At 62.1% G+C, this 55,473-nt stretch carries 57 protein-coding genes (2 of these 57 running past the window's edge); 33 read left to right on the forward strand and 24 right to left on the reverse strand.

Annotated elements, in window-relative coordinates; all coding sequences use genetic code 11:
* The 5 genes from FBY10_RS06280 to pilG all read right to left on the reverse strand — a co-directional run.
* Positions 1-3,196, reverse strand: the 5' portion of a protein-coding gene (locus tag FBY10_RS06280; protein ID WP_145336899.1) for an Hpt domain-containing protein. It extends 2,627 nt beyond the left edge of the window; 3,196 of the gene's 5,823 nt are visible here — the first part of the coding sequence; the start codon lies at positions 3,194-3,196; its stop codon lies beyond the left edge, outside the window.
* Between the two features lie 114 nt (positions 3,197-3,310).
* Entirely contained in the window at positions 3,311-5,362 is a 2,052-nt protein-coding gene (locus FBY10_RS06285) for a methyl-accepting chemotaxis protein (protein WP_131697495.1), read from the reverse strand.
* Entirely contained in the window at positions 5,359-5,883 is a 525-nt protein-coding gene (locus FBY10_RS06290) for a chemotaxis protein CheW (protein WP_131697496.1), read from the reverse strand. Before FBY10_RS06290 ends, FBY10_RS06285 begins: the two co-directional genes overlap by 4 nt.
* Positions 5,884-5,895: 12 nt before the next feature.
* The gene (gene pilH / locus FBY10_RS06295) at positions 5,896-6,261 is read right to left on the reverse strand and encodes a twitching motility response regulator PilH (RefSeq protein WP_034116227.1); all 366 of its coding nucleotides are present in this window, start codon (positions 6,259-6,261) and stop codon (positions 5,896-5,898) included.
* A gap of 46 nt (positions 6,262-6,307) precedes the next feature.
* Complete coding sequence (pilG, locus tag FBY10_RS06300; RefSeq protein ID WP_027606081.1) at positions 6,308-6,715, reverse strand: twitching motility response regulator PilG; 408 nt, start codon at positions 6,713-6,715, stop codon at positions 6,308-6,310.
* 239 nt (positions 6,716-6,954) lie between these two features.
* On the opposite strand from pilG, the gene gshB reads away from it, so the two are divergent.
* From gshB to FBY10_RS06335, 7 genes are all read left to right on the forward strand, one after another.
* On the forward strand, positions 6,955-7,908 hold the full coding sequence (gene gshB / locus FBY10_RS06305) for a glutathione synthase (protein ID WP_053128013.1): 954 nt from the start codon (positions 6,955-6,957) through the stop codon (positions 7,906-7,908).
* Between the two features lie 77 nt (positions 7,909-7,985).
* Positions 7,986-8,891 (forward strand): energy transducer TonB, encoded by a 906-nt coding sequence (locus FBY10_RS06310; RefSeq protein ID WP_131697497.1) that lies wholly within the window; start codon positions 7,986-7,988, stop codon positions 8,889-8,891.
* An 88-nt stretch (positions 8,892-8,979) separates the two neighbouring features.
* Positions 8,980-9,549: a YqgE/AlgH family protein gene (locus FBY10_RS06315; RefSeq protein WP_090401661.1), complete on the forward strand. Its 570-nt coding sequence runs from the start codon at positions 8,980-8,982 to the stop codon at positions 9,547-9,549.
* Complete coding sequence (gene ruvX / locus FBY10_RS06320; RefSeq protein ID WP_005792259.1) at positions 9,549-9,986, forward strand: Holliday junction resolvase RuvX; 438 nt, start codon at positions 9,549-9,551, stop codon at positions 9,984-9,986. Before FBY10_RS06315 ends, ruvX begins: the two co-directional genes overlap by 1 nt.
* 82 nt (positions 9,987-10,068) lie before the next feature.
* The gene (gene pyrR, locus FBY10_RS06325) at positions 10,069-10,575 is read left to right on the forward strand and encodes a bifunctional pyr operon transcriptional regulator/uracil phosphoribosyltransferase PyrR (protein WP_131697498.1); all 507 of its coding nucleotides are present in this window, start codon (positions 10,069-10,071) and stop codon (positions 10,573-10,575) included.
* A gap of 24 nt (positions 10,576-10,599) precedes the next feature.
* A complete protein-coding gene (locus FBY10_RS06330) occupies positions 10,600-11,604 on the forward strand; it encodes an aspartate carbamoyltransferase catalytic subunit (RefSeq protein WP_131697499.1) in 1,005 nt (334 codons plus the stop codon).
* Positions 11,601-12,872 carry a dihydroorotase gene (locus FBY10_RS06335; protein WP_145336900.1) on the forward strand — a complete coding sequence of 424 codons (1,272 nt, stop codon included), beginning with the start codon at positions 11,601-11,603 and terminating at the stop codon, positions 12,870-12,872. The genes FBY10_RS06330 and FBY10_RS06335 overlap by 4 nt, the downstream gene beginning before the upstream one ends.
* A gap of 50 nt (positions 12,873-12,922) precedes the next feature.
* On the opposite strand, the gene FBY10_RS06340 is transcribed toward FBY10_RS06335, so the two are convergent.
* Positions 12,923-13,351, reverse strand: coding sequence for a TM2 domain-containing protein (locus FBY10_RS06340; RefSeq protein ID WP_131697501.1), 429 nt, complete (start codon positions 13,349-13,351; stop codon positions 12,923-12,925).
* Between the two features lie 250 nt (positions 13,352-13,601).
* Here FBY10_RS06340 and FBY10_RS06345 point away from each other — a divergent pair, with 250 nt between their 5' ends.
* Positions 13,602-14,240 carry a C40 family peptidase gene (locus FBY10_RS06345; protein ID WP_145336901.1) on the forward strand — a complete coding sequence of 213 codons (639 nt, stop codon included), beginning with the start codon at positions 13,602-13,604 and terminating at the stop codon, positions 14,238-14,240.
* A 139-nt stretch (positions 14,241-14,379) separates the two neighbouring features.
* Here the strand turns inward: FBY10_RS06345 and FBY10_RS06350 are convergent, their stop codons facing one another.
* Positions 14,380-15,414, reverse strand: coding sequence for a type IV pilus twitching motility protein PilT (locus FBY10_RS06350; RefSeq protein ID WP_145336902.1), 1,035 nt, complete (start codon positions 15,412-15,414; stop codon positions 14,380-14,382).
* Positions 15,415-15,471: 57 nt separating this feature from the next.
* Between FBY10_RS06350 and FBY10_RS06355 the strand changes: the two genes are divergently transcribed.
* The 9 genes from FBY10_RS06355 to FBY10_RS06395 all read left to right on the forward strand — a co-directional run bounded on the left by FBY10_RS06355 (position 15,472) and on the right by FBY10_RS06395 (position 22,109).
* Complete coding sequence (locus FBY10_RS06355; RefSeq protein WP_145336903.1) at positions 15,472-16,158, forward strand: YggS family pyridoxal phosphate-dependent enzyme; 687 nt, start codon at positions 15,472-15,474, stop codon at positions 16,156-16,158.
* A gap of 33 nt (positions 16,159-16,191) precedes the next feature.
* Entirely contained in the window at positions 16,192-17,010 is an 819-nt protein-coding gene (gene proC, locus FBY10_RS06360; RefSeq protein WP_131697505.1) for a pyrroline-5-carboxylate reductase, read from the forward strand.
* A gap of 25 nt (positions 17,011-17,035) precedes the next feature.
* Positions 17,036-17,623 (forward strand): YggT family protein, encoded by a 588-nt coding sequence (locus FBY10_RS06365; RefSeq protein WP_131697506.1) that lies wholly within the window; start codon positions 17,036-17,038, stop codon positions 17,621-17,623.
* 128 nt (positions 17,624-17,751) lie between these two features.
* Positions 17,752-18,891 carry a homoserine O-acetyltransferase gene (locus FBY10_RS06370; protein ID WP_145336904.1) on the forward strand — a complete coding sequence of 380 codons (1,140 nt, stop codon included), beginning with the start codon at positions 17,752-17,754 and terminating at the stop codon, positions 18,889-18,891.
* A 7-nt stretch (positions 18,892-18,898) separates the two neighbouring features.
* Entirely contained in the window at positions 18,899-19,519 is a 621-nt protein-coding gene (gene metW, locus FBY10_RS06375; RefSeq protein WP_017735309.1) for a methionine biosynthesis protein MetW, read from the forward strand.
* A 21-nt stretch (positions 19,520-19,540) separates the two neighbouring features.
* Positions 19,541-19,975 (forward strand): DUF4426 domain-containing protein, encoded by a 435-nt coding sequence (locus tag FBY10_RS06380; protein ID WP_027606095.1) that lies wholly within the window; start codon positions 19,541-19,543, stop codon positions 19,973-19,975.
* Complete coding sequence (rdgB, locus tag FBY10_RS06385; RefSeq protein WP_008434161.1) at positions 19,972-20,568, forward strand: RdgB/HAM1 family non-canonical purine NTP pyrophosphatase; 597 nt, start codon at positions 19,972-19,974, stop codon at positions 20,566-20,568. Before FBY10_RS06380 ends, rdgB begins: the two co-directional genes overlap by 4 nt.
* A 59-nt stretch (positions 20,569-20,627) precedes the next feature.
* Positions 20,628-21,767 carry a radical SAM family heme chaperone HemW gene (gene hemW, locus FBY10_RS06390; RefSeq protein ID WP_218571034.1) on the forward strand — a complete coding sequence of 380 codons (1,140 nt, stop codon included), beginning with the start codon at positions 20,628-20,630 and terminating at the stop codon, positions 21,765-21,767.
* A gap of 18 nt (positions 21,768-21,785) precedes the next feature.
* Positions 21,786-22,109, forward strand: coding sequence for a DUF3392 domain-containing protein (locus FBY10_RS06395; RefSeq protein WP_010207241.1), 324 nt, complete (start codon positions 21,786-21,788; stop codon positions 22,107-22,109).
* 140 nt (positions 22,110-22,249) lie between these two features.
* On the opposite strand, the gene trmB is transcribed toward FBY10_RS06395, so the two are convergent.
* From trmB to FBY10_RS06415, 4 genes are all read right to left on the reverse strand, one after another.
* On the reverse strand, positions 22,250-22,975 hold the full coding sequence (gene trmB / locus FBY10_RS06400) for a tRNA (guanosine(46)-N7)-methyltransferase TrmB (RefSeq protein WP_131697509.1): 726 nt from the start codon (positions 22,973-22,975) through the stop codon (positions 22,250-22,252).
* Between the two features lie 9 nt (positions 22,976-22,984).
* The gene (locus tag FBY10_RS06405; RefSeq protein ID WP_131697510.1) at positions 22,985-23,779 is read right to left on the reverse strand and encodes a thiazole synthase; all 795 of its coding nucleotides are present in this window, start codon (positions 23,777-23,779) and stop codon (positions 22,985-22,987) included.
* 60 nt (positions 23,780-23,839) lie between these two features.
* On the reverse strand, positions 23,840-24,040 hold the full coding sequence (thiS, locus tag FBY10_RS06410; RefSeq protein ID WP_167656957.1) for a sulfur carrier protein ThiS: 201 nt from the start codon (positions 24,038-24,040) through the stop codon (positions 23,840-23,842).
* Positions 24,041-24,111: 71 nt separating this feature from the next.
* On the reverse strand, positions 24,112-24,492 hold the full coding sequence (locus tag FBY10_RS06415; protein WP_131697512.1) for a DUF423 domain-containing protein: 381 nt from the start codon (positions 24,490-24,492) through the stop codon (positions 24,112-24,114).
* A 74-nt stretch (positions 24,493-24,566) separates the two neighbouring features.
* Between FBY10_RS06415 and mtgA the strand changes: the two genes are divergently transcribed.
* Positions 24,567-25,289 (forward strand): monofunctional biosynthetic peptidoglycan transglycosylase, encoded by a 723-nt coding sequence (gene mtgA / locus FBY10_RS06420; RefSeq protein ID WP_131697513.1) that lies wholly within the window; start codon positions 24,567-24,569, stop codon positions 25,287-25,289.
* Between the two features lie 46 nt (positions 25,290-25,335).
* Here mtgA and rpoH read toward each other — a convergent pair whose 3' ends face one another.
* From rpoH to ftsY, 4 genes are all read right to left on the reverse strand, one after another.
* Positions 25,336-26,190 carry an RNA polymerase sigma factor RpoH gene (gene rpoH, locus FBY10_RS06425; protein ID WP_003176698.1) on the reverse strand — a complete coding sequence of 285 codons (855 nt, stop codon included), beginning with the start codon at positions 26,188-26,190 and terminating at the stop codon, positions 25,336-25,338.
* Positions 26,191-26,319: 129 nt separating this feature from the next.
* Positions 26,320-27,342 carry a permease-like cell division protein FtsX gene (gene ftsX, locus FBY10_RS06430; protein ID WP_065923857.1) on the reverse strand — a complete coding sequence of 341 codons (1,023 nt, stop codon included), beginning with the start codon at positions 27,340-27,342 and terminating at the stop codon, positions 26,320-26,322.
* Positions 27,339-28,010 (reverse strand): cell division ATP-binding protein FtsE, encoded by a 672-nt coding sequence (gene ftsE, locus FBY10_RS06435; RefSeq protein ID WP_003234627.1) that lies wholly within the window; start codon positions 28,008-28,010, stop codon positions 27,339-27,341. The genes ftsX and ftsE overlap by 4 nt, the downstream gene beginning before the upstream one ends.
* Positions 28,007-29,449 (reverse strand): signal recognition particle-docking protein FtsY, encoded by a 1,443-nt coding sequence (ftsY, locus tag FBY10_RS06440; protein ID WP_145336906.1) that lies wholly within the window; start codon positions 29,447-29,449, stop codon positions 28,007-28,009. Before ftsY ends, ftsE begins: the two co-directional genes overlap by 4 nt.
* A 232-nt stretch (positions 29,450-29,681) precedes the next feature.
* Between ftsY and FBY10_RS06445 the strand changes: the two genes are divergently transcribed.
* From FBY10_RS06445 to FBY10_RS06460, 4 genes are read left to right on the forward strand one after another with little or no spacing between them, the layout of a single operon-like run.
* A complete protein-coding gene (locus tag FBY10_RS06445; RefSeq protein WP_131697515.1) occupies positions 29,682-31,037 on the forward strand; it encodes a pitrilysin family protein in 1,356 nt (451 codons plus the stop codon).
* On the forward strand, positions 31,030-32,520 hold the full coding sequence (locus FBY10_RS06450; RefSeq protein ID WP_145336907.1) for a pitrilysin family protein: 1,491 nt from the start codon (positions 31,030-31,032) through the stop codon (positions 32,518-32,520). The genes FBY10_RS06445 and FBY10_RS06450 overlap by 8 nt, the downstream gene beginning before the upstream one ends.
* Positions 32,520-33,137, forward strand: a complete 618-nt coding sequence (gene rsmD, locus FBY10_RS06455; protein WP_145336908.1) for a 16S rRNA (guanine(966)-N(2))-methyltransferase RsmD — start codon at positions 32,520-32,522, stop codon at positions 33,135-33,137. The genes FBY10_RS06450 and rsmD overlap by 1 nt, the downstream gene beginning before the upstream one ends.
* Positions 33,138-33,192: 55 nt before the next feature.
* Complete coding sequence (locus tag FBY10_RS06460; protein WP_145336909.1) at positions 33,193-34,188, forward strand: hydrolase; 996 nt, start codon at positions 33,193-33,195, stop codon at positions 34,186-34,188.
* Positions 34,189-34,218: 30 nt separating this feature from the next.
* Here the strand turns inward: FBY10_RS06460 and FBY10_RS06465 are convergent, their stop codons facing one another.
* Positions 34,219-35,070 (reverse strand): sulfurtransferase, encoded by an 852-nt coding sequence (locus FBY10_RS06465; RefSeq protein WP_145336910.1) that lies wholly within the window; start codon positions 35,068-35,070, stop codon positions 34,219-34,221.
* Between the two features lie 33 nt (positions 35,071-35,103).
* The gene (locus FBY10_RS06470; RefSeq protein ID WP_145336911.1) at positions 35,104-35,775 is read right to left on the reverse strand and encodes a TetR/AcrR family transcriptional regulator; all 672 of its coding nucleotides are present in this window, start codon (positions 35,773-35,775) and stop codon (positions 35,104-35,106) included.
* A 146-nt stretch (positions 35,776-35,921) separates the two neighbouring features.
* Here FBY10_RS06470 and FBY10_RS06475 point away from each other — a divergent pair, with 146 nt between their 5' ends.
* The 5 genes from FBY10_RS06475 (at position 35,922) to FBY10_RS06495 (ending at position 40,620) form a co-directional block, all read left to right on the forward strand.
* Positions 35,922-37,349, forward strand: a complete 1,428-nt coding sequence (locus FBY10_RS06475) for a coniferyl aldehyde dehydrogenase (RefSeq protein WP_145336912.1) — start codon at positions 35,922-35,924, stop codon at positions 37,347-37,349.
* A gap of 28 nt (positions 37,350-37,377) precedes the next feature.
* The gene (locus FBY10_RS06480) at positions 37,378-37,923 is read left to right on the forward strand and encodes a twin-arginine translocation pathway signal protein (protein WP_145336913.1); all 546 of its coding nucleotides are present in this window, start codon (positions 37,378-37,380) and stop codon (positions 37,921-37,923) included.
* Positions 37,924-37,960: 37 nt separating this feature from the next.
* Positions 37,961-39,556, forward strand: coding sequence for a GMC family oxidoreductase (locus FBY10_RS06485; protein WP_145336914.1), 1,596 nt, complete (start codon positions 37,961-37,963; stop codon positions 39,554-39,556).
* Between the two features lie 114 nt (positions 39,557-39,670).
* Entirely contained in the window at positions 39,671-40,150 is a 480-nt protein-coding gene (gene coaD / locus FBY10_RS06490) for a pantetheine-phosphate adenylyltransferase (RefSeq protein WP_003176711.1), read from the forward strand.
* Between the two features lie 218 nt (positions 40,151-40,368).
* Positions 40,369-40,620: a YfhL family 4Fe-4S dicluster ferredoxin gene (locus tag FBY10_RS06495; protein WP_008364838.1), complete on the forward strand. Its 252-nt coding sequence runs from the start codon at positions 40,369-40,371 to the stop codon at positions 40,618-40,620.
* A 71-nt stretch (positions 40,621-40,691) separates the two neighbouring features.
* Here the strand turns inward: FBY10_RS06495 and mutM are convergent, their stop codons facing one another.
* Both mutM and FBY10_RS06505 read right to left on the reverse strand, forming a co-directional pair.
* Positions 40,692-41,504, reverse strand: coding sequence for a bifunctional DNA-formamidopyrimidine glycosylase/DNA-(apurinic or apyrimidinic site) lyase (gene mutM / locus FBY10_RS06500; RefSeq protein WP_145336915.1), 813 nt, complete (start codon positions 41,502-41,504; stop codon positions 40,692-40,694).
* Between the two features lie 21 nt (positions 41,505-41,525).
* Entirely contained in the window at positions 41,526-42,338 is an 813-nt protein-coding gene (locus FBY10_RS06505) for an HDOD domain-containing protein (protein WP_172681436.1), read from the reverse strand.
* Between the two features lie 227 nt (positions 42,339-42,565).
* On the opposite strand from FBY10_RS06505, the gene FBY10_RS06510 reads away from it, so the two are divergent.
* From FBY10_RS06510 to ilvD, 3 genes are all read left to right on the forward strand, one after another.
* Positions 42,566-43,762 carry a class I SAM-dependent rRNA methyltransferase gene (locus FBY10_RS06510; RefSeq protein ID WP_053127951.1) on the forward strand — a complete coding sequence of 399 codons (1,197 nt, stop codon included), beginning with the start codon at positions 42,566-42,568 and terminating at the stop codon, positions 43,760-43,762.
* Positions 43,763-44,011: 249 nt separating this feature from the next.
* Entirely contained in the window at positions 44,012-45,172 is a 1,161-nt protein-coding gene (locus FBY10_RS06515) for an MFS transporter (protein ID WP_145336916.1), read from the forward strand.
* A gap of 215 nt (positions 45,173-45,387) precedes the next feature.
* Positions 45,388-47,229, forward strand: a complete 1,842-nt coding sequence (ilvD, locus tag FBY10_RS06520; protein WP_057003962.1) for a dihydroxy-acid dehydratase — start codon at positions 45,388-45,390, stop codon at positions 47,227-47,229.
* Positions 47,230-47,422: 193 nt separating this feature from the next.
* Here ilvD and FBY10_RS06525 read toward each other — a convergent pair whose 3' ends face one another.
* Complete coding sequence (locus FBY10_RS06525; protein WP_131697528.1) at positions 47,423-48,481, reverse strand: haloacid dehalogenase-like hydrolase; 1,059 nt, start codon at positions 48,479-48,481, stop codon at positions 47,423-47,425.
* Positions 48,482-48,723: 242 nt separating this feature from the next.
* Between FBY10_RS06525 and FBY10_RS06530 the strand changes: the two genes are divergently transcribed.
* Positions 48,724-50,115, forward strand: coding sequence for an L-cystine transporter (locus FBY10_RS06530; RefSeq protein WP_131697529.1), 1,392 nt, complete (start codon positions 48,724-48,726; stop codon positions 50,113-50,115).
* A gap of 95 nt (positions 50,116-50,210) precedes the next feature.
* Here the strand turns inward: FBY10_RS06530 and FBY10_RS06535 are convergent, their stop codons facing one another.
* Positions 50,211-50,723 (reverse strand): dihydrofolate reductase, encoded by a 513-nt coding sequence (locus tag FBY10_RS06535; protein ID WP_027606124.1) that lies wholly within the window; start codon positions 50,721-50,723, stop codon positions 50,211-50,213.
* Positions 50,724-50,792: 69 nt separating this feature from the next.
* Between FBY10_RS06535 and FBY10_RS06540 the strand changes: the two genes are divergently transcribed.
* Complete coding sequence (locus tag FBY10_RS06540; protein WP_145336917.1) at positions 50,793-52,172, forward strand: DUF2868 domain-containing protein; 1,380 nt, start codon at positions 50,793-50,795, stop codon at positions 52,170-52,172.
* The gene (locus FBY10_RS06545) at positions 52,165-53,532 is read left to right on the forward strand and encodes a DUF3482 domain-containing protein (RefSeq protein ID WP_145336918.1); all 1,368 of its coding nucleotides are present in this window, start codon (positions 52,165-52,167) and stop codon (positions 53,530-53,532) included. The genes FBY10_RS06540 and FBY10_RS06545 overlap by 8 nt, the downstream gene beginning before the upstream one ends.
* On the opposite strand, the gene FBY10_RS06550 is transcribed toward FBY10_RS06545, so the two are convergent.
* The 3 genes from FBY10_RS06550 to FBY10_RS06560 all read right to left on the reverse strand — a co-directional run.
* Positions 53,529-54,083 carry a phosphonate degradation HD-domain oxygenase gene (locus FBY10_RS06550; RefSeq protein WP_145336951.1) on the reverse strand — a complete coding sequence of 185 codons (555 nt, stop codon included), beginning with the start codon at positions 54,081-54,083 and terminating at the stop codon, positions 53,529-53,531. The genes FBY10_RS06545 and FBY10_RS06550 overlap by 4 nt on opposite strands.
* A complete protein-coding gene (locus FBY10_RS06555) occupies positions 54,083-55,216 on the reverse strand; it encodes a TIGR03364 family FAD-dependent oxidoreductase (RefSeq protein WP_145336919.1) in 1,134 nt (377 codons plus the stop codon). The genes FBY10_RS06550 and FBY10_RS06555 overlap by 1 nt, the downstream gene beginning before the upstream one ends.
* 125 nt (positions 55,217-55,341) lie before the next feature.
* A protein-coding gene (locus FBY10_RS06560; protein ID WP_145336920.1) for a putative 2-aminoethylphosphonate ABC transporter substrate-binding protein crosses the window boundary here: on the reverse strand, positions 55,342-55,473 show its 3' end. Its footprint extends 891 nt past the window's final position; 132 of the gene's 1,023 nt are visible here — the last part of the coding sequence; the start codon falls outside the window, past its right edge; it ends in the stop codon at positions 55,342-55,344.

Below are 55,473 nucleotides of genomic sequence, written 5' to 3' on the forward strand. Positions count from 1 at the left end.
CCGCACTGTCGAGGATATCCACGGCTTCTTCGAGGAAGATCTCCACGAGCTCATCGTCGATCGCTGTTTCATGCTGCAGTTGCGCCGTGGCGGCGCCCAGTTCAGAGATGCTCAGGGCGCGGCTGCCGTCGCTTTTGATCAGGCCGGTGGCAGCAGGGTCCAGAGCATCGTCCAACAGTTCGCGCAGGGCGTTTACGCGGGCCGGTGCAGGGATGATTTCCTGGCCGGCGGCCAATTGATCGAGCATGTTGATCAGCGCTTCATGGGCCTGCTCGGCCTCATGGAAAAACCGCTCGCTGACCGCCAGGCTGCTTTCTTCCACGGCGCCGTAGAGGTCGAGCAAGGCTTCGCAGAGTTCATCGATGGCGTGCAGGTCGGCGACGTGCGCGCCCTCCCCCAGCGTGGTCAATTCATCCAGCAACGCGGTGAGTTCCTGGCGTTCGCCGGGGTGTTGTTGCCAGCGGCGCAGCAGGCTTTCGGCGTCGAGCAGAATGTCCATGCCCTGGGCCAGGAAGTTGGCGATCAGTTGCGGGTCGCGCTTGATTCGCGAGCCCGTGTTGGGTGCGTCCAGCTGCGCGGCGAGTTGATGGTCGAGCAGGGCCTGGGTTCGGTGGATCAAGTCATCCGCCCCCTTGATCGGCACCAGGGGATCGCGGTCCAGTTGGCGCAACCCACGCTGGAACAGGCCTTCGGCTTCCAGCAGCAACTCGACTTCGTCCAGGTCCAGCGGCAGGCGATGAGCTTTGTATTCGCGGGTCAGGTGATCCAGTGGGCGTACCAGCTCGGCGATGGGCAGCACACCGGCCATGTAGGCGCTGCCCTTGAGGGTGTGCAGGGCGCGTTGCAGCTCATCGCTGACTTGCAGCGGCACATGCTCGGCGGCCTGTTGCAGGAAGTGGTTGAGGCTGTCCAGATGGCTCTGGGCTTCGTTGCGGAATATCTCCAGCAACATCGGATCGTGGGGTTCGGCGGCCGATGCGGCAGCGCCGTTGGCCCAGGCGTGGGCACGGGCGGCCAGCGCGTCGACCTCATCGCGCTGGTGTTGGTCGCCCGTCGCGAAGTCGGCGATCAATTCCGGCAGCAGGGCCACGGCGTCATCCAGCACCTGCTGTATCTCGGGGCCGAGGGCTACGCTGCGCTCGAGCACACGGTTCAGCAGGTTTTCCACGGCCCAGGCCAGCTCCGCCAGCACCAGGGCACGCACCATGCGACCGCTGCCTTTCAAGGTGTGGAAGGCGCGGCGCATTTCGCCCTGGGCAGTTTTGTCTGCGCTGTTGGGCAGGTGGCGGTGCAGCACCTCAAGGACTTCGTCGGTTTCTTCGAGGAAGACGTCGCGCAGTTCATCGTCGATGGGCGCTTCATCGGCCGGCGGCGGCAGCAGGCTACCGGGGCGTTGCAAGGCAGGCGGATTGAGGCGCGAAGTGGGGTTGGCCAGTGCGTCGAACTGGGACTGGCTGGGCGCAACCTCGCTCGACAGCGCGCCATCGGGTGCTGCCAGCGCCTGGCGCCAGGGCTTCTCGGCGGGCAGGTAACCCAGCGCAGCCAGGCTCTGGGTGGCCAGTTCCAACACCCGTTCACCGGCTGCGTCAGGGTCCTGGAGCATGCGTTCGAGGTAGTACTCCAGGCTGCTGATCACGTCAGCGAAGTGCTCCAGTTGCACCTCCGACGGCGGGCTATCGCTGACCATCAACTGTTCGTCGACGTAATCGGTACAACCACGCATCAGGCTTGCCGCACGGTGCAAGGGGATCATCGCCAGCGCGCCGCGCACCTGGCTCAGCAGTTCCGGCAGGGATTCCAGGCGCTGGCGGTCCCAATCGGCTTCGATACAGTCGATCACCAGCTCCTTGGCTTGCCGCAGGCACTGGCAGGATTCGCGAATGACCAACTGGTGGATCTGGGTCAGGTCGGTGGTGGGCAGACGGCTTTCTTCGTGGCCTTCCGGCTCGACGGTACCGACCATTCCCGCCAGCGTGGCTTCCACATAAAGCAGCGCGCCAGCGACGTCCATCAACACCGCGTCGTTGGGCTCACGATGCCCCTGGGCCAGGCTCAATACCACGGCCAACTGGTCGATGATGACTTTGCGCGGCTGGCCAAACCCCAGCACCGCAAGGGTATCGGCAATCTGTCGCAGGGGCGCCAGCAGCGCGTCGAGGTCGCTCGTGTGCTGGCGGTCGCTGCGCACGAACAGGTCGAGGCGCTCTTTGACCCGTACCAATTCTTCACACAACGCACCAAGCACCGAGCCCATGGCGTTACGATCCGGCCCGGCGAGGCGCGCGCGTTCGGCATCCACCACCGCGCTGTCGGGCAAGGCCTCATCCAGGCTGTAGCGTTCTTTCAAACTCTGCATGCGCGGGGTCGGTCGAGTGACTTTGGCGACGTAAAACAACAAGCTCTTGAGCAGCTCATCCGGTGCCGGCTGGTTGATCCCGCCAATGCCTTGTGCCAGCAGGCGCTTGAGCTGCTTGTCGCTGGCCTTGAGCAGGCTGCGCAGTGCCGGGCTGTTGGCGACCACGCCGGTGAGCATGCCCTCGACCAGTGCCGACGCCACTTGCCACAGCGGCAACAGCGGCGCGCCCTGGCACAGCGCTTCGAGGCGCGCGAACACCCGTGCCATGTCTTCCAGGTTGCTCGGGCCGTGGTCTTCACGCAGCAGCCCGGCGAGTGCTTGTTGCAGCAGTTGGTGCCACTGGCGCAGTTGCTCCTGAACGTCGGCCGGTGCGCGCTGGGCCAGGGCGTCCTCGGGAAGCGGCGCAATCGACAGCAGTTGCGGGCTGAACAAGCTGGTCTCCGACAGCAGGCTTTCACCGCGGGCACTGCGCAGGTCGTTGAGCAGCGGCAGCACCACCAGCGGTAAATCACGGCGGGCGCTGTGCACACGGTCGAGGTACAACGGCAGTTGGCCCAGGGCCTGTTGCAGCAGGCGGATACTTTCCTCGCGCTGGCTGACCTGCCCGGCCTGGAGCGCCAGGGCCAGTTCTTCGATCTCTTCGGCCAGCAGCGCCGCGCCGTAGAACTCGACCATTTGCAGCGCGCCATGCACCTGGTGGATGGCGGCCAGGCATTGGCTGATCACGTCATCGTCGCGGGTCTCGACAAACGCATCCAGCGCCGAACGGGCCTGTTTCAGGGTTTCGGCAATGTCGCCCTTGACCCATTCGAGGGCCACGTAGTCGTGCCGATCAACCATAACTGCTCCGCTTAGAATTCGTGGGTTGCTGGTGTTCTTGAAACAAATGGAGATCAAATGTGGGAGGGGCGGTGCGACGATTCGGCTTGCCCCCTCCCACATTTTGACTGCATTTCAATCATCAACCTGCTTGGCCGCAGGCAAGGTGAAACCCGACACCGACCTGCGCAACTGGCTCGCCATCTTCGCCAGGTTGCCGATGCTTTCAGCGGTGGCGGTGGAGCCCGATGACGTCTGCGTGGTGATCTGCTGGATCACGTTCATGGTCAGGGAGATCTGCCCCGCCGACGAGGTCTGTTGCTGCGCCGCGTTGGAGATGCTCTGGATCAGCGCGGCCAGGGTTTTCGACACGCCTTCGATTTCTTCCAGGGCCACCCCGGCGTCCTGGGCCAACCGTGCCCCCCGCACCACTTCGGTGGTGGTCTGTTCCATGGAGATAACGGCTTCGTTGGTGTCGGCCTGGATTGCGCGCACCAGGGTTTCAATCTGCCGCGTGGCCGCCGATGAACGCTCGGCCAGCCGCTGCACTTCATCGGCCACCACCGCAAAGCCGCGTCCGGCATCCCCGGCCATGCTGGCCTGGATCGCGGCGTTGAGGGCGAGGATATTGGTCTGGTCGGCAATATCGTCGATCAGGCTGACGATGTCGCCAATCTCCTGGGACGACTCGCCCAGGCGCTTGATGCGCTTGGCGGTGTCCTGGATCTGTTCGCGGATGTTGTCCATGCCGTGGATGGTGTTGTGCACCACCTCGTTGCCTTTGTTGGCGATTTCTACCGAACGCTCCGCCACCGCCGAGGATTCGGCCGCGTTGGCCGATACCTGGTCGATGGATTGGGCCATCTGGTTGATTGCGGTGGAGGCTTCGGCGATCTGCTGGGCCTGATGCTCCGACGCCTGGGCCAGGTGCATGGCGGTGGCCTGCGTCTCCTGCACGGCACCCGCCACTTGCCCGGCGGTGAGGTTAATGGTGGCCACCAGGTCGCGCAGTTGGTCCACGGAATAGTTGATGGAGTCGGCGATGGTGCCGGTGAAGTCTTCAGTCACCGAGGCGGTCACGGTGAGGTCGCCGTCGGCCAGGTCTTCGATCTCATCGAGCAGGCGCATGATCGCATTCTGGTTGCGCTCGTTCTTCTCGGCGGTCTCATGCAGTTGGCGGTTGGTTTCGCGCACCATCACCAGGCCGATCAGGATGATCGAGGTCAACGCCAGCAGGCCCAGCACATACCCGCCGATGGTGTCGAAGCTGCGTCCGCTGGCCAGGTTTTCAAAACCGGTGGCCAGGTGCGAGGCTTCATCGAGCAGGGTTTGCGACAAGTTGAAAATATTGCTCGCCGAGGCGCGCACCTGGAACAGCTGCGGCGAGGTTTCGAGGATTTCATCCACGGAGCCGGAGACAAACTCGAACAGCTCGGCGATTTCCGCCAGCCGCGCACGGGCATCGTGGTCTTCGACCTGGGTGATGCGCAGCCCGGGGTTGCCGTTGAGCATGCCATTGAGCACCTGCCCGAAGCGATTGGCGTCGCGGCCAAAGGTATCGGCGGCCTGTACGGCGGTTTCGTCGCCGGCCAGCACGGTGTTGACCGCGCCCAGGATACGCTCGGCCAGCAGCGACTGGCGCTGGGCCACGGCCACTTGGCTGGCCGGCGCGCCACGTTGCAGCAGGATCTCGACGACCTTCTCCGATTCCATCTGCAATTGCGGGACGGTTTCGGCGAGGGTCGCGGCCACTTGGTGCAGGGACAGCACGGTCTGTTCGCTGGCGAGGATCGCGTCGGTGTTTTTCAGCAGCGCTTCCCAGTCCGTCTGCACCGCGCGCATTTCAGCGCGGACCGCATTGGGCGCAGCGGGCAGGCCGGTTTGCGGGTCGCCTTTTTTCAGGTAACCCCAGCGTTGGGCAAAATCGTTGCGCGCTTCGCCCAACAGCTTGAATGCGGCGGCCTTGCCGGCGGCGGCCTCGGTAGCGTTCTTGGCGATGCGTTGGGACAGCACGCGCAGTTCACCGGCGTGGCCGATGTACTGTTTGTCGTAGGTGGACTGGGTGTTGAGGTACGCGAAGTTGGCGAACAGCAGCATGATGAACACGATCAGCGCGATAAACAGCACGATGATCTGTGAGCGGCTGCGTGAGCCGGCCTGGGGTTTGGGCGTAGTCGCGGTGGTCATGCGGCGACATCCATGAAGCCAGGGGCCTGGGCCAGGGCGAAGGGGCTGAAGACCTGCCACAGCGGCTCACCATCGAAGTGACCCTGGATAAACGGCGCGCTGAGGCTGGTGTTCGCCAGCAAGGCGTCTTGTGCAAAATGCTGCATCCCCACCACCTCGTCTACCAGCAGCCCGACAAACAGATCGTTGTATTCCACCACCAACACCCGCCGTTGCTTGCGCGCCTTGGACAGCTCAAGGCCAAGGAAGCCGCCCAGGTCCATCACCGGCAGCAAACGCCCGCGCAGGTTAGCAACACCCTTGACCCAGGCCTTGACCCCGGGCATCAAAGTGCAGCGTGGCTCATGCAGGACTTCGGCGACTTCGCCCATGGGCGCGACATACCAATGCTGCCCAAGGCGAAAGCCAATCCCGCTCCAGCGTTGCAGGCGGGTTTCCTGGGATGGCAGGTCGGCGGCCAGCAGGCGGCAGCGGCGGTCGATGTCCAGCAGCAACTCGAAGGCGGTTTGCGACTCGGTCATGATGGCGTGCCGTCAGCCGGCCAGCACCTTGTTCAGGGTGGCGATCAGGGTTTCCTCGTCCACAGGCTTGGTCAGGTAATCCTTGGCGCCCTGGCGAGTACCCCACACCTTGTCGGTTTCCTGGTCTTTAGTGGTGATGATGATCACAGGGATGTGCTCGGTTTCCTTGTCTTTGGTCAGTTGGCGCGTGGCCTGGAACCCATTGAGGCCCGGCATCACGATGTCCATCAATACCGCGTCAGGTTTTTCCTGGCGGGCAAGCGCCACGCCATCGCCGCCGTTGGCGGCCTTGAGAACCTCGTGACCATGCTTTTCGAGCATGCCGGTCAATTTGTACATTTCGGTCGGCGAATCGTCGACGATCAGAACTCGTGCCATGGTTTTCCCCGCTACATTGGTCAGCGCCGGCCCTTGTGAGGCGACGTCAGTGTGCTTGTTCCACTGCGGCGAACCCAGGCACATAGGCCTTGATCGCACTCAGCAGTTCTTCCTTGCTGAAAGGCTTGGTCAAAAACTGATCGACACCCACGATGCGCCCCTTGGCCTTGTCGAACAGGCCGTCCTTGGAGGACAGCATGATCACCGGGATCGACTTGAACACCGGGTTGTTCTTCACCAGGGCGCAGGTCTGATAGCCATCCAGGCGCGGCATCATGATGTCGACAAAGATAATGTGCGGGTGATGATCCACAATCCGGGCCAGGGCATCGAAACCGTCGATGGCCGTGATGACATCGCAGCCCACGTTCTTCAACAGCGTCTCGGCGGTGCGGCGGATCGTTTTCGAATCGTCGATTACCATCACTCTCAAGGCGTTGGAATGCTGTTCCATATCTGCTCTACCATCGCCACAGCGAATCGGTTTTCGGTGCGTACTGCCTGATGTTGCACAGGATGAGCGCCGCAGGCCTTGGATTTCAAGGGCTGCTGCGCCGTGGCAGTCTTTTTAGCACAGTCTCGGGGAGCAATCTATCGAGGCACCCGCCCGGTGGTTTTTCCTTGACCCACAACAACCGCAGCGCCACTCTGACGCCACTTTTATGCGCCCTAATTTGCTAGAGGAAATCCCCCATGAGCGTTCGCGTCGGCATTGTCATGGACCCTATCGCCAGCATTTCCTATAAAAAGGACAGCTCGCTGGCCATGCTCCTGGCCGCCCAGGCCCGCGGCTGGACCCTGTTCTATATGGAACAGCGCGACCTTTACCAGGGCGACGGCGAGGCCCGTGCACGCATGCGCCCGCTGCAGGTGTTTGCCAACCCCGAGAAGTGGTTCGAACTGCAGGACGAAATCGACAGCCCCCTGAGCGACCTCGACGTGATCCTGATGCGCAAGGACCCGCCGTTCGACATGGAGTTCGTCTATTCCACCTATCTGCTGGAGCAGGCCGAGCGCGCAGGCGTGCTGATCGTCAACAAACCCCAGAGCCTGCGCGACTGCAATGAAAAGCTGTTCGCCACGTTGTTCCCGCAGTGCACGCCGCCTACCGTGGTCAGCCGCCGCGCCGATGTGCTGCGTGAATTCGCCGCCAAACACGGCGATGTGATCCTCAAGCCGCTGGACGGCATGGGTGGCACCTCGATCTTCCGGCACCGCGCCGGCGACCCCAACCTGTCGGTGATCCTCGAAACCCTGACTGCCCTGGGCACCCAGCAGATCATGGGCCAGGCCTACCTGCCGGCGATCAAGGACGGCGACAAACGCATCCTGATGATCGACGGCGAGCCGGTGGATTACTGCCTGGCGCGTATCCCGGCGGCGGGCGAGACCCGTGGCAACCTGGCGGCCGGCGGTCGTGGCGAAGCGCGGCCGTTGTCCGACAAGGACCGCTGGATCGCCAGCCAAGTTGGTCCGACCCTGCGGGAAAAGGGTTTGCTGTTTGTTGGCCTTGACGTGATTGGTGAAAACCTCACCGAAATCAACGTCACCAGCCCGACCTGCATTCGCGAGATCGACAACGCATTTGGCACCAACATCGGTGAAATGTTGATGGCTGCCATCGAGCGCAAGCTGCAGGCCAAGTGATATAGAACAGCCGGACACACACCAACATTGCGCTATCATGCCCGACCTGTGAAACGCGCGATGTTGGTTTTCTTGTCATGACACTCCCGTCCGATCTGCCCCCCGAACTCTCCCACAGCGGCGTGCGCCCGGCTGATCGGCTCGGATTTACCCTGTTCCTGGCCGCGTTGATTCACCTGGCATTGATCCTCGGCGTGGGTTTCACCATGGTCGAGCCCAAGCAGATCACCAAGACCCTGGAAATCACCCTCGCCACGTTCAAGAGTGAAAAGAAGCCCGAGAAGGCGGATTTTCTTGCCCAGGACAACCAACAGGGCAGTGGCACCCTGGACAAAAAGGCGATTCCCAAGACTACCGAAGTGGCGCCTTTCCAGGACAACAAGGTCAATAAGGTCACACCGCCGCCGGCGCCCAAGCCTGAAGTCAAACAGGCCACGCCCAAGCCCACGGTGACCACGGTCGCACCCAAGCCGCAAAAAGCCCCGGTCCAGCGCGAGAAAACCAAGACCGAGCCGCAGCCGGAGCCCGTGAAGCCGGCGCCGACGTTCGATAGCTCGACACTGTCTGACGAAATTTCCAGCCTGGAGGCCGAACTGGCCCATGAACAACAGCTTTATGCCAAGCGTCCGCGCATCTATCGCTTGAACGCGGCCTCGACCATGCGTGACAAGGGCGCCTGGTATAAGGACGAGTGGCGTAAGAAGGTCGAGCGCATCGGTAACCTCAACTACCCGGAAGAGGCACGGCGCCAGCAGATTTACGGCAATTTACGCCTATTGGTGTCGATCAACCGCGACGGTACGTTATATGAAGTGCAGGTGCTGGAGTCGTCCGGTCAGCCCCTGCTGGACCAGGCCGCCCAACGCATCGTGCGCCTGGCCGCGCCCTTTGCCCCGTTTACCGGGGACTTGAACGATGTGGACCGCCTGGAAATCATCCGCACCTGGAAGTTTGCCAAGGGTGACCGCCTCTCCAGCAACTGAAAGCGCCCTCCTACAGAAAAACCGACAGCACTGTATTCGGGTCACGTCCAGCTTGTCAGTTCGCCCCTCCAACGCCACACTAGCGGACATGAAAAATGTCAGCCCGACCTACCTCAAGCACCAATTCCTGATCGCCATGCCCCATATGGCCGACCCGAACTTTGCGCAGACCTTGACCTACATCGTCGAGCACACGGCCAATGGTGCCATGGGGTTGGTGGTGAACCGCCCGCAGGCGCTGAACCTGGCCGATATCCTTGAACAACTGCGCCCGGAGGTCGACCCACCGGCCCGTTGCCAGGGCGTACAGATCTACATCGGCGGACCGGTGCAGACCGATCGCGGCTTTGTGCTGCACCCGACCGGGCCGAAGTTCCAGGCCACGGTGGACCTGGACGGGGTCTCACTGTCCACCTCCCAGGACGTGTTGTTCGCCATCGCCGACGGTGTGGGCCCTGAGCAAAGTGTGATCACCCTGGGTTACGCCGGCTGGGAAGCCGGGCAGTTGGAAGCCGAACTGGCCAGCAATGCCTGGCTGACCTGCCCGTTCGATGCCGACATCCTGTTCAACACCGCAAGCGAATTGCGCCTGGAAGCCGCCGCGGCCAAGCTGCGGGTCAACCTCAGCCTGCTGACCAGCCAGGCGGGGCACGCCTGATGGCCTTGCGTCTGATCCTCGGCTTTGACTACGGCACCAAGCAGATCGGCGTAGCGGTCGGTCAGGTGATCACCGGCCAGGCCCGCGAGCTGTGCACCCTCAAGGCCCAGAACGGCATACCGGACTGGAACCAGGTCGAAGCCCTCATTAAAGAGTGGAAGCCCGACGCCGTGGTGGTCGGCCTGCCCCTCAACATGGACGGCACCCCCAGCGACATGTGCCTGCGCGCCGAAAAGTTCGCCCGCCGCCTTAACGGCCGCTACAACCTGCCCTTCTATACCCACGATGAACGCTTGACCACCTTTGAAGCCAAGGGCGAGCGCCGCGACCGTGGCGGCCAGAAGGGCAGTTACCGCGACAACCCGGTGGACGCCATTGCCGCCGCCTTGCTGTTGCAAGGCTGGCTGGATGAAAACACTGCTTTATTTGAATCCTGACTGACGCGGCTTGCCGCGTCTTCTTACGTTTGAGCCCGGACCTTGTCGTCGCCCCGCCGCGCAAGGCCTTGAAGGAGCCACCATGAGTCTGCCAAACCCCGCCGAACTGATCCGCCAGATGGCGGTTAGCCTCAAGACGCACCTGGAACACCGTGGCATCAGCGAACCGCGCTTTATCGGTATTCGCACCGGCGGTGTGTGGGTCGCCCAAGCGTTGCTGGAAGAACTGGGCAGCGACTCACCCTTGGGTACCCTGGACGTGTCCTTCTACCGCGACGACTTCAGCCAGAACGGCCTGCACCCACAAGTGCGCCCGTCCGCCCTGCCGTTCGAGATTGAAGGCCAGCACCTGGTGCTGATCGACGACGTGCTGATGAGCGGCCGTACCATCCGCGCCGCCATGAATGAATTGTTCGATTACGGGCGCCCCGCCAGCATCACCCTGGTCTGTCTGCTGGACCTGGAGGCAGGCGAACTGCCTATCAGCCCGGACGTGGTTGGCGCCACGCTGTCCCTTGAGGCCAGCCAGCGAGTAAAATTGTCCGGTCCCACGCCGCTCGAACTCGAACTGCAAGACCTTGCCCTTTAAACCGCCTTGTAAAGAGTCCCCGCGATGACGCCTCTAGATGCCAAGCGCCCGCTGCAGCTCAATGCTCAGGGCCAGTTGCAACACTTCTTGTCCCTCGACGGTTTGCCCCGCGAACTGCTCACCGAAATCCTCGACACCGCCGACTCGTTCCTCGAAGTGGGCGGCCGGGCGGTGAAGAAAGTCCCGCTGCTGCGCGGCAAGACCATCTGCAACGTGTTCTTCGAGAACTCCACCCGTACACGGACCACCTTTGAACTGGCGGCCCAACGGCTGTCGGCCGACGTGATCACGTTAAACGTGTCCACCTCGTCGGCGAGCAAGGGCGAGACCCTGCTCGACACCCTGCGCAATCTGGAAGCCATGGCCGCCGACATGTTCGTGGTGCGCCACGGCGACTCCGGTGCCGCCCACTTCATTGCCGAGCATGTATGCCCGCAGGTGGCGATCATCAACGGCGGCGACGGCCGTCACGCCCACCCGACCCAGGGCATGCTCGACATGCTCACCATTCGTCGGCACAAGGGCAGCTTTGAAAACCTTTCGGTGGCCATCGTCGGCGACATCCTGCATTCGCGGGTGGCACGCTCGAACATGCTGGCCCTGAAAACCCTGGGTTGCCCGGACATTCGCGTGATCGCGCCGAAAACCCTGCTGCCCATCGGCGTCGAGCAATACGGCGTGAAGGTCTACACCGACATGACCGAAGGCCTCAAGGATGTGGACGTGGTGATCATGCTGCGCCTGCAGCGCGAACGCATGTCGGGGGGTCTGCTGCCGAGCGAGGGCGAGTTCTACCGCCTGTTCGGCCTGACCACCGCACGCCTGGCCGGCGCCAAGCCGGATGCCATCGTGATGCACCCGGGGCCGATCAACCGAGGCGTGGAGATTGAGTCGGCGGTGGCCGACGGTAACCAGTCGGTGATTCTCAACCAGGTCACGTATGGCATCGCCGTGCGCATGGCGGTGTTGTCCATGGCCATGAGCGGGCAAACCGCGCAACGTCAATTCGAGCAGGAGAAGGCCCAGTGAAGCTCAGCATTCTCGGCGCCCGAGTCATCGATCCGGCCAGCGGCCTGGATCACATTACCGATCTGCATCTGGAAGCCGGCAAGATCATCGCCATCGGCGCCGCCCCCCGTGATTTCAGCCCCAGCGAGACGATCGATGCCAAAGGTCTGGTGGCCGCACCTGGACTGGTGGACCTGAACGTCGCCCTGCGCGAGCCGGGCTACAGCCGCAAAGGCAATATCACCAGCGAGACCCGCGCGGCCGCAGCCGGTGGCGTCACCAGCCTGTGCTGCCCACCGCACACCAAACCGGTGCTCGACACATCGGCCGTGACCGAGCTGATCCTCGACCGTGCGCGCGAAGCCGGCAATTGCAAAGTGTTTCCCATCGGCGCCCTGAGCAAAGGCCTGGAAGGCGAACAACTCGCCGAACTGATTGCCTTGCGCGACGCCGGTTGCGTGGCGTTCGGCAACGGCCTGGAGAGTTTCCGCAGCACCCGCACCCTGTGCCGCGCCCTGGAATATGCGGCCACCTTCGACTTGACGGTGATCTTCCACTCCCAGGACCGCGACCTGGCCGAAGGCGGCCTGGCCCATGAAGGTGCGGTCGCCAGCTTCCTCGGCTTGCCGGGCATTCCGGAAACCGCTGAAACCGTAGCCCTGGCCCGTGACCTGCTGCTGGTGGAACAAAGTGGCGTGCGCGCGCACTTCAGCCAGCTGACCAGCGCCCGGGGCGTGGCCCTGATCGCCCAGGCCCAGGCCCGTGGCCTGCCGGTGACGGCGGACGTGGCGTTGTATCAATTGCTGCTGACGGACGAGGCGCTGATCGACTTCTCCAGCCTTTACCACGTACAACCGCCGCTGCGCACACAGGCCGATCGTGACGGTTTGCGTGCGGCAGTCAAATCCGGTGTGGTCTCGGCGATTTCCAGCCACCACCAGCCCCACGAGCGGGATGCCAAGCTGGCACCGTTTGGCGCGACAGAGCCGGGCATCAGCAGCGTGGAGCTTTTACTGCCACTGGCGATGACGTTGGTGGAAGACGGTTTGCTCGACTTGCCGACGCTGCTGGCACGCCTGAGCACCGGCCCGGCCAAGGCCTTGCGCCTGCCGGCGGGGAAACTGGCGGTAGGTGCGGCGGCAGACCTGGTGCTGTTTGACCCGGCCGGTTCCACGGTTGCCGGGGAGCACTGGCTGTCCAAAGGTGAGAACTGCCCGTTCATCGGCCATAACCTGCCGGCGAGCGTGCGCTACACCTTGGTGGATGGGCGCATCAGCTACCAGGCTTGAGCCATAAAAACTGTAGGAGCGAGCTTGCTCGCTCCTACAGTTTTTATGATCTACCGGCCGCCATTGCGCTCGGCATTGCGGATCGAAACCTGGGTATTCAACGTCCAGAAGTCATACAGCACCCCCACCAGGAACAAACCGCCGGTCAGCAGGTAGATCAGTCCGGTGACCCATTTGCCCTGGTACATGCGGTGCACGCCGAATACCCCCAGAAACGCCAACAGAATCCAAGCGACGTTGTATTCGATAGGGCCAGCGGTAAAACGCAGGTCCGCTTCTCGGTCCATGGCCGGGATCAGGAACAGGTCGATCAGCCAGCCGATCCCAAGCAAACCCAGGGTGAAAAACCAGATCGTGCCGGTCACCGGTTTGCCGTAATAGAAGCGATGGGCCCCGGTAAACCCGAAAATCCAGAGCAGGTAACCGATCACCTTGCTGTGGGTGTCTTGCTGCGGACCAACCTGTTGATAGGTGTTCATGGAGTACCTCATTTGCTTCGATAGATAAATTTTTTCACTTTCTTTGTGACTTTTTTACAGGCGCCCGACGTACGGCAAATGGTATCTTCCCTCCCCTGAAAGCCTTATGCCACCTGACTTGTGTAGGACAATCGCGGCGAATCGTCGCATTTTTCCTGAGTTTGACCCCAAGGTTCAGTCGACAAACGGCCTGAGAACGACACAAAAAGCTGTTATAAAGTTGCGCGCAAACCCATAAGAGCCACGCCTAATGCGACCATTTTTCAAGACATGGCTAACCATTTGCCTATTAATGCCACTGGCCGCCCACGCCACCAATCGTGAGCAACGACTTCCAAACGTCAACGGTTTCACCCCTAAAGTCCACAGCACGCCAAGCAACGCCAAATCGGCAAAGCCGACCATCAGCCGCCCGACTCAACTGAGCAAGGCCCACGGTAAGGCAGTTCCAGGCCTGATGGCAGTCAACACCAAGCAGAGCAGCACCGTCCTCAGCCGCGCCGTAAACGTGCTGGGTACTCCTTATCGTTGGGGCGGCAGCAGCCCAAGTAAAGGGTTCGACTGCAGTGGCCTGGTGAAATATGCGTTTAACGACGTAGCCGCCGTGGATCTGCCGCGCACCTCCAACGCCATGGCCGCCGGCCATGGGCAGAAGGTTGATCGCAAGGACCTGAAACCGGGTGACCTGTTGTTCTTCAAACTGAAGAGCCGCCAGGTGAACCACGTTGCCATTTACCTGGGCAACGACCGCTTTATCCACGCACCACGTCGTGGCAAGTCGGTCAGTATCGACACGCTGAAAAAGCCGTTCTGGAACAAGAACTACGTGATTGCCAAGCGGGTTCTGCCGAAAGAGCAGAACAGCAACCTGCGGATCGTGCAACGCTGATCTTCAGCTGAAATGCAGCAGTAAATGTGGGAGGGGGCTTGCTCCCGATAGCAGTGGGTCAGGTACAGATACGCTGACTGATCCACCGCTATCGGGGGCAAGCCCCCTCCCACATTTGATTTGTGTCGTCCACAAACCCTCAGATATCCCCAGGCACCCTTGCCTTCTCCCGCGCCTCGTCCCCGCTGATCACGCCTTCCGTGACCAACGCCTTCAAGCTCATATCCAGCGTCTTCATGCCCAGCGCACCGCCGGTCTGAATCGCCGAGACTATCTGCGCCACCTTGTCCTCGCGGATCAAATTTCGAATGGCTGGCGTACCCAGCATGATTTCATGGGCCGCCACCCGCCCGCCGCCAACCTTCTTGACCAGTACCTGAGACACCACCGCCTGCAACGACTCCGACAGCATCGAGCGGACCATGGCCTTTTCCCCCGCAGGGAACACGTCCACCAGCCTGTCCACGGTCTTTGCCGCCGAGGTGGTGTGCAGGGTGCCATATACCAGATGTCCGGTCTCAGCGGCCGTCAGGGCCAGGCGGATGGTTTCCAGGTCGCGCAACTCGCCCACCAGGATCACATCCGGATCTTCCCGTAACGCCGAGCGCAACGCGGTGGAAAAGCCATGGGTGTCGCGATGAACCTGCCGCTGGTTGATCAGGGCGATTTTCGGCGTGTGGATAAATTCGATGGGGTCTTCCAGCGTGAGGATGTGCTGGCGCCGATGCTGATTGAGGTAATCGATCATCGCCGCCAGGGTAGTGGACTTGCCGGAGCCGGTGGGGCCCGTCACCAGCACCAGGCCGCGCGGAAGCAGGGCGATACGCCGGAACACCTCCCCCAGGCCGAGATTTTCCAGGCTCTGGACCTCGGCCGGGATGGTGCGAAACACCGCACCCATGCCGCGATCCTGCTGGAACACATTCGCCCGGAACCGCGCCACGCCTGGCAGCTCGAAGGCAAAATCCGTTTCAAGAGATGTTTCGAAATCCTTTTGTTGGTAGCGGTTGAGCAGCGGGCTCAATAAATCCGCCACTTGCGGGGGTGAAAGCACCGGCCAATCCAACGGCCAGACCTCACCGTCAATGCGCAGCATGGGTGCCACACCGGCCGACAAATGCAGGTCGGAGGCGCCGCGACGCACGCCGGCCACCAGTAATTCAGTGATATCCATAGGGCTTTCCATTTCCAGTAGAATGCCGCGGACTCCATATCCACGGGCGCATCTTGAATGTCGACGATAGCAGACAATATCGGCCAGGTTAGCCAGCGCATCCGCGCCGCAGCCGACGCCGTGCAACGTGACGCACACAGCATCCACCTGCTGGCCGTGAGCAAGACCAAACCCGCCCAAGCCCTGCGCGAAGCCTATGCCGCCGGGATGCGTGATTTTGGCGAAAACTATCTGCAGGAAGCCCTGGGCAAACAGGCCGAATTAACCGACCTGCCCTTGAGTTGGCACTTCATCGGCCCCATTCAATCGAACAAGACTCGTGCCATCGCCGAGCACTTCGCCTGGGTGCATTCCGTGGACCGCCTCAAAATTGCACAACGCCTGTCCGAGCAACGCCCGGCCGACCTGCCGCCGCTGAATATCTGCATCCAGGTCAATGTCAGTGGCGAAGCCAGCAAGTCCGGCTGCACACCCGCCGACCTGCCGGCCCTGGCCAATGCCATCAGCGCCCTGCCGCGCCTGACGCTGCGGGGCTTGATGGCAATTCCCGAGCCGACGGAAGACCGGGCCGAGCAAGATGCAGCGTTCGCCCGCGTGCGCGACCTGCAAAACAGCCTGAACCTGCCGCTCGACACTCTTTCCATGGGCATGAGCCACGACCTTGAGTCGGCCATCGCCCAAGGCGCCACCTGGGTGCGGATCGGTACCGCCCTGTTTGGCGCCCGCGACTACGGCCAGCCATGAAATGGCTGACATCCATCTAAGTAAGGACCTGTCATGAGCAACACGCGTATTGCCTTTATCGGCGCCGGCAACATGGCGGCCAGCCTGATCGGTGGCCTGCGGGCCAAGGGTCTGGACGCCGCGCAGATCCGCGCCAGCGACCCGGGCGCCGAGACCCGTGCCCGCGTCAGCACCGAGCACGGTATCGAAACCTTCGCCGATAACGCCGAAGCCATACAAGGTGTCGATGTGATCGTGCTGGCGGTCAAGCCACAGGCCATGAAGGCTGTGTGCGAAAGCCTGCGCCCAAGCCTGCAGCCGCACCAACTGGTGGTGTCGATCGCCGCCGGCATCACCTGCGCCAGCATGAACAACTGGCTCGGTGCCCAGCCGATCGTACGCTGCATGCCCAACACCCCGGCGCTGCTGCGCCAGGGCGTGAGCGGTTTGTATGCCACCCACGAGGTGACCGCCGAACAGCGTGCCCAGGCCCTGGAACTGCTGTCCGCCGTGGGCATTGCCCTGTGGCTCGAACAGGAGCAGCAACTGGACGCGGTCACCGCCGTCTCGGGCAGCGGCCCGGCTTACTTCTTCCTGCTGATCGAAGCCATGACCGCCGCCGGCGTAAAACTCGGCCTGCCACAGCAAGTCGCTGAGCAACTGGCCGAGCAAACCGCCCTGGGCGCCGCGAAAATGGCCGTCTCCAGTGAGGTGGACGCTGCCGAGTTGCGCCGTCGCGTCACCTCCCCGGGCGGCACCACGCAGGCTGCCATCGAATCATTCCAGGCCGGGGGCTTTGAAGCCCTGGTGGAAAAAGCACTGGGTGCCGCAGCACATCGTTCGGCTGAAATGGCCGAGCAGCTGGGCAAATAGTCGTACCCCTACGAAGGAATAAATGATGCTTGGACTCAATGACGCCGTCATCTTCATCATCCAGACCTTGGGCAGCCTGTACCTGCTGATCGTGCTGATGCGTTTTATCCTGCAATTGGTGCGGGCAAACTTCTACAACCCGCTGTGCCAATTCGTGGTGAAGGCCACGCAACCGCTGCTCAAGCCCCTGCGTCGGGTGGTCCCGAGCATGTTCGGCCTGGACATGTCGTCGCTGGTACTGGCATTGCTGCTGCAGATTCTGCTGTTCGCGCTGGTCCTGATGCTCAAAGGCTACCTGCCTTACACCGTGCTGCTGTTGCCATGGGCACTGATCGGGCTCTTCTCGTTGTTTTTGAAGATCATCTTCTGGTCGATGATCATCAGCGTGATCCTGTCCTGGGTCGCACCGGGTAGCCGTAGCCCAGGTGCCGAGCTGGTGTCTCAGATCACCGAGCCGGTGCTCGCGCCGTTCCGTCGCTGGGTCCCCAACCTCGGCGGCCTGGATATTTCGCCGATCTTCGCGTTTATCGCGATCCAGCTGATACAGGGCTGGGGAATCCCGTACCTGGCTGACTTCGCGAACATGCCCAAGTTACTGTTCGGGCTGATCTGACAGGCGGAGCAAATGCAGGGGGGGGGTGGTGGGACGATTCGACCTGCTCCCTCCCACATTTGGCCTTTGCTTGCCGCTGGATGCATCGGTCTTTAGACTTACGCCTCATTTAAACGAGAGCAGGGTCGATGCCAACTGCCTTTCCCCCCGATTCTGTTGGACTGGTCGTGCCCCAAGTGGCGCACTTCAGCGAACCGCTGGCCTTGGCCTGTGGTCGTTCGCTGCCTGCCTATGACCTGATTTATGAAACCTACGGCCAACTGAACGCCACGGCGAGCAACGCCGTGCTGATCTGCCACGCCCTCTCCGGCCATCATCACGCCGCTGGTTTCCACAGCGTTGACGAGCGCAAGCCCGGCTGGTGGGACAGTTGCATCGGCCCCGGCAAGCCCATCGACACCAATAAGTTCTTTGTGGTCAGCCTGAATAACCTCGGTGGTTGCAACGGCTCCACCGGCCCCAGCAGCCTCAACCCGGAAACCGGCAGGCCGTTCGGCGCCGATTTCCCGGTACTCACCGTGGAAGACTGGGTGCACAGCCAGGCACGCCTCGCCGACCTGTTGGGCGTCCAGCAGTGGGCCGCCGTGATCGGCGGCAGCCTGGGCGGCATGCAGGCCCTGCAATGGACCATCACCTACCCGGATCGCGTGCGCCATTGCCTGGCCATCGCCTCGGCCCCCAAATTGTCGGCGCAGAACATCGCCTTCAACGAAGTGGCGCGCCAGGCCATCCTCACCGATCCCGAATTCCACGGCGGTTCGTTCCAGGAAGCCGGTGTGATCCCCAAGCGCGGCTTGATGCTGGCACGGATGGTCGGGCATATCACCTACCTGTCCGATGACTCCATGGGCGAGAAATTCGGCCGTGGCCTCAAGAGCGAGAAGCTCAACTACGACTTCCACAGCGTCGAGTTCCAGGTGGAAAGCTACCTGCGTTATCAGGGCGAGGAGTTCTCGGGGCGTTTCGACGCCAACACCTACCTGCTGATGACCAAGGCTCTGGACTACTTCGACCCGGCAGCCAACCATGACGACGACCTGGCGAAAACCTTCGAGGGCGCCACGGCCAAGTTCTGCGTCATGTCGTTTACCACCGATTGGCGCTTCTCGCCGGCCCGCTCCCGAGAGCTGGTGGATGCCTTGATGGCTGCGAAAAAAGACGTCTGCTACCTGGAGATCGACGCTCCGCAAGGCCATGACGCCTTCCTGATCCCGATCCCGCGTTACCTGCAAGCGTTCAGCAACTACATGAACCGAATTACTTTGTGAGAACGCCATGAGAGCCGACCTGGACATCATCCAAGACTGGATCCCCGCCGGCAGCCGCGTGCTTGACCTGGGCTGCGGCGATGGCGAACTGCTGAGCTGGCTGCGGGACAACAAGCAAGTCACCGGCTATGGCCTGGAAAACGACCCGGACAATATCGCCCAGTGCGTGGCCAAGGGCATCAACGTGATCGAACAGGACCTGGACAAGGGCCTGGGCAACTTTGCCAGCAACAGTTTCGACATCGTGGTGATGACCCAGGCCCTGCAAGCGGTGCACTACCCGGACCGCATTCTCGACGAAATGCTGCGCGTGGGCCGCCAGTGCATCATCACCTTCCCCAACTTCGGGCACTGGCGCTGCCGCTGGTACCTGGCGACCAAGGGCCGTATGCCGGTCTCGGATTTCCTGCCGTACACCTGGTACAACACGCCGAACATCCACTTCTGTACTTTCGAAGACTTCGAAGCCCTGTGTGGTGAGCGTGAAGCCAAGGTGATCAACCGCCTGGCCGTCGATCAACAGCACCGTCACGGCTGGGCAAGTAAGCTATGGCCCAATCTGTTGGGCGAAATTGGTATCTACCGGGTCAGCAGCCCTGGCCTGACGGATCACAAGATTGCCGTCTAATCATTTTCAAGAGGGACGATCATGAGTCGCTTGGCCATTTTTCTACTGACTGCATGCCTGGGCGCCAGCGCCATGGCGGCGGACACTATCGACGCTAATCGCAAGAAAGACTTCGGTGATATCACCGTTCATTACAACACCTTCACCTCCAGCTTCCTGCAGCCGGAAACCGCCCAGAAAGTTGGCGTGGTGCGCAGCAAGGAGAAAGGCTTGATCAATGTGACCGTGATCAAGGGCGTAACCCCGGTGGCAGCTCAGGTGACAGGCACCATCAAGGACCTGGGCGGCAAGAGCGAGATTTTGACGTTCAAGCAAATCGACGAGAAAGGCGGGATTAATTACCTCGCGCCGTACTCTGTGACACAGCGGGAATACAAGACGTTTACCATCAATGTTGAAACCGGCGGCAAAGCCCATAGCTTCCAATTCAACCAGGAACTGTTTCCGGCGGAATGATGAACCTTACTCAACTCGTACTGGCCAGCCATAACGCCGGCAAGCTCAAAGAACTCCAGGCAATGCTCGGCGACTCCGTGCAGTTGCGCTCGATCGGCGAGTTCAGCCAGGTGGAGCCGGAAGAGACCGGCCTGTCGTTCGTCGAGAACGCCATCCTCAAGGCGCGCAATGCCGCACGCATCTCGGGCCTTCCGGCGCTGGCCGATGACTCTGGCCTGGCGGTGGACTTCCTCGGCGGCGCGCCGGGCATCTACTCGGCGCGTTATGCCGATGGCAAGGGCGACGCGGCCAACAATGCCAAGCTGCTGGACGCCCTCAAGGATGTGCCGGATGCGATGCGTGGCGCGCAGTTCGTCTGCGTGCTGGCCTTGGTGCGGCATGCCGATGACCCGCTGCCGATCCTCTGCGAAGGCCTGTGGCACGGGCGCATCCTGCATGCAGCCAGTGGCGAGCACGGTTTTGGTTATGACCCGCTGTTCTGGGTGCCGGAACGCAATGTCTCCAGCGCCGAATTGAGCCCGGCCGACAAGAACCAGATCAGCCACCGCGCCCGCGCAATGGATTTGCTGCGCCAGCGCCTGGGCTTGAAATGACCCGGAACACCTCCGCGCAGCCGCTGATCCACGGTGGCTCGCAAACACCACGGGCGGCCATGCCGGTGCTGCCGCCCCTGGCGCTGTATATCCACATTCCGTGGTGCGTGCGCAAATGCCCTTACTGCGACTTCAACTCCCACACCGCCAGCAAGGTGCTGCCGGAAGAAGAGTATGTCGACGCCTTGCTGGCCGACCTCGATCAGGACCTGCACGCGGTGTATGGGCGCGAACTGAGTTCGATCTTCTTCGGCGGCGGCACGCCAAGCCTGTTCAGCGCTGCGGCGCTGGGCCGATTGCTCAAAGGCGTGGAAGCACGCATCCCGTTTGCCGGCGACATCGAGATCACCCTGGAAGCCAACCCCGGTACTTTCGAGCAAGAAAAGTTCGTCGCTTACCGCACGCTGGGGATCAATCGGCTGTCCATCGGCATCCAGAGCTTCCAGCAGGAAAAGCTCGAGGCCCTGGGTCGCATCCACAACGGCGACGAGGCCGTACGCGCCGCCGGGATGGCACGCCAGGCCGGGTTCGATAACTTCAACCTGGACCTGATGCACGGTTTGCCCGATCAGTCCCTGGAGGACGCGTTGAGCGACCTGCGCCAGGCCATCGCACTGAAGCCGACGCACCTGTCCTGGTACCAGTTGACCCTGGAACCCAACACCGTGTTCTGGAACCAGCCGCCCGCGCTGCCGGAAGACGACACCCTGTGGGACATCCAGGAAGCTGGCCAGGCGCTGCTGGCCGAACACGGTTACGCACAATATGAAGTGTCGGCCTACGCCCAACCCGGGCGCCCGGCGCGACATAACCTCAACTACTGGAGCTTTGGCGACTTTATCGGCATCGGCGCCGGCGCCCACGGCAAGCTCAGCCACCCCGACGGGCGCATTGTGCGCACCTGGAAGACCCGCGCGCCGAAGGACTACCTCAACCCGGCCAAAAGCTTCCAGGCCGGGGCGAAGGAGCTGACCAACGAAGAGCTGCCGTTCGAGTTCCTGATGAACGCCCTGCGCCTCACCGAGGGCGTCGACGCCACGCTCTACGCCGAGCGCACCGGCCTCGATCTGGCGAGCCTTGACGAGGCGCGGCGCGAGGCAGAACAAAGTGGCTTAATGCAGGTCGAACCGTCACGCCTGGCGGCCACTGATCGCGGGCAACTCTTTCTCAATGACCTGTTGCAGAAGTTTTTGAGCTGATCGCTCTAAGGAAATCGAATGGATTTGGTACTCGACCTGCTCGCCACCGTATCCCGCTGGAGCCGCAGCAACCTGTCGGAAATCTCCCTGGCCCTTGTGGGCTGTTTGCTGGTGCTGTTTGGCGCCGACATCAAGGGCTGGGTCGAAGCACGCCTGGGCAGCGTTGCCGGCGCGTTGCGCGTACCGTTGATGGCCCTGCTGTGCATGATCGGCAGCGGTGCGGCGCTGATCTACGCCACGCCGTGGATTGTGCGGGGGTTGAGCCAGTTCAATAACTACAGCCTGGCGCCGGTGCTGGTGGTGGTGCTGGTGTTGATTGGCGTCGTCGCCGATCGCCGCTGACCTCAAATCCAACACAAAACAACTGTGGGAGGGGGCTTGCCCCCGATAGCTGAGGGTCAGTCGACATCAAAGTGACTGATCCACCGCTATCGGGGGCAAGCCCCCTCCCACATTGAATTGCATTTCAAGTCAGTGGCGAGTTACGCCAGCTTCTCGAACTTCAAATCCCAAACCCCATGCCCGAGTCGCTCGCCACGACGCTCGAACTTGGTGATCGGGCGTTCGGCCGGGCGCGGTACGCATTTGCCGTCTTCCGCCAGGTTGCGGTAGCCAGGGGCAACGTCCATCACTTCCAGCATGTATTCGGCGTACGGTTCCCAGTCGGTGGCCATGTGCAGGATACCGCCGACTTTCAGCTTGCTGCGCACCAGCTCCGCGAAGGAGGCCTGGACGATGCGGCGCTTGTGGTGACGGCTCTTGTGCCATGGATCGGGGAAAAACAGCATCAGGCGGTCGAGGCTGTTGTCGGCGATGCAGCGGTTGAGCACTTCGATCGCGTCGCAGTCATAAACCCGCAGGTTGGTCAGGCCTTGAGTCAGAACGCCATTGAGCAGCGCGCCGACACCCGGGCGGTGGACTTCCACGCCGATAAAATCCTGTTCCGGCGAGGCCGCCGCCATTTCCAGCAGGGAGTGCCCCATGCCAAAACCGATTTCCAGGGACCGCGGGGCCGAACGACCAAACACCTGGTCATAGTCCACCGGCGCGTCGGCCAGGGGCAGGACGAACAGCGGCGTACCTTGCTCCAGGCCTTTTTGCTGGCCTTCGGTCATGCGGCCGGCGCGCATCACAAAACTCTTGATGCGGCGGTGCTTGGACTCGTCGCCTTCTTCCACGGTGTTCGGCGTTTCGTTTGATTCAGTCATCAATGGCTCTTACTTGATCAGACCATCCAGCGGCGAAGAGGCGCTGGCGTATAGTTTTTTCGGCATGCGCCCGGCGAGGTAGGCCAGGCGGCCGGCGACGATGGCGTGTTTCATGGCTTCGGCCATCAGCACCGGTTGCTGGGCGTGGGCGATGGCCGAGTTCATCAGCACCGCGTCGCAGCCCAGTTCCATGGCGATGGTGGCGTCGGAAGCGGTACCGACACCGGCGTCCACCAGTACCGGGATCTTGGCTTCTTCGAGGATGATCTGCAGGTTGTACGGATTGCAGATGCCCAGCCCGGAACCGATCAGGCCGGCCAGTGGCATCACGGCGATACAGCCGATTTCGGCCAGTTGGCGGGCGATGATCGGGTCATCGCTGGTGTAGACCATCACGTCGAAACCTTCCTTGACCAGGGTTTCAGCGGCCTTGAGGGTTTCGATCACGTTTGGGAACAGGGTTTTCTGGTCGGCCAGCACTTCCAGCTTCACCAGGTTGTGGCCGTCGAGCAGTTCACGGGCCAGGCGGCAGGTGCGCACGGCTTCGACGGCGTCGTAGCAACCGGCGGTGTTCGGCAGGAAGGTGTAGCGATCCGGCGACAGCACTTCGAGCAGGTTCGGCTCGCCTTCGATCTGGCCGAGGTTGGTGCGGCGCACGGCAAAGGTCACGATCTCGGCGCCCGAGGCTTCGATGGCCAGGCGGGTTTCTTCCATGTCGCGGTACTTGCCGGTGCCGACCAGCAGACGGGACTGGTAGGTACGACCGGCCAGGACGAAGGGCTTGTCGCTACGAACGATGCTCATGGGAAATCCTCGAAATGGGGTGAGGTTCTGCAGAATCCGGGGCTACATAAACGTGCAGGACTAGCCGCCGCCGATGGCGTGGACCACTTCTACCTGGTCACCGTCGGTGAGCGCGGTCTCGGCATGCAGGCTACGCGGGACGATATCCAGGTTGAGTTCCACTGCGACGCGACGCCCGGTCAGGTCCAGGCGGGTCAGCAGGGCCGCAACGGTTTCACCGTCGGGCAGTTCAAGGGATTCGCCGTTCAACTGAATGCGCATGCCACGGGCCGCCATCGATTTTAGGGGCCAGCATTCTAGCTCGATTGGGACCTGAAGGTCAGCTCCAAGCGTCAAGCGGTCAGCTGCAAGCGCCAGGCAGCCAAGCCCAGGAAGAACCAACCCAGCAGGAACGCCAATCCGCCGAAGGGCGTGATGATGCCGAGTTTGCTGATCCCCGTGGTGGTCAACACGTACAGGCTGCCGGAGAACAGCAGGATACCGACGACAAAGGACACGCCTGCCCACGTCACCAGGCGCCCCGGAATATGCGCCAGCAGCAGCGCTACGCCGAACAGCGCCAGGGTGTGCACCAACTGATAGGTCACGCCGGTGTGAAAGATCGCCAGGTACTCGGCGCTCAGGCGGCTTTTCAGGCCATGGGCGGCGAACGCACCGAGGGCGACACCGGTGAAGCCGAAAAAGGCAGCCAGCATCAGAAAGCTACGCAACATGAGGAACTCCAGTCAGACTCATTGGGCAGGGTCTGTATAATGGCCCGCTCAACGGGTTCGGCCAAGCCATCTCTATGCTGCGTGTCCTCTTCAAACGCTTTCTCAACGTCGTGAAATGGTTTGCCATTGGCAGTGTTCTGCTGGTGCTGCTGTTCCGTGTCGTCCCGCCGCCCTTCACCGCATTGATGGTGGAGCGCAAAGTCGAATCCTGGTTCGACGGCGAACCCATTGACCTGCAACGCACCTGGGTGCCGTGGGAAGAAATCTCCGACGACCTGAAAGTGGCGGTGATGGCCGGTGAAGACCAGCGCTTCCCGCAGCATTGGGGCTTTGATTTCGGCGCCATCCAGGCGGCGCTCCTGCACAACGAACGCGGAGGTTCGATCCGTGGCGCGAGTACGCTGAGCCAGCAGGTGTCGAAAAACCTGTTCCTGTGGGCGGGTCGCAGTTATTTGCGCAAAGGCCTGGAGGCCTGGTTTACCGCGCTGATCGAGGTGTTTTGGCCCAAGCAGCGGATTCTTGAGGTGTACCTCAACAGCGTGGAATGGGATGAAGGCGTGTTTGGCGCGCAAGCGGCTGCGCGACATCACTTTGGCGTGAGTGCCAAGGGATTGTCCCGGCAGCAGGCCAGCTACCTGGCGGCGGTGTTGCCTAACCCTCGGGTGTGGAGTGCCAGTCATCCGACCGCGTACGTGGCGCGGCGAGCGGCGTGGATTCGCCAGCAGATGAGCCAGTTGGGTGGGGATGGTTATCTGGTGGAACTGAACAACTCTCGCAAAGCGCCTTGGTCCGACTGATACAACACAAAACAAATGTGGGAGGGGCTTGCCCCCTCCCACACTTTTAAGCAGCGATGGATAGTTTCAGCTTGTTCATCGCGCTCTTTTCAAGCTGACGAATCCGCTCGGCCGACACGTTGTACTTCTGTGCCAGGTCGTGCAGCGTAGCTTTTTCTTCCGCCAGCCAGCGCTGGTAGAGGATGTCACGGCTGCGGTCGTCCAGCACTTCCAGCGCTTCGTGCAGGTTGTGGTTGGAGTTGTCGCTCCAGTCGGCATCTTCCAGTTGACGCGCCGGGTCGTACCGGTGGTCTTCCAGGTAGTTGGCCGGCGATTGGAAAGCGCTGTCGTCGTCCGCTTCCGCGGCCGGGTCGAAGGCCATGTCATGGCCGGTCAGGCGGCTTTCCATCTCGCGCACTTCACGGGGCTCCACGCCGAGGCTTTCGGCCACGCGGTGGACTTCCTCGTTGTTCAGCCACGCCAGGCGTTTTTTCTGGCTGCGCAGGTTGAAGAACAGCTTGCGCTGGGCCTTGGTGGTCGCGACTTTCACGATGCGCCAGTTGCGCAGGATGAACTCGTGGATTTCCGCCTTGATCCAGTGCACGGCAAACGACACCAGGCGCACGCCCATCTCAGGGTTGAAGCGCTTTACAGCCTTCATCAGGCCGACGTTGCCTTCCTGGATCAGGTCAGCCTGGGCCAGGCCGTAGCCGCTATAGCTACGGGCGATATGTACGACAAAACGCAGGTGGGCGAGCACCATCTGCCGAGCCGCCCCCAAATCCTGCTCATAGTAGAGACTCTCGGCCAGTTCACGCTCCTGCTCGGGGGTCAGCAATGGAATGCTGTTGACCGTGTGCACATAGGCTTCCAGGTTCGCACCCGGGACCAAGGCATAAGCAGGTTGCAAAGAAGTGGTCATACGAAAAAACCTCCGACTCACATAACTCGTGCAGTTCAGCACTGCGAAAATTGACCGGGAACCGTAGGACAAGTTCCCTAAACCTCTGATACGGTCAATACAAACGAAACCACATTAATCTGACATTAACTACTTCGGTGCCAGCTCACGTAAATGCCGTGCGACCGCAATCCAGGCACCGATATAACCCAACAATACCGCGCCAAGCAAGAGCGACAGACCATCGGCCACCGGTACCCCGGCCAAGGCAAAATCACTGCCATACAAGCCGGCAAGCCCAACGACTGCGTCGTTCAGCCAGTTCAGACCGAACGCCAGCACGCCCCAGGACAAAATCCCCGCACCCAGGCCATAAAGCGCGCCCATGTACAGAAAAGGCCGACGCACATAGCTGTCCGTGCCGCCGACCAGTTTAATCACTTCTATCTCGGTGCGACGGTTTTCAATATGAAGACGAATGGTATTACCTATCACCAAAAGTAATGCAGACACCAACAGCACCGTCAGGCCGAACACAAAGCGGTCGCCCAGCTTGAGGATCGCCGCCAGGCGCTCTACCCAGACTAGATCAAGTTGCGCCTGTTGCACCTTGGGCATCTCTGCGAGTTTTTGTCGCAGGGCTTCAAGGCCCGCCTTGTCGACTTCATTCGGCGTCACCAGGACCACACCCGGCAACGGGTTCTGCGGCAGCTCCTTAAGCGCCTCGCCCAGGCCGGACTGTTGCTGGAACTCCTCAAGGGCCTGGTCGCGACTGACGTACTCGGCGTCCGCGACGCCCGGCATGTTCTTGATATCGTCCCGTAGCGCTTCGCCTTCCTTGGTACTGGCATCCAGGTTCAGGTACAGCGAAATCTGCGCCGCACGCTGCCAGGAGCCACCCAGGCGCTCGACATTATTAAGCAGCAACGACAAGCCCATCGGCAGGCTCAGGGCCACGGCCATCACCAGGCAGGTAAAAAAGCTGCCGATCGGCTGCTTGCCCAGGCGACGCAGGCTGTCCAGCAGGCTGGCGCGATGGCTTTCGATCCAGGCGCGCAGCAGGGTGCTGAAGTCCGGGCCGTCATCGTCGTCGTGTTTTTTCTTTTTAGGTTGCGGATCGGCCGGTTTCGGCGCCACGCGCTCGGAAACCTTGGGGCTACGTGTCGCACTCATACGCCAGCCTCCCCGTCACCGATCAGGCGACCGCGTTGCAGGGTCAGCATGCGGTGGCGCATACGTGCGATCAGCGCCAGGTCGTGGCTGGCGATCAGTACGCTGGTACCCAGACGGTTGATGTCTTCGAACACACCCATGATCTCGGCCGCCAGGCGCGGGTCGAGGTTACCGGTGGGTTCGTCCGCCAGCAGCAAGGCCGGGCGGTGAACGATCGCGCGGGCAATGCCGACGCGCTGTTGCTGGCCGGTGGACAGGTCGCCGGGGTAGAGGTCGGTCTTGTCCGACAGCGCCACGCGCTCCAGGGCCGAATCCACGCGCTTGACGATTTCGGCCTTGGACAATCCAAGAATCTGCAACGGCAAGGCAACGTTGTTGAACACCGTACGATCAAACAGCAACTGGTGGTTCTGGAACACCACGCCGATCTGGCGGCGCAGAAACGGGATCTGCGCATTACTGATGGTGGCCAGGTCCTGGCCCGCCAGCAGCAATTTGCCGGTGGTTGGGCGCTCCATGGCCAGCAACAGGCGCAACAGCGTACTTTTGCCGGCCCCCGAGTGACCGGTGACAAACAAGAACTCGCCGCGACGCACTCTAAAGCTCAGCTCATGCAAGCCGACATGCCCGTTGGCATAGCGTTTACCGACCTGTTCGAATCGAATCATGAACGCTCCCGCTCGGCAAACAGTGCCTGTACAAAGGGTTCGGCTTCAAAGGTGCGCAGGTCGTCGATGCCTTCACCGACTCCGATATAACGAATCGGCAACCCGAACTGCTTGGCCAGGGCGAAGATCACGCCGCCTTTGGCCGTGCCGTCGAGCTTAGTCAACGCCAGGCCGGTCAGTTGGACCGTCTGGTTGAATTGTTTGGCCTGGCTGATGGCGTTCTGGCCAGTACCGGCGTCCAGCACCAGCAGCACTTCGTGCGGGGCGTCTGCGTCGAGTTTGCCGATCACGCGGCGGACTTTCTTCAGCTCTTCCATCAGGTTGTCTTTGGTGTGCAGGCGACCGGCGGTATCCGCAATCAGCACGTCGATGTTACGAGCCTTGGCGGCTTGCACGGCGTCGAAGATCACCGAGGCGGAATCGGCACCGGTGTGCTGGGCGATGACCGGGATCTTGTTGCGCTCACCCCAGACCTGCAATTGCTCGACGGCAGCGGCGCGGAAGGTGTCGCCGGCGGCGAGCATGACTTTTTTGCCTTCCGACTGCAGCTTCTTGGCCAGTTTGCCGATGGTGGTGGTCTTGCCGGCGCCATTGACGCCCACGACCAGGATCACGAACGGCTTGTTCGGGGTGATCACCAGTGGCGCTTCCACGGGCTTGAGCATCGCCGCCAGCTCGGCCTGCAAGGATTTGTAGAGGGCGTCGGCATCGGTCAGCTGCTTGCGCGCGACCTTCTGGGTCAAGCTCTGGATGATCACGGCGGTGGCTTCGACGCCCACGTCGGCGGTCAGCAGACGGGTTTCGATGTCTTCCAGCAGTTCGTCGTCGATCACCTTTTTGCCGAGGAACAGGCTGGCCATGCCTTCGCCGATGCTGGCGCTGGTCTTGCTCAGGCCTTGCTTGAGGCGGGCGAAGAAGCCGGTCTTGCTGGTTTCGACAGGAGCGACGGACGCGGGCTCGACGGGCGATTCGATAACGGCGGGAGCGGCAACCACGACGGGAGCCGGCTCAACCACTGGCGCGACAACCGCAACGGGGGCCGGCTCGATCACAGCTACAGGCGTAGGCTCTTCGATCACGACAGGAACCGGCTCGATAACCACCGGAATCGGCGGCGTCACATGCTCGGCCTGCACGTCGTCAACCAGCGCCACGGGCTCTTCTGCCACCGGCAGTTCCGGCCACGGCTTATGCTCGGGCTCAGGTTCCGGCACCACTTCGGCCACCGGCTGCAACACCGGCTCAGCCATCGGCAACACGACCGGCGCCGGCGCTTCGACTATCGGTTCGGCTTCTACTATAGGCTCGGGGATCGGCTCAGCTTGAACCTGTGGCTGTTCAGCGACGGTTTCCTGCGGCTTTTTGCGCAGCCATCCGAACAGGCCTTTCTTCTCGCCAGCCGCAGCTGGGGTCTTCTTGTCGTCGTTGGAACCAAACATGGAGACGGCTATCTCAAGGTAGCGACGCGCCAAGGGGCGCATCGGTAAATAAAATTCGATGCGTAACAGACTGTTTTTTAGCCAGCTCGTTCATGCGCAACATTTTGTAAGGCCTAAATAGGGCCTTAACAAGACAGCCATAGTGGCCGTCCCTAGGTCGGATCAGTATCCTAGCACCTCCTCGCCCGCCGACGCTAAGACCAAGCGGGCAGCCCAACAGGTTTAAAAACGAATGAATGCTCTAGCCCGCCACGCCGCAGGCCTGCTGCTCAGCACAGTTTGTCTGCCACTTTCAGCCTTGGCTGCCGACCCACAACCCACCCATGAATTCACCCTGGATAACGGCCTCAAGGTGGTCGTGCGCGAAGACCATCGCGCGCCGGTGGTGGTTTCCCAGGTCTGGTACAAGGTCGGTTCGAGCTACGAAACCCCGGGCCAGACCGGTTTGTCACACGCCCTGGAGCACATGATGTTCAAGGGCAGCGCCAAGGTCGGCCCCGGCGAAGCCTCGCTGATCCTGCGGGACCTGGGCGCCGAAGAAAACGCCTTCACCAGCGATGACTACACCGCCTACTACCAGGTGCTGGCCCGTGACCGCCTGGGCGTTGCCTTTGAGCTGGAAGCCGACCGCATGGCCAGCCTGCGCCTGCCGGCCGACGAATTCAGCCGCGAAATCGAGGTAATCAAGGAAGAACGCCGCCTGCGCACCGACGACAACCCGATGTCCAAGGCCTTCGAGCGCTTCAAGGCGATGGCTTTCCCGGCCAGCGGCTACCACACACCGACCATCGGCTGGATGGCCGACCTCGACCGCATGAAGGTTGAGGAACTGCGCCACTGGTACCAGTCCTGGTACGTGCCGAACAACGCTACCCTGGTAGTAGTCGGCGACGTGACCCCGGACGAGGTGAAAAACCTCGCCCAGCGCTACTTCGGCCCGATCCCCAAGCGTGACGTACCGCCCGCCAAGATTCCGATGGAGCTGGCCGAGCCCGGCGAGCGCCTGCTGACCATGCATGTGCAGACCCAATTGCCGAGCGTGATCCTGGGCTTCAACGTACCTGGCCTGGCCACCGCCGAAGACAAACGCTCGGTCCAGGCCCTGCGCCTGATCTCGGCCCTGCTGGACGGCGGCTACAGCGCACGGATCTCCGAACAGTTGGAGCGTGGTGAAGAGCTGGTTTCCGCCGCATCCACCAACTACGACGCCTATACCCGCGGTGACAGCCTGTTCACCCTCTCGGCCACTCCGAACCAGCAAAAGAAAAAAACCGTTGCCCAAGCCGAAGCCGGCCTCTGGCGCCTGCTGGAAGAGTTGAAGGCCAAGCCACCGACCGCCGAAGAACTGGAACGCATCCGTGCCCAGGTCATCGCCGGCCTGGTGTACCAGCGTGACTCGATCACCAGCCAGGCCACGGCCATCGGCTCGCTGGAAACCGTGGGCCTGTCCTGGAAACTCATGGACACCGAACTGGCCGACCTGCAAAGCGTGACCCCGGAAGATATCCAGAAGGCCGCACGCACCTATTTCACCCGCGAACGTCTGAGCGTCGCCCATGTTTTGCCTGAGGAGACCGCTCATGAGTGATCGCAAAAGCAGCCGCCTGATCCTGCCGGGCCTGATCGTCGTCACCCTGGTCGCAGCGAGTGCCGTGTATTTCCTGCGCCCAAGTGAGTCCGTCGCCAGCCAGGCGCTGGACAAGGCGCAATCGGCCAACAAACTGCAATCCCTGGCGGAGCTTGACGGCAAGGCGCCGACCAACCGCAAGCTCGACGTGCAAACCTGGACCACCGCCGAAGGCGCCAAGGTGCTGTTTGTCGAAGCCCATGAGCTGCCGATGTTCGACATGCGCATCCTGTTCGCCGCCGGCAGCAGCCAGGACGGCAACGTGCCGGGCCTGGCACTGATGACCAACGCCATGCTCAATGAGGGCGTGCCGGGCAAGGATGTGAGCCAGATTGCCAGTGGTTTTGAAGGCCTGGGCGCCGACTTTGGCAATGGCGCTTATCGCGATATGGCGCTGGTGTCCCTGCGCAGCCTCAGCGACAGCGCTAAACGCGACGCCGCCCTGGCGCTGTTTGACGAGGTGATCGGCAAACCGACCTTCCCCGCCGATTCCCTGGCGCGGATCAAGAACCAGATCCTCGCCGGCTTTGAATACCAGAAGCAGAACCCCGGCAAACTGGCGAGCCTGGAGCTGTTCAAGCGCCTGTACGGCGACCACCCATACGCTCACCCGAGCGAAGGCACGCCAGAAAGCGTTCCGAAGATTACCCTCGCACAGTTGCAGGCGTTCCACGCCAAGGCTTATGCGGCGGGTAATGCCGTGATTGCCGTGGTCGGTGATTTGACCCGCGCCGAAGCCGAAGCGATGACCGCCAAAGTGTCGGCCTCGCTGCCCAAGGGCCCGGCCATGGCGAAAATCGCCCAGCCGACCGAGCCGAAGCCCGGCCTGAGCCATATCGAGTTCCCGTCCAAACAGACTCACCTGCTCTTCGCCCAATTGGGCATCGACCGCGCCGACCCGGACTACGCAGCGCTGTCCCTGGGCAACCAGATCCTCGGCGGCGGTGGCTTCGGCACCCGTTTGATGAGCGAAGTGCGCGAGAAACGTGGCCTGACCTACGGTGTGTATTCCGGCTTCTCGCCGATGCAAGTGCGTGGCCCGTTCATGATCAACCTGCAAACCCGCGCCGAAATGAGCGGCGGCACCTTGCGCCTGGTCGAAGACGTGCTGGCCGACTACCTCAAGACCGGCCCGACGCAAAAGGAACTGGATGACGCCAAGCGCGAGCTGGCCGGCAGCTTCCCGCTGTCCACTGCGAGCAACGCCGATATCGTCGGGCAGCTGGGCGCCATGGGTTTCTACAACCTGCCGCTGAGCTATCTGGAAGATTTCATGAAACAATCCCAGGCACTGACCGTAGAGCAGGTCAAGGCTGCCTTGAACAAACACTTGAGCGCCGACAAGATGGTCATCGTGACCGCCGGCCCAACGACTGCGCAAAAGCCACTACCGCCCCCCACTGATAAACCTGCCGAGCAGCCGCTCGGGGTTCCGGAGCATTAATGGCCAGTTCATCTCGCCCGAAAAAACCTGTCCACAACGTGCATAACGGTGTGGGCCAACTGCGCATCATTGGCGGTGAATGGGGCAGCCGCAAGCTGAGCTTCCCCGACGTCGTGGGCCTGCGCCCAACGCCGGATCGCGTGCGTGAAACCCTGTTCAACTGGCTCGCGCCTTACATTGCCGGCGCCAAGGTGCTGGACCCGTTCGCGGGCAGTGGCGCGCTGTTCCTGGAGGCGCTGTCCCGTGGAGCGGCCCAGGCCCAGGCGCTGGATGCCAGCAATGTCGCGGTGTCCAGCCTCAAGGAACACCTGGGCACCCTGCGCTGCACCAACGGCCAGGTGCAGACCGCCGACGCCCTGCGCTACCTGGAAACCCAGGCTGCCAGCGCCTATGACGTGGTGTTCCTCGATCCGCCGTTCAACCAGAACCTGCTGCCGACCGTGTGCGCCTTGCTGGAAGAACGCCAGTGGCTGGCGCCGGATGCGTGGGTCTACACTGAAAGCGAGACCGCGCCGTCTACCCTGGGCTTGCCGGGCGCCTGGCGCCTGCACCGGGAGCAGAAATCCGGTCGTGTGTATTACGCGTTGTGGCATCGATTGGTCGAAAGCGTCGCCTGATTTTTCAGACTGGCTTCAATTGTGGTGAGCGGGCTTGCCACAGACTGAGAGTTTCATGACACCGTCCTCCGACCTCTTCACCCCCGCCTTCGGCCTCGGCAACCCTCACCTGCAAACACTGTGGGGGCCGTTGTGGCGCCCTACCACCCATATCGAACGCCAACGCGAACGCCTGTGGCTGGAAGACGGCGACTTTCTCGACCTCGACTGGCATGGCCCCCATGACGCGCAGGCGCCGTTGGTGCTGGTGCTGCATGGGCTGACCGGCTCATCCAATTCCCCCTATGTGGCCGGCCTGCAAAAAGTCCTCGCCGCCCAAGGCTGGGCCAGTGCGGCTTTGAACTGGCGTGGCTGTTCGGGCGAGCCCAACCTGTTGGCGCGCAGCTATCACTCGGGCGCCAGCGAAGACCTGGCCGCCGCCATTGCGCATCTACGCGCCAAGCGGCCGCTGGCGCCGCTGTATGCGGTGGGTTATTCGCTGGGGGGCAATGTGCTGCTTAAGCACCTGGGGGAAACCGGCGAGGCATCCGGCCTGCAAGGCGCGGCGGCGGTGTCGGTGCCGTTTCGCCTGGACCAGTGTGCGGACCGCATCGGGATAGGTTTCTCGCGGGTTTACCAAAAGCACTTCATGCGTGAAATGCTCGCGTATATCCGCGTCAAACAAAGCCGTTTTTTACAGGATGGCCGCGCGGATGGACTGAAAGCCCTGGAAGCACTTGGCTCGCTGGAGAAGATGCGCACCTTCTGGGACTTCGATGGCCGGGTCACCGCGCCGCTGCACGGGTTCTTGAGTGCCGAGGACTACTACCGCCGCGCGTCGAGCCGCTACTACCTGGGTGCTATACGCACGCCGACGCTGATTATCCACGCTGCCGATGACCCGTTCGTATTCGCCCACAGCTTGCCCGAGACCAGCGAGCTGTCGGCCTGCACCGAGTTTGAACTGACGGCCAAAGGTGGGCACGTGGGCTTCGTCGATGGCTCACTGAAACGCCCCAGCTACTACCTGGAGCGGCGCATCCCCCAATGGTTACTGGCACAACAAGGTTGAACATGTGGGAGGGTTTACCCCACCGGGAGCTCAGTCACCCGTAGCAATTGCCCGCGCAGGATCGGTAATCCACTCGCTCCACGACCCCGCATACAACTTGCCCAACGGGTAACCCGCCAGGCTCAGGGCGAACAGGTTGTGGCAGGCCGTCACGCCCGAGCCGCAATACGCCACCAGTTCTTCCGGCGAGCGGCCCTGCAACTGCGCGGCGAAGCGTTGCTTGAGTTGCTCGGCCGGGAGGAAACGCCCGTCACTGCCCAGGTTTTCGTTGAACGCCGCACATTGCGCACCGGGAATGTGCCCGGCAATCGGGTCGATAGGCTCCACCTCGCCGCGAAAGCGCAGTTGGGCGCGGGCATCGATCAGGGTCAGGCCGGGTTGGCCCAGGCGTTTTTGCAGGTGTTCGGCATCCAGCAGCAGGCGATTGTGCGGTGTACCGGCAAACGTCCCGCGCTCGACGACCGGCGCATCCAGGCTCAGCGGGAAACCCGCCGCATGCCAGGCCTTGAGCCCCCCATCCAGGATAAATACGCCGTCGCGCTTGCCCAGCCAGGCCAGCAACCACCAGGCGCGGGCGGCATAGGCACCAGGACCGTCGTCGTAAAGCACCACGTCGGTATCGGCACTCACACCCCACGCCCGCAGTTGCTCAGCGAAGGTATTCGCTGCCGGCAACGGGTGACGACCGGTCACACCTTTGATTACCGGCCCACTAAGGTGGCGCTCCAAGTCAGCGTACTGCGCACCTTCGATATGCCCTTCGGCGTAGCTGCAACGCCCGTAATCCGGGTCTTCCAGGGCAAAACGGCAATCCAGGATCACCAGCCCGGTCTTCTGGCGCTCGGCCAATTGCTGGGGGCTGATCAGTTGGGCAAGCGGCATGATGGACTCCTGTGAACAGATTCGGGAAAGGTCCTACTTCACGTCTTCCAGTGCCTGGTTCAACGGCACGTAAAACTCTTTGAACAATGCATCCACCGCCTCTTTCGCCTGGGGCGTAACGAAACCCGCCTCCAGCACCAGCACCTGGTACACCCCGCGTTTGATGGCTTCGGCACTCAGGTGGGCGGAGTTTTCATTGGTGGTGCACAAGAAACGCACCCAGGAAGTGAGGATGATCCAGGCATTGAGGGTCAGGGCTTCGGTTTGCACCGGGTCCATATTCAGGATGCCCGCATCGACAAACCCCTGGTAGATGGCGCCGCCCTGGATCAGGCAACGCTGGGAAAAACGCCGATAGCCGGTGGCCAGTTCCGGGTCGCTTTCCAGCAGGTGCTCAAGGTCGCGGTGCAGAAAACGGTAGCGCCACATGCCGGCCAGTAAGGCCTGGAGGTAGAAGCGCTTGTCTTCCACCAACATGGCTCGCCCCTGGGGCGGACGCAGGAAAGTGTCCACCAACGCTTCATATTCGCGGAACAGCACGGCGATGATCGCCTGCTTGTTGGGGAAGTGGTAGTACAGGTTGCCCGGCGAAATTTCCATATGGGCGGCGATATGGTTGGTGCTGATACTGCGCTCACCCTGCTGGTTAAAAAGCTCCAGGCTGGTTTGCACAATGCGTTCGCTGGTCTTTACTCGTGGTGCCATAGGGGAATCAGCTTCTGTACACGTGATAGGGCATCTTACGGCCTATCCTTGCCAGGATAAATCTGCATGTTGCTGCAATGTTATTTGACAATTTAGAGTAATGACTCTAAAAATCCAGGCAGACCAATAACAATCGGTGCTGCGCCATGTCTGCCAACGTTGCCTACCTGCAAGATTCCCAGGCGCTGGATCAACTCCAGGACCTGTTCGACGCCCAACGCCGCGCCTACGCCGCCCACCCGATGCCACCAGCCGCACAGCGCCAGCAGTGGCTCAAGGCCTTGCGGGATGTGCTCAGTGACGAGCGCCAGGCACTGATCAATGCGATCAGCCAGGATTTCAGCCACCGCAGCGCCGATGAAACCCTGTTCGCCGAATTGATGCCCAGCCTGCATGGCATTCACTACGCCAGCAAACACCTCAAGGGCTGGATGAAACCTTCCCGCCGCGCTGTAGGCCTGGCCTTCCAACCCGCGTCAGCCAAAGTCATTTACCAACCCCTGGGCGTGGTCGGCGTGATCGTGCCATGGAACTACCCGCTGTACCTGGCCATCGGTCCACTGGTGGGTGCGTTGGCAGCGGGAAACCGGGTGATGCTCAAGCTCAGCGAATCCACGCCCGCTACCGGCGAACTGCTCAAGACCTTGCTGGCCAGGATTTTCCCCGAGGACCTGGTGTGCGTGGTGCTCGGCGAGGCCGAAGTGGGCATGGCGTTTTCCAAGCTGCGCTTCGATCACCTGCTGTTTACCGGGGCTACCAGTATCGGCAAACACGTGATGCGCGCCGCTGCCGAGCACCTCACGCCAGTCACCCTGGAACTGGGCGGCAAGTCGCCGGCCATCGTCTCCGCCGACGTCCCGCTCAAGGACGCCGCCGAACGCATCGCCTTCGGTAAAGCTTTGAACGCCGGGCAAACCTGCGTGGCCCCGGACTACGTGCTAGTGCCGGAGGACCGCGTGGAGGGTTTCGTCGAGGCCTACAGCAAGGCGGTTCGCGGGTTTTATCCGACGTTGGCCGACAACCCGGACTACACCGCCATCATCAATGAGCGGCAACTGGCCCGGCTCAATGCCTACGTCAAGGACGCTACAGACAAGGGCGCCACCCTGATCCCGCTGTACGACCAAGGCCAGGCACGGCGCATGGCCCATAGCCTGCTGCTGAATGTCAGCGACGACATGACGGTGATGCAGGACGAAATCTTCGGCCCGGTGCTGCCGATCGTGCCTTATCGCGGCATCGACCAAGCCTTTGCCTACATCAACCAACGCCCTCGCCCGCTGGCCCTGTATTACTTCGGCTACAACAAACGCGAACAGGATCGGGTACTCCACGAGACCCATTCCGGCGGCGTCTGCCTGAACGACACCCTCCTGCACGTGGCCCAGGACGACATGCCCTTTGGCGGCATCGGACCGTCAGGCATGGGCCACTACCACGGCCATGAAGGGTTCCTGACGTTCAGCAAAGCCAAGGGCGTGCTGGTGAAACAGCGCCTGAACGCGGCGAAATTGATCTACCCGCCCTACGGCAAATCGATCCAGAAACTGATCCAAAAGTTGTTTGTCCGCTGACACCGCCACCCACGGGATAACAATAACAATGAACGCTAGCCTCACGGATTCACCCGCGCTGTCGCGGCGCGGCGTCTTGAAGATCGGCCTGTGCGCCAGCGCCTTCCTGGCCACGGCCGGGCTGGGCGCCAGCCTCAGCGGCTGCTCCAGCAGCACCCCGGCCAGCGGCTTTGCCATGTTGCGCAGCAGTGACTTGCCGTTCCTGCGCGCGGTGATGCCGGTGCTGCTCGAAGGCGTTGCCAGCGCCCAGGACGTGGTCGCCGGGATTGAAGACACGCTGAAAAAACTCGACTACAGCCTGCAGCACCTGTCGCCGGAGATGTTCAAGCTCACCCAGCAACTGTTCGATGTGCTCGGCATGGGCATTACGCGCGGCCCGTTGACCGGCATCTGGGGCAGCTGGGAAAACGCCAGCGCGGAGCAGATCCGCAACTTCCTGCACCGCTGGGAAAACAGCTACCTGAACCTGCTGCGCATGGGCCAGGGCTCGCTGCTCAAGCTGGTGATCATGGCCTGGTACTTCCGGCCCGCCGCCTGGGCGCATTGCGGTTACCCCGGCCCGCCGAAGATCTGATTTGCATCCCTCACAATAAAAACAAGAGACGACCCTGATGCCCGTACCCGATCTGTTCCGCGACGGCCTGGCCCGCGGCTGGAAAACCCACAATGGCGCCGCCCTCGACAGCGACCTGACCCTCGAAGCCGACGTGGCCATTATCGGCAGCGGCGCCGGTGGCGGCACCACCGCCGAAATCCTCAGCGCCGCGGGTTATAAAGTGCTGCTGATCGAAGAAGGCCCGCTCAAGACCAGCAGCGACTTCAAGCTGCTGGAAGACGAGGCCTACGCCAGCCTGTATCAGGAAGGCATCGGCCGCATGAGCAAGGACGGCGCGATCACCATCCTGCAGGGCCGCGCGGTGGGCGGTACCACGCTGATCAACTGGACCTCCAGCTTCCGCACCCCGGACGCCACTCTTAGCCATTGGGCCAGCGAGTACGCGGTAAAAGGCCACAGCAGCGCGGAAATGGCACCGTGGTTCGAAAAGATGGAGCAGCGCCTGGGCATCGCGCCGTGGGCCATCCCCCCGAATGCCAACAATGACGTGATCCGCAAAGGCTGCGAAAAGCTCGGCTACAGCTGGCATGTGATCCCGCGCAACGTACGTGGCTGCTTCAACCTGGGTTATTGCGGCATGGGCTGCCCGGTCAACGCCAAGCAGTCGATGCTGGTGACCACCATCCCATCCACCCTGGAAAAAGGCGGCGAACTGCTGTACCTGGCCCGCGCCGAGCAGCTCAAATACAGCGGCGACACCATCAGCAGCCTGGAATGCGTGGCGATGGACGCGCGTTGCGTGGCGCCTACCGGGCGCAAGATCACCGTGAAGGCCAAGCATTACGTACTGTCGGGCGGCGGCATCAATAGTCCGGCGCTGCTGATGCGCTCGGATGCCCCCGACCCGCATTCGCGGCTGGGCAAGCGGACCTTTTTGCACTTGGTGAACTTCTCTGCCGGGCTGTTCGATGAAGTGATCAACCCGTTCTACGGCGCGCCGCAGTCGATCTATTCCGATCACTTCCAATGGCAGGACGGCACCACCGGCAAAATGTCCTACAAGCTGGAAGCACCGCCCCTGCATCCTGGCTTAGCCAGCACCTTGTTCGGCGGCTATGGCACGCAGAACGCCTTGGACATGGGCCAATTGCCGCACACCCACGCTATGCTCGCGCTATTGCGTGACGGCTTTCACCCCGACAGCCAGGGCGGCACCGTGGGCTTACGCGGTGACGGTACGCCGGTGCTCGACTATCAGGTCTCACCCTATGCCTGGGACGGCCTGCGCCGGGCCTTTCACAGCATGGCCGAGATCCAGTTCGCGGCGGGCGCCAAGTCGGTCAAGCCCCTGCACCATGACGCACGGTTCGTGAACACCTTGGCCGAGGCGCGCAGTGTGATTGACGGTTTGAATCTGGAGTTGCACCGGACAACCCTGGGCAGCGCCCATGTGATGGGTGGCTGTGCCATGGGTGAAGATCCAAAAAACGCGGTGGCTGACAGCCTTGGTCGCCATCACCAGTTGCGCAACCTGTCGATCCACGACGGTTCGTTATTCCCCACCAGTATTGGGGCTAACCCGCAATTATCGGTATACGGATTAACCGCTCAACTGGCGACAGCCTTGGCCGAACGTCTGAAAACAGCGTGAAAAAACACGCTATTCACGGTGTCTATACGGCTTTCTTATGCATAAGTTGACTTGGCCGACCGGGATGGCTGCGATACCATCCGGTTCCCCAACGGACTCCGCCAGGACGACGCGATGAACCGAGTGTTGTACCCAGGTACCTTCGACCCGATTACCAAAGGCCATGGCGATCTGGTCGAACGCGCCTCTCGTTTGTTCGACCATGTGATCATCGCAGTCGCGGCCAGCCCCAAGAAAAACCCGCTGTTTCCCCTGGAACAGCGCGTGGAGCTGGCGCGCGAGGTCACCAAGCACTTGCCCAACGTGGAAGTGGTGGGCTTTTCCACGTTGCTCGCGCATTTCGCCAAAGAGCAGAACGCCAATGTGTTCCTGCGTGGCCTGCGCGCGGTGTCGGACTTCGAATACGAATTCCAGCTGGCCAACATGAACCGCCAACTGGCGCCGGACGTGGAAAGCCTGTTCCTCACGCCGTCGGAACGTTATTCGTTCATTTCCTCGACGTTGGTGCGTGAAATTGCCGCCTTAGGCGGGGATATCACCAAGTTCGTACACCCGGCCGTGGCCGATGCGCTGACGCTGCGCTTCAAGAAGTAATGTGGTGAGCGGGCTTGCCCCGCGTTGGGCTGCGTAGCAGCCCTAATAAAGACTCGCGTCGCCTCAGGTGAATAACCGGTCGTCTGGTTTTGGGGCCGCTTCGCTGCCCAACGCGGGGCAAGCCCGCTCACCACAGCTCGCACTGCGGGCGCCAATGCGGCACAATTGCGCGCATTAGTTTTCAGATGCCTTGGCTGACAGCCCTGGCAGGAGTTTCCATGTCCCTGATCATCACCGACGATTGCATCAATTGCGACGTCTGCGAACCCGAGTGCCCGAACGCCGCCATCTCCCAGGGCGAAGAGATCTACGTGATCGACCCTAACCTGTGCACCCAGTGCGTCGGTCATTACGACGAGCCGCAGTGCCAGCAGGTGTGCCCGGTAGATTGCATTCCGCTGGATGAAGCTCATCCGGAGTCGGAAGAGCAGTTGATGGAGAAGTACCGGAAGATTACCGGTAAAGCCTGAGGTTCTTCAGCGCCTATCAGGGCCTCATCGGGGGCAAGCCCCCGATGGCCATATCAGCATTCACACAGCAATCAGCTCTGGCACCTGGGGCAAAACACACTCGCCCGCTGCCCCAGCACCACATTGCGCAGCTCAGTCCCGCAGACCTTGCACGCCTCGCCACCCCGGCCGTAGACGAACAATTCCTGCTGGAAATACCCCGGCTGCCCGTCACCACCGATAAAGTCCCGCAACGTGGTGCCGCCACGCTCGATCGCCGCCGCCAGAATGCGCTTGATCTCGATCGCCAGCTTCAAATAACGCCCGCGTGAAATGCCGCCGGCGGCGCGACGCGGATCAATCCCCGCAGCAAACAACGCCTCAGTCGCATAGATATTGCCCACACCGACCACCACCGCGTTGTCCATGATGAACGGCTTCACCGCCATGGACTTGCCGCGAGACAACTGAAACAAGCGCTCGCCATCAAACAGGTCCGTCAGCGGTTCCGGCCCCAGGCGGATCAGCAGTTCATGGTTGTGCGGGTCCTGGGTCCAGAGCATCGCGCCGAAACGCCGAGGGTCGGTGTAGCGCAGGGCCAGGCCGGACTCCAGCTCGATATCCACATGTTCATGCTTGGCCGCCGGCATGCCGACCTCCACCAGGCGCAGGTTGCCCGACATGCCCAGGTGGCTGATCAAGGTGCCCACTTCGGCGTTGATCAACAGGTACTTCGCCCGCCGCTCCACCAGCACGATGCGCTGGCCGGAAAGGCGCACATCGAGGTCTTCCGGGATCGGCCAGCGCAGGCGCCGCTCACGCACCACCACGCGGCTGACCCGCTGGCCTTCCAGATGCGGCGCAATGCCGCGCCGGGTGGTTTCGACTTCTGGTAACTCGGGCATGTGTACCTCGTGAAGGGGGGATCAGTGCGCGCCCAGTTCGCGGATCGACAACTTCAGGCTTTCGAAGTCGTAGTCCGACAGGCCCACGTAGTCCAGCACCAGGTGGCCGATGGCATTCCACTCATGATCCACCGACTGGTTGCCCAGCACGCGGCAGGACGAGCAGATGTGCTCGGCCATCTTCAGGATCGCCAGCAGGTTTTTCAGCTGCGGATTGCGCGACGACTCATCACTGAAGACCGCCAAGGCGTTGTGGTGGTTGGCGATGGCATCGGTCACATGCTCCGGCAGGCGCCACGATTTGGCGGTGTAATAGCCGACCACCGCATGGTTGGTGTTGAACGCGTTGTTTTCGGTGTCGACCACGCGGCAGTCGGGGCCGGCGTTGGCGTAGGCCTGCTCCAGCACCGTCATGTAATTGGGGAAGCGCTTGAGCATCAGCGGCACGCCGCAATCGTGGAACAGCCCCAGGGCATAAGCCTCGTCCACCGCCTGGGCGCCGGTGCGCTTGGCCAGGGTCAGACAGGTCATGGCCACGTCCTGGGCGGTGTCCCAGAAGCGGTTGAGGGTGACGATGGTGTCGTCGCTCATCTCGCCCCGGATCGACAGGGCGTTGATCAGGTTGATGATCGACCGGCTGCCCAGCAGGTTCACCGCGCGCTGGATCGAGGCGATCTTGTTGCTCAGGCCGTAATAGGACGAATTGACGATCTTCAGCAACGCGCCGGACAGGCCCGGGTCCTGGGAGATCAACCGCGCGATCACTTCCAGGTCCGGGTCGGGCATGTACTGCTCCATCTGCAAATCCACCATGATTTGCGGCTGGGGCGGCACGCTGATGCCTTGGAGGGCCTGCTGGATCTGTTCGGCGGAAAGCTCTTGGGACATAAGTACATACTCTGGGATAGACGGGGATTCTAACCCCGATGGGAAGCTCACCGACACCTCAAAAACCGGATTGGAACCGGACCAAATGTGGGTGCCAGCTCCCACATGTCCGGCGGCGCGGCCAACAGGGGCGCAACACGGTATACTCCCGCTCTTTTTTCCGGAGCGACGTCATGTCCCTGCCAAGCCTGCGTCTCAAAGCCAACGCCGATCGTCGTTTGCGCAACGGCCACCTGTGGGTCTACAGCAACGAAATCGACGTGGCCGCCACCCCTCTCCACGGCTTCCAGGCGGGCGACCAGGCTATCCTGGAAGCGGCCGGCGGCAAGACCCTCGGCATCGTGGCCATGAGCCCGAACAACCTGATCTGCGCACGCCTGCTGTCGCGCGACATCAAGTTGCCGCTGGACAAGTCGCTGCTGGTGCACCGCATCAACGTCGCCCTGTCCCTGCGTGATCGCCTGTTCGACAAGCCGTTCTACCGCCTGGTCTACGGCGATTCCGACCTGCTGCCGGGCCTGGTAGTCGACCGTTTCGGCGACATCCTGGTGGTGCAGATCGCTTCGGCGACCATGGAAGCCCATAAGGAAGACGTGATCGCCGCACTGACCCAAGTGCTCAAGCCAAGCGGCATCCTGTTCAAAAACGACTCCGCCGCGCGCGACGCCGAAGGCCTCAACCGCTACGTCGAAACCGTGTTCGGCCTGGTGCCGGAGTGGGTGGCGCTGGAAGAAAACGGCGTGAAATTCGAGGCCCCGGTGATCCAGGGCCAGAAAACCGGCTGGTTCTACGACCACCGCATGAACCGCGCGCGCCTGGCCCCATACGCCAAAGGCAAACGCGTGCTCGACCTGTACAGCTACATCGGCGGCTGGGGCGTACAAGCCGCGGCCTTCGGCGCCAGTGAAGTGTTCTGCGTCGACGCCTCGGCCTTCGCCCTCGATGGCGTGGAGCGCAACGCCGCGCTGAACGGCGTTGCCGAGAAGATGACCTGCATCGAAGGCGACGTCTTCGAAGCCCTCAAAGAACTGAAAGCCAGCGAAGAACGCTTCGACGTGATCGTCGCCGACCCACCGGCCTTCATCAAACGCAAAAAAGACATGAAGAACGGCGAAGGCGCCTACCGCCGCCTGAACGAGCAAGCCATGCGCCTGCTCAGCAAGGACGGCATCCTGGTCAGCGCCTCGTGCTCCATGCACCTGCCGGAAGATGACCTGCAAAACATCCTGCTGACCAGCGCCCGCCATCTGGACCGCAATATCCAGATGCTTGAGCGTGGCGGCCAGGGTCCGGATCATCCGGTGCACCCGGCGATTGTCGAGACGCGCTATATCAAGAGCATTACGTGCCGGTTGTTGCCAAACAGCTAAAGCCAAGCACAGATAAAAATGTGGGAGGGGGCTTGCCCCCGATAGCCGTGTGTCAGCCAGCTAATAGGGGGCTGACACTACGCAATCGGGGGCAAGCCCCCTCCCACATTTGTTTTGTGGTTGCCGTGAAAACTTTTCCTACCCAAGCAAGCCACGTCCATTCAGGAAGTTTCTCTCAACGCTTTTGATTGAATTCCACTTTTCGCAGACTAGTATCGGTTTCTGGTTTTACTCCGGAAAACAAAAACAATGTCTGGGCCCACCCTCTCCCGCTTCATCCTCATCACCTGCATTTCACTGATCAGCTTCTTCCCGATCAATATCCTGCTCCCGTCGTTCCCTGCCCTGTCCGCCCGATTCGACACGCCCAGCGCAGACATCGCGCTGTCCATCAGCCTGTTCACCCTGGTCTTTTCCATCTCCCAACTGGTCGCCGGCCCGCTGTCGGATAAATGGGGGCGCAAGGAAGTGCTGCTCGGCTGCATCACGCTGTCGATCCTCGGGGCGATAGGCTGCGCAATGGCCCCGGACTACCTGACCTTCCTGCTGTTTCGCTCTGTACAGGCCATGGGCTGCGGCTTCTTCGTATTGGGCCATGCACTGGTGGAAGACCTGTTCGACGAACAGGACCGAGCCCGGGTGCGCCTCTATTACATGACCCTGAGCGGCTCGTTTGTCGCGCTGTCGCCGCTGATCGGCTCCTGGCTGCAAACCACCTTCGACTGGCAAGGAAGCTTCTATGGGTTTGCGCTCATGGCATTGGGCATGTTGATCCATGCGTTTTGCATCCTGCCTTCCAAGGCTGCCAGCCCGCACCACGCGCCCGTCTCGATCCTGGGCACGCTCAGAGCGGTCGCCGCCAATCGCGACTTCCTGCGCTACTGGTGGATCGCCGCCTTGGTGTTTGCCTGCTACTTCGCCTTGATCAGCGTGACGCCGCTGATTTTCATGGATGCGCTGAAGCTGTCCGAATACCAATATGCGTGGGTGCTGACGGTGTACGGCGTGGCCTATCTGCTCGGCGGCGTTGCTGCCTCGTACCTGCAAAAACGCATGGCGCTGTCCCGGCAAATCAACATCGGCCTCGGACTATTGCTCGTCGCGGGTGTGCTGTTGACGCTGATCATTATTTTTGAAGCCATCACCACCTTGACTCTGCTGATCCCGATGCTGATCAGCGCCCTGGCCGTGACGCTGGTTCGTCCGGCGGCGATTTCGGCGGCGATGCTGTTGTTCTCGAGCAGCGCGGGCACTGCCGCATCGGCCGGGAACAGCATCATGTTCCTCACGGCCGCCATCAGCAGTGCGGCCTTGGCACAAACCGGAACGCATCTGCTGCTGACCATTGCGGTGAGCTTCATTGTGTTCAGCCTTTGGGGCTGGTTGACGAATTTACGGGTCGGACGCTAACGCTTTCCCCCTCGCTCCTACAGGAAGACGGTGTAGAATCGGCCCTATTCATCGCCAGTCATCCCCCGGCGGGTTTATGAGCTCAAGGCCAATGCGCACGGCGATCCCGTCACGTTTGCGGCAACTTCCGGACACCAGTGCCATTTTTCGGGTGTTCCAGACGTCAATAGAAGCTCACTCCCCTTTGATACCGATTAGCCGCCCGGAGTGCTCCAATGCCTGATTACCGCTCGAAAACATCCACCCACGGCCGCAACATGGCCGGCGCCCGCGCACTGTGGCGTGCCACGGGGATGAAAGATGACGACTTCAAGAAGCCGATCATCGCCATTGCCAACTCGTTCACCCAGTTCGTACCGGGCCACGTGCACCTCAAGGACCTGGGCCAACTGGTCGCCCGCGAGATCGAACGCGCCGGCGGCGTGGCAAAAGAATTCAACACCATCGCCGTGGACGACGGCATCGCCATGGGCCATGACGGCATGCTGTATTCCCTGCCGAGCCGCGAGATCATCGCTGACTCCGTGGAGTACATGGTCAACGCCCACTGCGCCGACGCCATCGTCTGCATCTCCAACTGCGACAAGATCACCCCCGGCATGCTGATGGCCGCCCTGCGCCTGAACGTCCCGGTGATCTTCGTCTCCGGCGGCCCGATGGAAGCCGGCAAGACTAAGCTCGCCTCCCATGGCCTGGACCTGGTCGACGCCATGGTCATCGCCGCCGATTCCAGCGCTTCTGACGAGAAGGTTGCGGAATACGAGCGCAGCGCCTGCCCGACCTGCGGTTCGTGCTCCGGCATGTTCACCGCCAACTCGATGAACTGCCTGGTGGAAGCCCTCGGCCTGGCGTTGCCTGGCAACGGTTCGACCCTGGCCACCCACAGCGACCGCGAGCAGCTGTTCCTGCAGGCCGGCCGCACCATCGTCGAGCTGTGCAAGCGCTATTACGGCGAGAACGATGAGTCGGTGTTGCCGCGCAATATCGCCAACTTCAAGGCGTTCGAAAACGCCATGACCCTGGACATCGCCATGGGCGGGTCCACCAACACCATCCTGCACTTGCTGGCCGCGGCCCAGGAAGCCGAGATCGATTTCGACCTGCGCGACATCGACCGTCTGTCCCGCCATGTGCCACAACTGTGCAAGGTCGCGCCGAACATCCAGAAGTACCACATGGAAGACGTGCACCGCGCCGGCGGGATCTTCTCGATCCTCGGCTCCCTGGCCCGTGGCGGCCTGCTGCACACCGACCTGCCGACCGTGCACAGCAAATCCCTGGCCGAAGGCATCGCCAAGTGGGACATCACCCAGACTGACGACGAAGCCGTGCACACCTTCTTCAAGGCAGGCCCGGCCGGTATCCCGACGCAAACTGCGTTCAGCCAGTCGACCCGTTGGGACACCCTCGACGCCGACCGTGAAAACGGCTGCATCCGCAGTGTCGAACACGCCTACTCCAAAGAAGGCGGCCTGGCCGTGCTGTACGGCAACATTGCCCTCGACGGCTGCGTGGTGAAAACCGCCGGCGTGGATGAATCCATCCACGTCTTCGAAGGCCGCGCCAAGATCTACGAAAGCCAGGACAGCTCGGTACGCGGCATCCTCGCCGACGAAGTGAAAGAAGGCGACATCGTGATCATCCGCTACGAAGGCCCTAAAGGCGGCCCGGGTATGCAAGAGATGCTCTACCCGACGTCGTACTTGAAATCCAAAGGCCTGGGCAAAGCCTGCGCCCTGCTCACCGACGGCCGTTTCTCCGGCGGCACCTCTGGCCTGTCCATCGGCCACGCTTCACCTGAAGCCGCTGCCGGCGGTGCGATTGGCCTGGTGCAGGACGGCGACAAAGTCCTGATCGACATTCCGAACCGCTCGATCAACCTGTTGATCAGCGATGAAGAACTGGCAGCGCGCCGGGTCGAGCAGGACAAGAAAGGTTGGAAGCCGGTGGAGAAGCGTCCGCGCAAAGTTACTACTGCACTGAAAGCCTATGCCCTGTTGGCCACCAGCGCCGACAAAGGCGCTGTGCGTAACAAGGCGATGCTCGACGGCCTGTAAGCCTCGCCCCCATAAAAATGCCCCGCCAAGTGCGGGGCATTTTTTTGCCTGGAGCAATTCTCCAAAACACTGAGGATCACAATGTGGGAGGGGGCTTGCTCCCGATATGGGTGGGTCAGTCAACACATGCAACGACTGGCACCCTGCTATCGGGAGCAAGCCCCCTCCCACATTTACCGGCGTAGAGCCGTGGTTACTGAATCTCGTCAGGCTTGACGATCACCCAGTTCTTGTCCGCCGTTACCGGCAACCCTTCCTTGGCTTGCGCCGCCGCATGCTTGGCCATCATGCCGTTGAGTTGGGCCATGTATTTGTCCTTGCGGTTGATCCACAGGTGGATGCCGCCCTTGGCCACGTCCACATCGTGGAACAGCATGTAACCGTCACTGGTCGGCGTATCGCCGCCGACGATCACCGGTTTTTTCCATTCGTCGATGTAGGTCAGGATTGCCGCGTGCTTGCCGGCCATCCAGGTCGCCGGGGTCCACAGGTAGGGGGTCAGCTCCAGGCCGAGGTTGGCTTTTTCGTCGTATTTGCCGGCGGCGATCTGTTTGCGTGCGGTGGTCAGTTCGCCGGTCTTGCGGTCCTTGAGCAAGGTCGTCACGCCGATGACATTCTCGGGTTTGACGTTGTAGCCGTACTTCGGATCGGCGGCGACCATGCGCACCAGTTCTTCCGATGCGGCGGTCATTACGTACACCTCGATGCCATTTTCCATCAGCTTGTTGTACAGCTCGGCCTGGCCGGTGAAGACCTTCGGCGGCTGTACCTCGGACTGCTTCACCACGTCGCCTTCGAAATAGCTGACCGGCACCGGTTTGCCGGAGGCCATCAACTCATCCACCTGGACCTTGAGTTCCTTGAGGGTGAAGCCGGAAAACACCTGCGCAACCCACGGGTAGCAGACCATGTCGTCGACTTCGCAGAGGCGATAGTAGTAGCTGAACAGACTTTCCTTATGGTCGGCGGTGTCTTTGAACGGCATAAGCTTGAGCGACGGATCGAGGCTGTCGCGGGTGATCAGGCCCTTGTTTTCCATGTAGGGCAGCAGGGACTCTTCGAGGTCGTAGCGGTAGCTGGTGTTGTCCATGTCGAACACCGCGAAGTTACCCTTGTTGGCGTTGGCGGCGATCATCTCGTTCAGTTGTTTGGCGGCGGGTGCCGGCCAGTGTTTCAACTCTGTGGCGGCGAACGCCTGGCTGGCGAGTCCGAGGCAGAATGCGGCGGCTAGTAATTTCGGCGCGAGCTTCATAGGCGTTGTCTCCCTGAGTGAAAGACATGGACGCTAACAAATCACTGTGACAGTTCCCAACACGAGCACGACGGTGTGCGTCCCAATTCCGTCACGGGCATACGTCAGAGCGTCAGCGCCTTATTCCGAAAACGACAGGCACCATTCCATATCGGTATTAAATCAATATATTTCAAGCTGTTAGCATTTCCGGCTCGCAATCGCAGGCTCACGCGATTGGCTGCTTTCTCAACGGAGCTTCAATGAATCTGCCCCTGATTCTCAACTTACTGGTGTTCGTGGCCCTGTTGCTGGGCCTGGCACAAACCCGTCGCACAAATTGGAGCCTCGCCAAGAAGGTTCTGTTCGCCCTGGTCCTCGGCGTAGCGTTCGGTACGGCCTTGCACGCCATTTACGGCGACGGCAACCCCGTGCTCAAGGCCTCCATTGGCTGGTTCGACCTGGTCGGCAACGGTTACGTGCAACTGCTGCAAATGATCGTGATACCGCTGGTATTCGCCTCGATCCTCAGCGCCGTGGCGCGCCTGCATAACGCCTCGTCCCTGGGCAAGATCAGCTTCCTGACCATCGGCACACTGCTGTTCACCACCGCGATTGCAGCGCTGATCGGTATCGGCCTGACCAACCTGTTCGGCCTCACCGCCGAAGGCCTGGTGGCCGGCACCCAGGAACTGGCGCGCCTGCAAGTGATCCAGAGCGATTACGCCGGCAAGGTTGCCGACCTGAATATCCCGCAGTTGCTGCTCTCGTTCGTGCCGGCCAACCCGTTCGCCGACCTGGCCCGGGCCAAGCCGACGTCGATCATCAGCGTGGTGATTTTCGCGGCATTCCTCGGGGTTGCCGCACTGCAACTGCTCAAGGATGACGTGGAAAAAGGCCAGAAGGTGCTCAACGCCATCGACACCCTGCAAGCCTGGGTGATGCGTCTGGTGCGCCTGGTGATGAAGCTGACCCCTTACGGTGTACTGGCGCTGATGACCAAGGTGGTCGCCGGTTCCAACCTGCAGGACATCATCAAGCTCGGCAGTTTTGTCGTGGTGTCGTACCTGGCCCTGGGCCTGATGTTTGTGGTGCACGGCCTGTTGCTGTCCCTGGCCGGGATCAACCCGCTGCGCTTCTTCCGCAAAGTCTGGCCGGTGCTGACCTTTGCCTTCACCAGCCGCTCCAGCGCGGCGGCCATCCCGCTGAGCATTGAGGCGCAGACCCGCCGCCTGGGCATCCCGCAATCCATCGCCGGCTTCGCCGCCTCATTTGGCGCGACCATCGGCCAGAACGGTTGCGCGGGTCTCTACCCTGCCATGTTGGCGGTGATGGTAGCGCCGACCGTGGGCATCAACCCGCTGGACCCGCTGTGGATCGCGACCCTGGTAGCGATTGTGACCCTGAGTTCGGCCGGTGTGGCGGGCGTGGGCGGCGGCGCGACCTTTGCCGCGTTGATCGTGCTACCGGCCATGGGCTTGCCGGTGTCACTGGTGGCGCTGCTGATTTCCGTGGAGCCACTGATCGACATGGGCCGTACGGCGCTGAACGTGAATGGTTCGATGACGGCGGGGGCAATTACCAGCCAGATCATGGGGCAGACGGATAAAGCGTTGTTGGATGCGGATGAGCATGCGGAGTTAGCGCAGGCCTGATAGGCCGCCATCGGGGGCAAGCCCCCTCCCACAGTTGATCGAGTTCCAACATGAGAATGCGGTCGAGTGTGGGAGGGGGCTTGCCCCCGATGCTTTTAGGCTTTTTCCCAGACTTCGAAGTTGTAAGCCGGCTTATCACCTTCGGCGGGGTTCGGCAGATTGGAAACCAACTTCCACTGGCTCGCATCAAACGCCGGAAACCACGCATCCCCCTCCGGGCTCAGCGCCACGCGCGTCAGGTACAGGCGATCCGCCTGTTCCAGCCCCTGCGCATACAACTGCGCGCCGCCGATCAGCATCAGCTCATCCGCGCCCTGCTCTAGCGCCCAGGCTTCAGCCCGCGCCACGGCGGCATCGAGTGACGGAAAAACTTCCGCACCTTCCAGCGCCAGGTCGGTCTGACGGCTGACCACAATGTTCAAGCGCCCCGGCAGCGGTCGACCCAGGGAGTCCCAGGTCTTGCGCCCCATGATGATCGGCTTGCCGAGCGTGGTGGCCTTGAAATATTTGAAATCCCCCGGCAAATGCCAGGGCATGCTGTTGTCGACGCCGATCACGCGGTTTTCACCGAGGGCTGCGATCAGGCTTAAAGGGAGAGTTTTTTTCATGGCGACGAGAATACCAGAGGTGCGAGTCAGCAGTTATGCTCCAGGCTCACGAACACAACAGGATGGCGCGTGACAGCACTGAACCCCCTGCAAAAACTCTGGCTGACGGAAACCGTACGCCTGCGTGAAGAACACGCCGGCCCCCTGGAAGACCAGGAAGCCAATCGCCTCGCCCGCACGGCGGGCGGCGACTTGCCGACGCGCATTCAACAGCGCGCCCTGCACCTGGCCGAGCGCGATGGGTTGACCGCCGCCCTCACGCGCTGGCTGCAAGGCGCACGCCTGGCGCTGGTGCTGCTGGCGGTGGTAGCCGTCATCAGCGGCGCGGGCCTGGCCTTTGCTGCGCTGGGCAACGGCTTGACCCCGGTGAATGTGTTCTGGGCCCTGGGCAGCCTGCTCGGCTTGAACCTGATCCTGCTGTTGAGCTGGGCGTTGGGCCTGCTGTTTGCCGGCGAGCACAGCGCCAGCCTCGGGCGCCTGTGGTTGTGGTTGAGTGAAAAACTTGCGCGCGATGCCAAGGCCGCTCAGTTGGCCCCGGCGTTGCTGCTGTTGCTGCAACGGCAGAAACTCAATCGCTGGGCGGTCGGTGTGCTGGTCAACAGCCTCTGGTTGCTGGCGCTGCTCAGCGCGCTGGTGATTCTGCTGACGCTGCTCGCCACCCGCCGTTACGGCTTTGTGTGGGAAACCACTATCCTCGGGGCCGACACCTTCGTCGCCGTGACCCAGGCCCTCGGCACCCTGCCCGCCCTGCTGGGCTTCAATGTGCCGACCGTCGAGATGATCCGCGCCAGCGGCGATTCCGCCCTCAACATCGAAAGCGCCCGCCAGGCGTGGGCCGCTTGGCTGGTAGGTGTGTTGCTGATCTACGGGCTGCTGCCAAGGTTGATCCTCGCCCTGCTGTGCCTGTGGCGCTGGAAACGCGGGCGCGCCGCCTTGCGCCTGGACCTCAACCTGCCCGGCTACAGCCCACTGCGCGAACGCCTGATGCCCAGCAGCGAGCGCCTTGGTGTCAACGATGCCGCGCCGGAACAACTGCACCACGTCACCGGAGGCGTCAGTGAGTTGGACAGCGACGGTGCCTTACTGGTCGCCATCGAACTGGACGATCAGCACCCCTGGCCGCCCAAGCTGCCGGCCAATGTGAAGAACGCCGGCATCCTCGACAGCCGCGAATCGCGCAACAAGCTCCTGGAGCAACTCAGTCGCTTCCCACCCGCACGCCTGGCCATCGCCTGCGACCCGCGCCGCTCGCCCGACCGTGGCAGCCTGGCGCTGGTCGCCGAACTTGCACGCAGCGCCGCCGCCACCCGTGTATGGCTGCTGCAAGCCCCGCCAGGCCAGGCGCTGGATGCCGAGCGCCTGGGCGACTGGCACAGCGCGCTGCAACAACTGGAGCTGCCGTTCGCCGACTGCGCGCCGTTGAACTGGCTGGAGACCGGTCATGACTAAACCACTGAAACTCGCCGTGGTCGGCCACACCAACGTCGGCAAGACCTCGTTGCTGCGCACCCTCACCCGTGACGTCGGTTTCGGTGAAGTCTCCCATCGCCCTAGCACCACGCGGCATGTCGAAGGCGCGCGCTTGTCGGTCGACGGCGAAGCCTTGCTGGAGCTGTACGACACGCCCGGCCTGGAAGACGCCATCGCTCTGCTCGATTACCTGGAACGCCTGGATCGCCCCGGCGAACGCCTGGACGGCCCGGCCCGCCTGGCGCGGTTCCTGGAAGGCAGCGAAGCCCGCCAGCGTTTCGAGCAGGAAGCCAAGGTGCTGCGCCAACTGCTGGCATCGGACGCCGGCCTGTATGTGATCGACGCTCGCGAACCGGTGCTGGCCAAGTACCGTGATGAACTGCAAGTGCTGGCCAGTTGCGGCAAACCGTTGCTGCCGGTGCTCAACTTCGTCAGCAGCAGCGACCACCGCGAGCCGGACTGGCGTGAAGCCCTGGCGCGCCTCGGCCTGCATGCGCTGGTGCGTTTCGACAGCGTCGCGCCGCCGGAAGACGGCGAGCGCCGCCTGTATGAAAGTCTCGCCCTGCTGCTGGAAAACGCCCGGCCGCAGTTGCAGCGCTTGATCCTCGACCAGGATGCCCAACGCCAGGCCCGTCAACAGAGCGCCGCGCGGTTGATTGCCGAATTGCTGATCGACTGCGCCGCGTGCCGACGCAGCGTGGTGACTGAAGATGAGCAACAAGCCATCAGCGATTTGCGCAAGGCGGTGCGTCAGCGTGAGCAAAAATGCGTGGAGGCCCTGCTCAAACTGTTCGGCTTCCGCCCCCAGGATGCCGCCGCCAGCGACCTGCCGTTGCTCGACGGCCGCTGGGGTGATGACCTGTTCAACCCGGAAACCCTCAAGCAACTCGGCGTGCGCGTGGGTGGTGGTATCGCTGCAGGCGCAGCGGCCGGAGCCGGGGTGGACCTGCTGGTCGGCGGGTTGACCCTCGGCGCCGCAGCCCTGGCGGGCGCCATCGCCGGTGGCGCGCTGCAGACCGCCCGCAGCTACGGCAGCCGCCTGCTGGGCAAGATCAAAGGCCAACGCGAGCTGACCGTGGACGACAGCGTGCTGCGCCTGCTCGCCCTACGCCAGCGTCAGTTGCTCAAGGCCCTGAACCTGCGCGGCCATGCGGCGATGCACAGCATCAAGGTCGATACGCCCCAGGACAAGACCTGGCGCGAAGGCAAATTGCCGGACGCGTTGCACAAGGCCCGCGCCCACCCGCAGTGGTCGTCCCTCAACCCCCACGCCAGACTGAGCCAGGCCGAGCGCCAGGAACAGGTCGAAGCCCTCGCCCAGCGCCTCGACGAGACTTAAGCCGCCAGCAGCTGCCGGGCCTTGGCCTTGAGCACTTGCAGGTCGAGCACCGGCACGTGCATTTGCTTGGCCTGTTCGTCCCAGTGGCGCATGCGCAGGCTGACCTGACACAGCGGGTCTTGCTCAAAGGCGCGGGCCTCCTCGGCCGTCATCACACCGCCCTGGTAACCCAGGGTGCGGCGGCTGGCCTCGCTCAAGCGTGCGTAGTAGTCCGGCTGGCTGAACGTCAGGTAGCGCTTGGCCTGGACGTGGTACTCCACCAGCCTGGCCAGGCGCTCACTGAAGCCTGCGCGACGCAAATAGTCGGCGCCCAACCGTTCATGGCTGACCACGCCGTAACCGCCCATGTTCTCGCCATCCTGGCCACAAAGATGGCCGATATCGTGGAAGAACGCCGCCAATACCACCTCATCATCGAAACCCTCGGCCATGGCCAACTGCGCGGCCTGGGACATGTGCTCGATCTGCGACACCGGCTCGCCGATGTAATCCGCCGTGCCGTGCTGCTCGTACAAAGCGAAGACTGCGGCAATCGCCTGTTCCGGGGTCATCACGCTTGCCCCCACAGGGTTGTGATATTGCGCTCGGCCATCGCCGGCCCCACGCTCATGCCCACGCCGGTGTGCATCAAGGCAGCGCTCACGCCAGGTGCGGCCTGCACAAATGAAAACGGCGCCGGGCCCCTGGCCCCGTAGACGCCCTGCCAGCGTTCCATCACCTGGATCTTGCAACCCAAGGTCTGCTCGGCCAACTCGATCATCCAGTCATCCACCTGCTCGGCATTGAACGGCGAGGCATCGCTGCCGTAGTCGTGGGAGTCGCCGATGATCAGTTCGCCATGGGGCGTCGGGCTGATCAGCAGGTGAATCCCGTGTGCATGAAGGTGGGGCGCATCGCGCAGGATCTGCGCCTGTACCGGCGCGGCTTCAGGCAGGTCGGCAAAGGCGCCGTAATGCACGCAACTGAGGCCGGTGAGCAACGCGTGTTGCAGGTTGAGATTGAGCGCAGGCCGGACGCGCAGCATTTGCAGGCGGCAGATCTGTGGGTTGAGTCCCGCGATGGCCTCGGCCAACAGAGTTTGATAATCGTGGCCGGAACAGACGATGACCTGCTCGCCACGAAAACTGCCCGCCGTGGTGTGCACCTGGCCCGGCTCCACGTCACGCACCAGGGTGGAGAAGTAAAATTCCACACCCAGTTGCTGGCTCAGGTAGTGGATCAGCGCCGGTATCGCCTCACGCGAGTACAGTTGCTGGTCGTCCCTGCCATGCAGCGCGGCGCGGTGATGGCGGAACTGGCCGCCATACAGATCTTTCAACGCCGGGCCTTGCAACAGGTCGACGTTGTAGCCGTGTTCACGCGCGCGGCCGGCGCAGAAGGCTTCCAGCAGATGCTCTTCGGCTTCGGTGCGGGCGAACAGGTACGAGCCGTTGCGCTTGAGCTGCAGGCCGGCGGTTTGTGCCCAGTGGCCCCAGATATCGCGGCTTTCCCGCGCCAGGTCGAGCATCGGCCCCGGCGGCTGCCCGGTCACCAGGGCCTGGCCGAAGTTGCGTACCGAGGCGCCCAGGGGCGTGGCGCTGCGCTCGAACACCTTGACCTTGAGGCCGCGTTTGGCGGCGGCGTAGGCGTGGGACAGGCCGAGGATGCCGGCGCCGATGATCAGCAGGTCGCTGTGGTGTGTCATTTAGTGACGTCCTGTTTTCAAGACCGCTATCGGGGGCAAGCCCCCTCCCACATTTCGATTTGTGAATGCAGTCAACTGTGGGAGGGGGCTTGCTCCCGATGAGGCCAGTAGCCCTAACGAAAACCTTACTGCCCCGCCACCTTCTCCGACTTGCCGTCATAGCGCTTACGCCACTCGGTCAAAATGCTGTCGCGATTCTTCGACGCCCAGGCAAAGTCGTTCTTGATCAAACGCTGCTCGTAGTCGGCCGGCAATTC

The organism is Pseudomonas sp. SJZ103 (genome assembly GCF_007828335.1).
Lineage (GTDB): Bacteria > Pseudomonadota > Gammaproteobacteria > Pseudomonadales > Pseudomonadaceae > Aquipseudomonas.

Bases quoted from the DNA above. Each gene is read 5' to 3' on its own strand.
- FBY10_RS06285 (WP_131697495.1), bottom strand. From the start codon at position 5,362: ATGACCACCGCGACTACGCCCAAACCCCAGGCCGGCTCACGCAGCCGC.
- FBY10_RS06290 (WP_131697496.1), bottom strand. From the start codon at position 5,883: ATGACCGAGTCGCAAACCGCCTTCGAGTTGCTGCTGGACATCGACCGC.
- pilH (WP_034116227.1), bottom strand. From the start codon at position 6,261: ATGGCACGAGTTCTGATCGTCGACGATTCGCCGACCGAAATGTACAAA.
- pilG (WP_027606081.1), bottom strand. From the start codon at position 6,715: ATGGAACAGCATTCCAACGCCTTGAGAGTGATGGTAATCGACGATTCG.
- gshB (WP_053128013.1), top strand. From the start codon at position 6,955: ATGAGCGTTCGCGTCGGCATTGTCATGGACCCTATCGCCAGCATTTCC.
- FBY10_RS06310 (WP_131697497.1), top strand. From the start codon at position 7,986: ATGACACTCCCGTCCGATCTGCCCCCCGAACTCTCCCACAGCGGCGTG.
- FBY10_RS06315 (WP_090401661.1), top strand. From the start codon at position 8,980: ATGAAAAATGTCAGCCCGACCTACCTCAAGCACCAATTCCTGATCGCC.
- ruvX (WP_005792259.1), top strand. From the start codon at position 9,549: ATGGCCTTGCGTCTGATCCTCGGCTTTGACTACGGCACCAAGCAGATC.
- pyrR (WP_131697498.1), top strand. From the start codon at position 10,069: ATGAGTCTGCCAAACCCCGCCGAACTGATCCGCCAGATGGCGGTTAGC.
- FBY10_RS06330 (WP_131697499.1), top strand. From the start codon at position 10,600: ATGACGCCTCTAGATGCCAAGCGCCCGCTGCAGCTCAATGCTCAGGGC.
- FBY10_RS06340 (WP_131697501.1), bottom strand. From the start codon at position 13,351: ATGAACACCTATCAACAGGTTGGTCCGCAGCAAGACACCCACAGCAAG.
- FBY10_RS06345 (WP_145336901.1), top strand. From the start codon at position 13,602: ATGCGACCATTTTTCAAGACATGGCTAACCATTTGCCTATTAATGCCA.
- FBY10_RS06350 (WP_145336902.1), bottom strand. From the start codon at position 15,414: ATGGATATCACTGAATTACTGGTGGCCGGCGTGCGTCGCGGCGCCTCC.
- FBY10_RS06355 (WP_145336903.1), top strand. From the start codon at position 15,472: ATGTCGACGATAGCAGACAATATCGGCCAGGTTAGCCAGCGCATCCGC.
- proC (WP_131697505.1), top strand. From the start codon at position 16,192: ATGAGCAACACGCGTATTGCCTTTATCGGCGCCGGCAACATGGCGGCC.
- FBY10_RS06365 (WP_131697506.1), top strand. From the start codon at position 17,036: ATGCTTGGACTCAATGACGCCGTCATCTTCATCATCCAGACCTTGGGC.
- FBY10_RS06370 (WP_145336904.1), top strand. From the start codon at position 17,752: ATGCCAACTGCCTTTCCCCCCGATTCTGTTGGACTGGTCGTGCCCCAA.
- metW (WP_017735309.1), top strand. From the start codon at position 18,899: ATGAGAGCCGACCTGGACATCATCCAAGACTGGATCCCCGCCGGCAGC.
- FBY10_RS06380 (WP_027606095.1), top strand. From the start codon at position 19,541: ATGAGTCGCTTGGCCATTTTTCTACTGACTGCATGCCTGGGCGCCAGC.
- rdgB (WP_008434161.1), top strand. From the start codon at position 19,972: ATGATGAACCTTACTCAACTCGTACTGGCCAGCCATAACGCCGGCAAG.
- hemW (WP_218571034.1), top strand. From the start codon at position 20,628: ATGCCGGTGCTGCCGCCCCTGGCGCTGTATATCCACATTCCGTGGTGC.
- FBY10_RS06395 (WP_010207241.1), top strand. From the start codon at position 21,786: ATGGATTTGGTACTCGACCTGCTCGCCACCGTATCCCGCTGGAGCCGC.
- trmB (WP_131697509.1), bottom strand. From the start codon at position 22,975: ATGACTGAATCAAACGAAACGCCGAACACCGTGGAAGAAGGCGACGAG.
- FBY10_RS06405 (WP_131697510.1), bottom strand. From the start codon at position 23,779: ATGAGCATCGTTCGTAGCGACAAGCCCTTCGTCCTGGCCGGTCGTACC.
- thiS (WP_167656957.1), bottom strand. From the start codon at position 24,040: ATGCGCATTCAGTTGAACGGCGAATCCCTTGAACTGCCCGACGGTGAA.
- FBY10_RS06415 (WP_131697512.1), bottom strand. From the start codon at position 24,492: ATGTTGCGTAGCTTTCTGATGCTGGCTGCCTTTTTCGGCTTCACCGGT.
- mtgA (WP_131697513.1), top strand. From the start codon at position 24,567: ATGCTGCGTGTCCTCTTCAAACGCTTTCTCAACGTCGTGAAATGGTTT.
- rpoH (WP_003176698.1), bottom strand. From the start codon at position 26,190: ATGACCACTTCTTTGCAACCTGCTTATGCCTTGGTCCCGGGTGCGAAC.
- ftsX (WP_065923857.1), bottom strand. From the start codon at position 27,342: ATGAGTGCGACACGTAGCCCCAAGGTTTCCGAGCGCGTGGCGCCGAAA.
- ftsE (WP_003234627.1), bottom strand. From the start codon at position 28,010: ATGATTCGATTCGAACAGGTCGGTAAACGCTATGCCAACGGGCATGTC.
- ftsY (WP_145336906.1), bottom strand. From the start codon at position 29,449: ATGTTTGGTTCCAACGACGACAAGAAGACCCCAGCTGCGGCTGGCGAG.
- FBY10_RS06445 (WP_131697515.1), top strand. From the start codon at position 29,682: ATGAATGCTCTAGCCCGCCACGCCGCAGGCCTGCTGCTCAGCACAGTT.
- FBY10_RS06450 (WP_145336907.1), top strand. From the start codon at position 31,030: ATGAGTGATCGCAAAAGCAGCCGCCTGATCCTGCCGGGCCTGATCGTC.
- rsmD (WP_145336908.1), top strand. From the start codon at position 32,520: ATGGCCAGTTCATCTCGCCCGAAAAAACCTGTCCACAACGTGCATAAC.
- FBY10_RS06460 (WP_145336909.1), top strand. From the start codon at position 33,193: ATGACACCGTCCTCCGACCTCTTCACCCCCGCCTTCGGCCTCGGCAAC.
- FBY10_RS06465 (WP_145336910.1), bottom strand. From the start codon at position 35,070: ATGCCGCTTGCCCAACTGATCAGCCCCCAGCAATTGGCCGAGCGCCAG.
- FBY10_RS06470 (WP_145336911.1), bottom strand. From the start codon at position 35,775: ATGGCACCACGAGTAAAGACCAGCGAACGCATTGTGCAAACCAGCCTG.
- FBY10_RS06475 (WP_145336912.1), top strand. From the start codon at position 35,922: ATGTCTGCCAACGTTGCCTACCTGCAAGATTCCCAGGCGCTGGATCAA.
- FBY10_RS06480 (WP_145336913.1), top strand. From the start codon at position 37,378: ATGAACGCTAGCCTCACGGATTCACCCGCGCTGTCGCGGCGCGGCGTC.
- FBY10_RS06485 (WP_145336914.1), top strand. From the start codon at position 37,961: ATGCCCGTACCCGATCTGTTCCGCGACGGCCTGGCCCGCGGCTGGAAA.
- coaD (WP_003176711.1), top strand. From the start codon at position 39,671: ATGAACCGAGTGTTGTACCCAGGTACCTTCGACCCGATTACCAAAGGC.
- FBY10_RS06495 (WP_008364838.1), top strand. From the start codon at position 40,369: ATGTCCCTGATCATCACCGACGATTGCATCAATTGCGACGTCTGCGAA.
- mutM (WP_145336915.1), bottom strand. From the start codon at position 41,504: ATGCCCGAGTTACCAGAAGTCGAAACCACCCGGCGCGGCATTGCGCCG.
- FBY10_RS06510 (WP_053127951.1), top strand. From the start codon at position 42,566: ATGTCCCTGCCAAGCCTGCGTCTCAAAGCCAACGCCGATCGTCGTTTG.
- FBY10_RS06515 (WP_145336916.1), top strand. From the start codon at position 44,012: ATGTCTGGGCCCACCCTCTCCCGCTTCATCCTCATCACCTGCATTTCA.
- ilvD (WP_057003962.1), top strand. From the start codon at position 45,388: ATGCCTGATTACCGCTCGAAAACATCCACCCACGGCCGCAACATGGCC.
- FBY10_RS06525 (WP_131697528.1), bottom strand. From the start codon at position 48,481: ATGAAGCTCGCGCCGAAATTACTAGCCGCCGCATTCTGCCTCGGACTC.
- FBY10_RS06530 (WP_131697529.1), top strand. From the start codon at position 48,724: ATGAATCTGCCCCTGATTCTCAACTTACTGGTGTTCGTGGCCCTGTTG.
- FBY10_RS06535 (WP_027606124.1), bottom strand. From the start codon at position 50,723: ATGAAAAAAACTCTCCCTTTAAGCCTGATCGCAGCCCTCGGTGAAAAC.
- FBY10_RS06545 (WP_145336918.1), top strand. From the start codon at position 52,165: ATGACTAAACCACTGAAACTCGCCGTGGTCGGCCACACCAACGTCGGC.
- FBY10_RS06550 (WP_145336951.1), bottom strand. From the start codon at position 54,083: ATGACCCCGGAACAGGCGATTGCCGCAGTCTTCGCTTTGTACGAGCAG.
- FBY10_RS06555 (WP_145336919.1), bottom strand. From the start codon at position 55,216: ATGACACACCACAGCGACCTGCTGATCATCGGCGCCGGCATCCTCGGC.